45 protein-coding genes and 1 riboswitch (1 of these 46 running past the window's edge) are annotated in these 57,671 nt (G+C 43.9%); of the genes, 19 read left to right on the top strand and 26 right to left on the bottom strand.

Annotated features, from left to right (window positions below; all coding sequences use genetic code 11):
• The 6 genes from GTH32_RS15750 to GTH32_RS15725 all read right to left on the bottom strand — a co-directional run.
• Positions 1-397, bottom strand: partial view of a copper resistance D family protein gene (locus tag GTH32_RS15750; protein ID WP_163087522.1) — the 5' end (the start) only. It extends 530 nt beyond the left edge of the window; 397 of the gene's 927 nt are visible here — the first part of the coding sequence; it begins with the start codon at positions 395-397; the stop codon falls past the left edge of the window.
• 28 nt (positions 398-425) lie between these two features.
• Positions 426-848 carry a copper resistance CopC family protein gene (locus tag GTH32_RS15745; RefSeq protein ID WP_163087520.1) on the bottom strand — a complete coding sequence of 141 codons (423 nt, stop codon included), beginning with the start codon at positions 846-848 and terminating at the stop codon, positions 426-428.
• 182 nt (positions 849-1,030) lie between these two features.
• On the bottom strand, positions 1,031-4,168 hold the full coding sequence (locus GTH32_RS15740; RefSeq protein ID WP_163087518.1) for an efflux RND transporter permease subunit: 3,138 nt from the start codon (positions 4,166-4,168) through the stop codon (positions 1,031-1,033).
• Positions 4,165-5,997: an efflux RND transporter periplasmic adaptor subunit gene (locus tag GTH32_RS15735; RefSeq protein ID WP_163087516.1), complete on the bottom strand. Its 1,833-nt coding sequence runs from the start codon at positions 5,995-5,997 to the stop codon at positions 4,165-4,167. Before GTH32_RS15735 ends, GTH32_RS15740 begins: the two co-directional genes overlap by 4 nt.
• Positions 5,994-7,355 carry a TolC family protein gene (locus GTH32_RS15730; protein ID WP_163087514.1) on the bottom strand — a complete coding sequence of 454 codons (1,362 nt, stop codon included), beginning with the start codon at positions 7,353-7,355 and terminating at the stop codon, positions 5,994-5,996. The genes GTH32_RS15735 and GTH32_RS15730 overlap by 4 nt, the downstream gene beginning before the upstream one ends.
• Positions 7,355-7,879: a DUF411 domain-containing protein gene (locus GTH32_RS15725; protein WP_163087512.1), complete on the bottom strand. Its 525-nt coding sequence runs from the start codon at positions 7,877-7,879 to the stop codon at positions 7,355-7,357. The genes GTH32_RS15730 and GTH32_RS15725 overlap by 1 nt, the downstream gene beginning before the upstream one ends.
• Before the next feature lie 760 nt (positions 7,880-8,639).
• On the opposite strand from GTH32_RS15725, the gene GTH32_RS15720 reads away from it, so the two are divergent.
• From GTH32_RS15720 to GTH32_RS19660, 3 genes are all read left to right on the top strand, one after another.
• Positions 8,640-9,323, top strand: a complete 684-nt coding sequence (locus GTH32_RS15720; RefSeq protein WP_163087510.1) for a heavy metal response regulator transcription factor — start codon at positions 8,640-8,642, stop codon at positions 9,321-9,323.
• The gene (locus GTH32_RS15715) at positions 9,307-10,704 is read left to right on the top strand and encodes a heavy metal sensor histidine kinase (protein WP_163087508.1); all 1,398 of its coding nucleotides are present in this window, start codon (positions 9,307-9,309) and stop codon (positions 10,702-10,704) included. The genes GTH32_RS15720 and GTH32_RS15715 overlap by 17 nt, the downstream gene beginning before the upstream one ends.
• Positions 10,705-10,858: 154 nt before the next feature.
• Positions 10,859-10,990: a hypothetical protein gene (locus GTH32_RS19660; protein WP_281360052.1), complete on the top strand. Its 132-nt coding sequence runs from the start codon at positions 10,859-10,861 to the stop codon at positions 10,988-10,990.
• A 30-nt stretch (positions 10,991-11,020) separates the two neighbouring features.
• Here GTH32_RS19660 and GTH32_RS15710 read toward each other — a convergent pair whose 3' ends face one another.
• From GTH32_RS15710 to GTH32_RS15700, 3 genes are all read right to left on the bottom strand, one after another.
• Entirely contained in the window at positions 11,021-11,494 is a 474-nt protein-coding gene (locus GTH32_RS15710; protein WP_163087506.1) for a hypothetical protein, read from the bottom strand.
• A 981-nt stretch (positions 11,495-12,475) separates the two neighbouring features.
• Positions 12,476-13,036, bottom strand: a complete 561-nt coding sequence (locus GTH32_RS15705; RefSeq protein WP_163087504.1) for a manganese efflux pump MntP — start codon at positions 13,034-13,036, stop codon at positions 12,476-12,478.
• 6 nt (positions 13,037-13,042) lie between these two features.
• Positions 13,043-13,219: riboswitch (yybP-ykoY riboswitch) on the bottom strand.
• Between the two features lie 889 nt (positions 13,220-14,108).
• Entirely contained in the window at positions 14,109-14,483 is a 375-nt protein-coding gene (locus tag GTH32_RS15700) for a hypothetical protein (RefSeq protein WP_163087502.1), read from the bottom strand.
• Positions 14,484-14,841: 358 nt separating this feature from the next.
• Here GTH32_RS15700 and GTH32_RS15695 point away from each other — a divergent pair, with 358 nt between their 5' ends.
• Both GTH32_RS15695 and efpL read left to right on the top strand, forming a co-directional pair.
• The gene (locus GTH32_RS15695) at positions 14,842-15,012 is read left to right on the top strand and encodes a hypothetical protein (protein WP_163087500.1); all 171 of its coding nucleotides are present in this window, start codon (positions 14,842-14,844) and stop codon (positions 15,010-15,012) included.
• A gap of 91 nt (positions 15,013-15,103) precedes the next feature.
• A complete protein-coding gene (gene efpL / locus GTH32_RS15690; RefSeq protein ID WP_163087498.1) occupies positions 15,104-15,670 on the top strand; it encodes an elongation factor P-like protein EfpL in 567 nt (188 codons plus the stop codon).
• 119 nt (positions 15,671-15,789) lie between these two features.
• Here efpL and GTH32_RS15685 read toward each other — a convergent pair whose 3' ends face one another.
• The 3 genes from GTH32_RS15685 to GTH32_RS15675 all read right to left on the bottom strand — a co-directional run bounded on the left by GTH32_RS15685 (position 15,790) and on the right by GTH32_RS15675 (position 20,267).
• Positions 15,790-16,236: a DUF3015 family protein gene (locus tag GTH32_RS15685; RefSeq protein ID WP_163087496.1), complete on the bottom strand. Its 447-nt coding sequence runs from the start codon at positions 16,234-16,236 to the stop codon at positions 15,790-15,792.
• 22 nt (positions 16,237-16,258) lie between these two features.
• Positions 16,259-18,088 carry an Lnb N-terminal periplasmic domain-containing protein gene (locus GTH32_RS15680; RefSeq protein WP_163087494.1) on the bottom strand — a complete coding sequence of 610 codons (1,830 nt, stop codon included), beginning with the start codon at positions 18,086-18,088 and terminating at the stop codon, positions 16,259-16,261.
• 253 nt (positions 18,089-18,341) lie between these two features.
• Positions 18,342-20,267: a PD40 domain-containing protein gene (locus GTH32_RS15675; RefSeq protein ID WP_163087492.1), complete on the bottom strand. Its 1,926-nt coding sequence runs from the start codon at positions 20,265-20,267 to the stop codon at positions 18,342-18,344.
• A 117-nt stretch (positions 20,268-20,384) separates the two neighbouring features.
• On the opposite strand from GTH32_RS15675, the gene GTH32_RS15670 reads away from it, so the two are divergent.
• From GTH32_RS15670 to GTH32_RS15660, 3 genes are all read left to right on the top strand, one after another.
• On the top strand, positions 20,385-20,612 hold the full coding sequence (locus GTH32_RS15670; protein WP_163087490.1) for a trypsin-like serine protease: 228 nt from the start codon (positions 20,385-20,387) through the stop codon (positions 20,610-20,612).
• A gap of 219 nt (positions 20,613-20,831) precedes the next feature.
• Positions 20,832-21,128: a 2OG-Fe(II) oxygenase gene (locus tag GTH32_RS15665; protein WP_163087488.1), complete on the top strand. Its 297-nt coding sequence runs from the start codon at positions 20,832-20,834 to the stop codon at positions 21,126-21,128.
• A gap of 214 nt (positions 21,129-21,342) precedes the next feature.
• Entirely contained in the window at positions 21,343-23,535 is a 2,193-nt protein-coding gene (locus tag GTH32_RS15660) for a sulfatase (protein WP_163087486.1), read from the top strand.
• Between the two features lie 26 nt (positions 23,536-23,561).
• On the opposite strand, the gene GTH32_RS15655 is transcribed toward GTH32_RS15660, so the two are convergent.
• The 3 genes from GTH32_RS15655 to GTH32_RS15645 are packed head-to-tail and all read right to left on the bottom strand — an operon-like array spanning position 23,562 to position 27,629.
• On the bottom strand, positions 23,562-24,620 hold the full coding sequence (locus tag GTH32_RS15655; protein WP_163087484.1) for an HlyD family secretion protein: 1,059 nt from the start codon (positions 24,618-24,620) through the stop codon (positions 23,562-23,564).
• 31 nt (positions 24,621-24,651) lie between these two features.
• Entirely contained in the window at positions 24,652-26,148 is a 1,497-nt protein-coding gene (locus GTH32_RS15650) for an MFS transporter (protein WP_163087482.1), read from the bottom strand.
• Positions 26,145-27,629 (bottom strand): efflux transporter outer membrane subunit, encoded by a 1,485-nt coding sequence (locus GTH32_RS15645; protein ID WP_163087480.1) that lies wholly within the window; start codon positions 27,627-27,629, stop codon positions 26,145-26,147. Before GTH32_RS15645 ends, GTH32_RS15650 begins: the two co-directional genes overlap by 4 nt.
• Before the next feature lie 202 nt (positions 27,630-27,831).
• Here GTH32_RS15645 and GTH32_RS15640 point away from each other — a divergent pair, with 202 nt between their 5' ends.
• Together GTH32_RS15640 and GTH32_RS15635 are read left to right on the top strand one after the other, a co-directional pair.
• Positions 27,832-28,485, top strand: a complete 654-nt coding sequence (locus GTH32_RS15640; RefSeq protein WP_163087478.1) for a TetR/AcrR family transcriptional regulator — start codon at positions 27,832-27,834, stop codon at positions 28,483-28,485.
• Positions 28,486-28,769: 284 nt separating this feature from the next.
• The gene (locus GTH32_RS15635) at positions 28,770-29,444 is read left to right on the top strand and encodes a 2OG-Fe(II) oxygenase (protein ID WP_163087476.1); all 675 of its coding nucleotides are present in this window, start codon (positions 28,770-28,772) and stop codon (positions 29,442-29,444) included.
• 198 nt (positions 29,445-29,642) lie between these two features.
• Here the strand turns inward: GTH32_RS15635 and GTH32_RS15630 are convergent, their stop codons facing one another.
• The 7 genes from GTH32_RS15630 to GTH32_RS15600 all read right to left on the bottom strand — a co-directional run bounded on the left by GTH32_RS15630 (position 29,643) and on the right by GTH32_RS15600 (position 37,889).
• Complete coding sequence (locus GTH32_RS15630) at positions 29,643-31,616, bottom strand: alpha/beta hydrolase family protein (RefSeq protein ID WP_163087474.1); 1,974 nt, start codon at positions 31,614-31,616, stop codon at positions 29,643-29,645.
• Between the two features lie 297 nt (positions 31,617-31,913).
• Positions 31,914-32,228, bottom strand: a complete 315-nt coding sequence (locus GTH32_RS15625; RefSeq protein WP_163087543.1) for a hypothetical protein — start codon at positions 32,226-32,228, stop codon at positions 31,914-31,916.
• Between the two features lie 84 nt (positions 32,229-32,312).
• Positions 32,313-33,572, bottom strand: a complete 1,260-nt coding sequence (locus GTH32_RS15620) for a sulfite oxidase (RefSeq protein ID WP_425482378.1) — start codon at positions 33,570-33,572, stop codon at positions 32,313-32,315.
• A 100-nt stretch (positions 33,573-33,672) separates the two neighbouring features.
• Positions 33,673-34,677, bottom strand: a complete 1,005-nt coding sequence (locus tag GTH32_RS15615; RefSeq protein ID WP_163087471.1) for a YeiH family protein — start codon at positions 34,675-34,677, stop codon at positions 33,673-33,675.
• 5 nt (positions 34,678-34,682) lie between these two features.
• The gene (locus GTH32_RS15610) at positions 34,683-35,690 is read right to left on the bottom strand and encodes a TauD/TfdA family dioxygenase (protein ID WP_163087468.1); all 1,008 of its coding nucleotides are present in this window, start codon (positions 35,688-35,690) and stop codon (positions 34,683-34,685) included.
• A 9-nt stretch (positions 35,691-35,699) separates the two neighbouring features.
• Positions 35,700-36,653, bottom strand: a complete 954-nt coding sequence (locus tag GTH32_RS15605; RefSeq protein WP_163087466.1) for an aldo/keto reductase — start codon at positions 36,651-36,653, stop codon at positions 35,700-35,702.
• 486 nt (positions 36,654-37,139) lie between these two features.
• The gene (locus GTH32_RS15600; RefSeq protein ID WP_163087464.1) at positions 37,140-37,889 is read right to left on the bottom strand and encodes a GntR family transcriptional regulator; all 750 of its coding nucleotides are present in this window, start codon (positions 37,887-37,889) and stop codon (positions 37,140-37,142) included.
• A gap of 99 nt (positions 37,890-37,988) precedes the next feature.
• Between GTH32_RS15600 and GTH32_RS15595 the strand changes: the two genes are divergently transcribed.
• The 3 genes from GTH32_RS15595 (at position 37,989) to GTH32_RS15585 (ending at position 42,662) form a co-directional block, all read left to right on the top strand.
• Positions 37,989-38,741 (top strand): TSUP family transporter, encoded by a 753-nt coding sequence (locus tag GTH32_RS15595; protein ID WP_163087462.1) that lies wholly within the window; start codon positions 37,989-37,991, stop codon positions 38,739-38,741.
• 110 nt (positions 38,742-38,851) lie between these two features.
• Positions 38,852-40,918: a glycoside hydrolase family 31 protein gene (locus GTH32_RS15590; RefSeq protein WP_163087460.1), complete on the top strand. Its 2,067-nt coding sequence runs from the start codon at positions 38,852-38,854 to the stop codon at positions 40,916-40,918.
• A 16-nt stretch (positions 40,919-40,934) separates the two neighbouring features.
• The gene (locus GTH32_RS15585) at positions 40,935-42,662 is read left to right on the top strand and encodes a solute:sodium symporter family transporter (RefSeq protein WP_163087458.1); all 1,728 of its coding nucleotides are present in this window, start codon (positions 40,935-40,937) and stop codon (positions 42,660-42,662) included.
• A 636-nt stretch (positions 42,663-43,298) separates the two neighbouring features.
• Here GTH32_RS15585 and GTH32_RS15580 read toward each other — a convergent pair.
• Complete coding sequence (locus GTH32_RS15580) at positions 43,299-44,627, bottom strand: putative glycoside hydrolase (RefSeq protein ID WP_163087456.1); 1,329 nt, start codon at positions 44,625-44,627, stop codon at positions 43,299-43,301.
• Between the two features lie 330 nt (positions 44,628-44,957).
• On the bottom strand, positions 44,958-47,351 hold the full coding sequence (locus GTH32_RS15575) for a TonB-dependent receptor (protein WP_163087454.1): 2,394 nt from the start codon (positions 47,349-47,351) through the stop codon (positions 44,958-44,960).
• 1,014 nt (positions 47,352-48,365) lie between these two features.
• Here GTH32_RS15575 and GTH32_RS15570 point away from each other — a divergent pair.
• Positions 48,366-49,394, top strand: a complete 1,029-nt coding sequence (locus tag GTH32_RS15570; protein WP_281360051.1) for a branched-chain amino acid aminotransferase — start codon at positions 48,366-48,368, stop codon at positions 49,392-49,394.
• 68 nt (positions 49,395-49,462) lie between these two features.
• On the opposite strand, the gene GTH32_RS19655 is transcribed toward GTH32_RS15570, so the two are convergent.
• The gene (locus GTH32_RS19655; protein WP_281360050.1) at positions 49,463-49,597 is read right to left on the bottom strand and encodes a hypothetical protein; all 135 of its coding nucleotides are present in this window, start codon (positions 49,595-49,597) and stop codon (positions 49,463-49,465) included.
• Between the two features lie 36 nt (positions 49,598-49,633).
• On the opposite strand from GTH32_RS19655, the gene GTH32_RS15565 reads away from it, so the two are divergent.
• From GTH32_RS15565 to GTH32_RS15550, 4 genes are all read left to right on the top strand, one after another.
• Positions 49,634-50,650 carry an LLM class flavin-dependent oxidoreductase gene (locus GTH32_RS15565; protein WP_163087450.1) on the top strand — a complete coding sequence of 339 codons (1,017 nt, stop codon included), beginning with the start codon at positions 49,634-49,636 and terminating at the stop codon, positions 50,648-50,650.
• Positions 50,651-50,748: 98 nt separating this feature from the next.
• A complete protein-coding gene (locus GTH32_RS15560) occupies positions 50,749-51,768 on the top strand; it encodes an ABC transporter substrate-binding protein (RefSeq protein ID WP_163087448.1) in 1,020 nt (339 codons plus the stop codon).
• A gap of 19 nt (positions 51,769-51,787) precedes the next feature.
• Positions 51,788-53,698 carry an ATP-binding protein gene (locus GTH32_RS15555; protein WP_163087446.1) on the top strand — a complete coding sequence of 637 codons (1,911 nt, stop codon included), beginning with the start codon at positions 51,788-51,790 and terminating at the stop codon, positions 53,696-53,698.
• A gap of 75 nt (positions 53,699-53,773) precedes the next feature.
• The gene (locus tag GTH32_RS15550; protein WP_163087444.1) at positions 53,774-54,844 is read left to right on the top strand and encodes a GGDEF domain-containing protein; all 1,071 of its coding nucleotides are present in this window, start codon (positions 53,774-53,776) and stop codon (positions 54,842-54,844) included.
• A 30-nt stretch (positions 54,845-54,874) separates the two neighbouring features.
• On the opposite strand, the gene GTH32_RS15545 is transcribed toward GTH32_RS15550, so the two are convergent.
• Entirely contained in the window at positions 54,875-55,873 is a 999-nt protein-coding gene (locus tag GTH32_RS15545) for an NADP-dependent oxidoreductase (protein ID WP_163087442.1), read from the bottom strand.
• A 331-nt stretch (positions 55,874-56,204) separates the two neighbouring features.
• Between GTH32_RS15545 and GTH32_RS15540 the strand changes: the two genes are divergently transcribed.
• Positions 56,205-57,506 (top strand): OmpP1/FadL family transporter, encoded by a 1,302-nt coding sequence (locus GTH32_RS15540; protein WP_163087440.1) that lies wholly within the window; start codon positions 56,205-56,207, stop codon positions 57,504-57,506.
• The last annotated feature ends 165 nt before the right edge of the window (positions 57,507-57,671 follow it).

Genomic DNA, 57,671 nt, shown 5'->3' with positions numbered 1-57,671 from the left:
CTAATCCATCACCCCGTTTGAGTTTTTGTAACAGAAACCAAGCAAGCAAACCGAACAAAACAAAGATAACGGCGCGAATAGTGGCAATGGTTCCTACCTGTGAGCGCCATATCATCTCCATCATGAAAGGAGAAAACATTCCTGTGAGTCCCTGCTCTGCCATATAGCCAGTCTGAAGGAAAAAACCAGCGACGCTAGAAAAAAATCCAACGATTGAAAGACGAAAAGCGTAGCTTAAGGTAATCAGTTGCCAGCTTTGATGAGCATTTACTGCTACACCCCGCTTACTGTCTTTTAGAAGCAATAAAATGGCGCAAGAGCCCATTATGCCCATCATTCCTAAATAGACTAGGAGTTTGACGAACACCAGTGATACCGTCCACCATTCTGGCAACATATCGATTTACCTTTTTAATGCTTAACAACTAATGACTCATACCTGAATGATCCATCAAAGTATCTTTCATGTCCTTGTGCTTCATTCCTTTCATCTTTCTACTCACATGCACCATAAATGAAAGTTGTCCTTTCATTTTATGACCGTCATTTCCCATGATGGTCCATGAGACCACGTAAGTATCTATATCGAGCAGAGGTAAGCTATAACTGTAGTTTTTGTTTGCCTCCATCGAAGGTTCAAAGACAACTTCCACAGGCTCACCTTTTTTACTCTTGACCTTTAAATCCACAAGACGCACATCATCTGTAAAATTTAGAACGAGCTTGTCTGGACTTTCCATTAACATAGCATTGTCTTTCGGCATTGATGACGCCAACGATGTATGAGCAGAAGCTTGTGTACTTAAGCTCAAACTTAAAGCGAAAAGTGCGATGATTATTGATTTCATATTTCTTCCTTAATAGGTAGTTTGTTTAAATAATTTAGCTGTTACTCTTTACTGTTATAAAAAGCCTATCGATGGTGACGGACGGATTCTCGCAGACGCATAGTGGCGGGCGAAAAAGTTCGCCACGCTACTACATGTCAATAGTCCTCTTATGAAATGTCGTTCATTGCTTGAAGCTAGCATCAGAAAGTATCCGGCAAGTGTTGAATTTGCCTTCTCTTCCACAGAAAATAAATTGCGGGTAAAACCAACAAGGTCAGTAGTAAAGCGCTAACCATGCCACCAACCATCGGAGCAGCAATACGACTCATGACTTCAGACCCAGTGCCTGAGCCGTAAAGTACGGGTAATAAGCCAAATATTATGGTCGCTGTGGTCATCATAACCGGTCGGACTCGTAATCCAGCGCCATGAATAACCGCTTCAGTTAACTTGTTTATGGTGGGTCTGACGCTCTCAGATTTACATTTTTCGATTAAGGCTTGATACTCCTGATTTAAGTAAACAAGCATAATTACGCCAATTTCTACGGCAACACCTGCAAGTGCAATGAAGCCGACGCCGACGGCAACTGAAAAGTTAAAACCCTCTATGTACATCAGCCAGATACTTCCCACCATAGACAGTGGTAAAGTCCCCATAATGATCGCTACTTCGATGAAGTTGCGAAAATTGAGATACAGTAAAATAACGATGATAGCTATGGTCAAAGGAACCACATAGGTTAATTTCTCTTTAGCTCGCAACATATATTCATATTGTCCAGACCAGTTTACCGAATAACCTGCCGGCAAGACGAGTTGTTCGCTCACTGCTTTTTGGGCTGAAACTACATAGGAACCTATATCGACACCATCGATATCCACATACACCCAGCCATTTAGTCGTGCATTTTCACTTTTGATGCCTGGAGGACCATCTTCAATATACACATCCGCCACATCGGCCAAAGCAATACGTTTACCCTGCGGTGTAACGATGGGTAGCAAAGACAAAGACTCTGGCGATGACCGATAAGACTGCGGGTAACGAACATTTACAGGGTAACGCTCTAAACCTTCAACGCTTTGAGTCACATTCATTCCGCCAATTGCACTTGAGACAACTTGTTGCACGTCAGCGATGTTTAGACCATAGCGAGCAGCCTTTTCGCGCTGAATATCTACTTTGACATAACGTCCTCCGGCCACACGCTCGGAATAAACAGAGGCAGTCCCATCGACATCAGAAAGTATGGTTTCAATTTGCTGTCCAATCTTCTGAATTTCCATAAGATCAGGGCCACCAATTTTTATACCAACGGGCGTCTTTATGCCTGTTGCCAACATGTCAATTCGCGTCTTAATAGGCATTACCCAAGCATTAGTTAAGCCCGGCAATTTGACTACTGAATCTAACTCCTTTATCAAATCATCAGTTGTTAAACCTTCTCGCCACTGTTCTTTAGGTTTTAATTGAATGAAAGTTTCTATCATCGTTAAAGGTGCCGGATCAGTTGCAGTATCAGCGCGACCTACTTTCCCAAACACGGTATCAACTTCTGGGACGGTTTTGATCAATTTGTTGGTTTGTTGTAACAGCTCTCTCGCTTTGCCAATCGATATACCGGCATAGGTTGTTGGCATGTACATCAAATCTCCCTCATCTAAAGGCGGGATAAACTCGCTACCGATTTTGTTCACGGGCCACAAACCTATCGCTAGCACTAAAACCGCAGCTAACATCGTTAATTTAGGAAAACGCAGCACTGTTCTAAGCGAAGGCATGTATAAAAACGTTAAAAAGCGATTCACTGGATTTTTGCTTTCAGCAAGTATTTTACCGCGCACAAAATATCCCATAAGAACTGGCACGAGCGTAATTGCAAGTGCTGCTGAGGCCGCCATGGCATAAGTTTTGGTGAAAGCAAGTGGTGAAAACATTCTCCCTTCTTGTGCCTCAAGCGTAAACACAGGCACAAAACTCACCGTTATAATTAGAAGGCTGAAAAACAATGCAGGTCCCACTTCAGATGCTGAGTCCACAACTATTTGCCATCTGTTCTCTTTAGTTAATGGGGTGCGCTCCATGTGTTTATGCATATTCTCAATCATCACTATCGCCCCATCGCTCATCGCACCGATTGCAATAGCAATTCCGCCCAATGACATAATGTTGGCATTGATGCCTTGCATATACATCACAATAATCGCCGTGATAATGCCTACTGGAATACTAATGATGGCAACAAGTGACGAACGCACATGGAACAAGAACGCGATACACACCAGTGCAACGACGATAAACTCTTCCACTAATTTCGATGCAAGGTTATCTACCGCTCTTTCTATTAATGCAGAGCGATCGTACACCGTGACAATTTCGACGCCATCCGGTAAGCCCTTTTTAAGGTCTTCTAGTTTCGCTTTAACGCCATCAATGGTTTTTTGCGCATTTTCACCAAAGCGCATAACAACGACACCGCCAACGGTTTCTCCTTCACCGTTCAACTCGGCTACACCTCTGCGCATCTGCGGACCAAGACGGACATCAGCAATATCTTTTACTAAAAGCGGCGTTCCATTATTGTTCACACCTAAAGGAATCAGTTCGATATCCCTTTTACTTTCTATGTAGCCTGTCGCGCGAACCATATATTCAGCTTCAGCCATTTCAATGACGGATGCGCCCACCTCCTGATTACCGCGCTTGATGGCCATTTGAATGTGAGAGAGCGGAATGCCATATGCTCGCAACTTCTCAGGATCTACCTGCACTTGGTATTGCTTTACCATGCCACCAATAGCTGAAACTTCAGAAACGCCTGGCACCGTTTGAAGCTCATATTTAAGGAACCAATCCTGCAAGCTTCGCAGTTGGCTGATATCGTTTTGCCCCGTTTTGTCGACAAGAGCATACAGATAAACCCAACCCACGCCGGTAGCATCTGGCCCCAATTGTGGTCTTGCGTTTTCGGGTAGATTTGGCGCAACTTGCGACAAGTATTCAAGCACTCGACTACGCGCCCAGTACAAGTCAGTGTCGTCATCAAAGATGATGTACACATAAGAATCGCCAAAGAACGAATATCCTCTCACAGTTTGTGCTCCAGGCACTGACAGCATTGCGGTAGTCAAAGGATAGGTAACTTGATCTTCTACCACTTGAGGCGCTTGCCCTGGATAACTAGTCTTAATAATTACCTGCACGTCCGACAAATCAGGTAATGCATCAACAGGCGTATTTTTAATGGCAAACAAACCACCACCCACTAGAATGAGCGTCGCCAGTAGCACAAAAAATCGGTTACTAACCGACCATCTAATTATGGCAGCTATCATTGATGAGCTCCTTGATGGTCTGAATGATTAGAATGATCCATGTCTTGGGTATCGTCCATGTCAGTCATCGAGCCCATGATATGGACAGTTGCTACTTCAAAGCTTCCAGAGTCGGCTTTGACAATTTCCATGTGCAGTGACATACCGGCTTTCAATTCTTCAATAGCAACGCTATCGGCAACATCGAAATCCATTGTCATACTCGGCCATTCCCACTCATCAATAGGCCCGTGATCAACGTTGATTCGTCTGCTCTCCATCATCACGTTATTTATGGTTGCCTCTGTCCAAACCGACATAATAGGCTCTTCCATACTTTGCATTGCGTCATGACCTGAATCAGTGCTGTCCGCGGACCTATCCATATCATTCATCGAATCCATGATATGAATGGTGGTTACTTCGAAACTTCCCGAGTCAGTTTTAGTGATTTCCATATGAAGTGACATGCCGGCTTTCAACTCATTAATGTCGACGCTTTCGGCAACAGTGAAATCCATTGTCATGCTCGGCCATTCCCACTCTTCAATAGCGCCGTGATCCACATTTATCATTCTATGATCAGTCATCACGCTATTTACGGTAGCCTTTGTATATACCGACTGTGAAGTCGCTTCAGGCTCCTCCATCCTTTTGAAATCAGAACTAATGCTGCTTTCTGAATCGAGTAAAAATTGTGCTGACGTAACGATTTTGTCGTTGAGTCTCAAGCCTGATAAGATCTCTGTATGTTCATCAACTACTTGTCCAACTTCTACTGATACCGACTTAAACTTACCGTCTCCAAGTGCTAAAACTACTCTATCTTGGCTACCCGTTCTGATTACCGCCTCAGAGGGCACGAGCAAATTCTCATCTGTTAAATCAGAATGAATCGTTACCTGAGCGAACATATTAGGTTTTAGTGCATAATCATCATTGGTAAATCTCAGCCTGACTTTAAGCGTCCTAGTCGTTTCATCTAGGGTTGGATAGATATAATCAACATCTCCTGTCCACTCTTTACCCGGGAGATATTCTAAAGTCATAGTCACAGGCAAACCCTCTTGAATTTGAGCAGACTGTCGCTCAAACACCTCAGCATCTACCCAAACTTCATCCAGCGCACCAATTGATAAAATTGTGAGTCCTGGCTTTACGTAAAACCCCTGGCGCACATTCAAGTTATCAACAAAGCCAGTTTGGGGTGCATAGAAGGTAATTGTTTGCTGAACTTTACCAGTTGAGATAAGCGATTGAATTGCAGATTCTGGCATTTGCAGCGCTTTTAACCTTGTTTTTGAAGCCTCTATCAGCTCCTTATTTGAGCGCTTTAAAGCAATAAGATATTCTTCTTGAGCATTTACGAGTTCGGGAGAATAAAGCGCGTACAGTGGCTCGCCCTTTTTGACGTATTCGCCCGCTGCTTTTACGTATAGCTCATCTATCCAACCTTCTACCCTTGGGTGAATATGAACGAGTGTGTCCTCATTATATTGGATATAACCCACTGTTTTTATGGGTACGTGCAAAGACCGCTGTTCCACTTTGGCAGTACGAACACCTAAATTATTCACTACAGTTGGCGAAATTTTCACCGTGCCAGGGCTATCGCCTGCGCCTTGTTCATCTTCGTAAACAGGTACTAAATCCATGCCCATAGGGGACTTCCCAGGCTCATCTCTTCTATAGTTTGGATCCATTGGCGCAACCCAATACAAAGGCTGCTTTTCTCCGGCATCCGCCTTACTATCTTGTGAGCCATTTGAGCTTGGCAATATTGAGTAGGTAAGAGCTGTAATTACAGCGCCTGCTATCACGCCTATAGCGATTGCGTTTACAGTTTTCATTGGTTAGCTCCAAATTCGGACACAGCTTTAAGACTCTGCTCAGAAAAAAAGTAATTTAGTTGAATGTTTGTTTTAAGTAGTTCGACTTCGATTTCTAATGCGTCAATACGAGCATTTAGATCAGCGATCCGTGCTCTCACAACCTCAGCAAAATCGCCGTCGTCATTGGTATAAGCTGTTAACGCGGCATCTGCTTGTTCGCTTGATTGCCGTAGAATATTGGTGCGATATAAAGTTTGTCTTTCCAGCAGTCTTTGTCTTGCTGCAAATATGGATTGCATTTGAGCAAGCATGCCTCTAAGCACTAAACGTTTTTCAGTTTTAATTGCTTCTGATTCGTTAACGGCGGCGCTTACTTCTTTATCTTGTTTATTTTCTGTAAACAAGGGGAGGTCAAAGCTAACGCCGATTGAAAGAAAATCTGCTCGGCTTCTGTCCATTTGGTCATCTGCTCGATATGCATAGCTGGCGTTTACACCCCATTGGGGCTTGTATTGCTGTTTTGCTAATTCGATACCCGTTTGACTAGACTTTATTCGGCTTTCAACAGCTCTTATGAGAGGATGCGAGATGAGTATATTTGCCAACATTTGTTGATTATTAGCTTTCAATATCTTGTAGTAGGCGTTCTCTATTCCTTCAATTTCTGGCAACGTTTTTGGTAGTTCAAGAGAGGCAACATTTCCCGAGTAATTGAACGCGCCTGAATCGCCGCCGGTCAACCATTCTAAAAGTTCGGCCGAGGCTCTTTCTTTTTGAGAAGATAATTTTGTGAGTCTGTCTTCAAGTCGCGCTAGTTCTAGCTGCGCTCGGATAATATCTTGTTGCCTGACTTTACCGACGGCAGAGGAGTAGTTCGCTTCTGCAATTTCACTGAGTTGTTCAAACAAAGATCTGTCTTTCCCAATTAGCGAAATGCTTTGCTGCGCTAGATAAACATCTAACCACTTCATAGAAACGGCAACTTGTGTTTTGGCTCTTCTGTCCAATCGCATAAATGGATGCTGCGTTGCCAATTCTTCGAGTTGCTTACGTCTAATACTCAAGCTTTCTCCACGAGGAAACATCTGTGAAATGCCGGCTTTAATTTGAGTCATAGGCTCTTGGTCGAATGCAAAACCATCGGTAGGGACGTTTGCCAACCCTAAAGACACAACTGGATCAGGCAAAGTATCTGCGGCGATACTTGAAGAAATAGTCGCGTTTTCCCGATATTGGCTACCTTCCAACCACGGGTCTTTTTGAATAGCTTGGGCAACAGCCTGCTGCAAAGTAAGGGGGGTCTTTTGTTCTGCTGATATTTGAGTACTTGTTGTAACAAGAAAAATTAAGCATGCAAAGCCTTTAAAAGCACTCATCAGAATTGCTCCTCATACGAATTCACCTCTGCAAAAACCTCTGCTGTACCGTCATCTTTGAGCAATAACACTTGATATGGTCTGAATTGATCACCGTTCTCCATTCCTGGGCTGCCAACAGGCATACCCGGTACTGAGAGGCCGATAGAGCCTTGCGGAACATTATCTAAGTATTTAACAATAAATTTGACGGGTATATGACCTTCGAAAACATATCCTTCAGTTGACACCGATGTATGGCAAGAGCGGTACATTGGCTCGATTCCGAGATCTTGTTTTTTAGTAGTGAGAAAAACAATATCATCTACATCGGTTTGGATGCCTTGAGATTCAGCATGATCAATCCATCCCTGACAACATCCACACGACTCGCGTTTAAAAACGTCCAACTTTAAACTTGACTCAATATCTTGGGAACTGGTCTTATTTTGTTCAGTAGTAACTGATTCATTTGTGCATGCAACGACGATAGTCAATGAAATAAGCAGCACTAATTTAGTAAAAAGCAATTTTATTGGCTTCATTTGATTTCTCTTTCTAACAATTTAAATGTCGACCACAGCCTTTATTCGGCGGCGTTCGATATTGGAATTTTGACGAGCTTCGCCAAATTTTTGGAGTTAGGCTATAGAGCGTTTTGGGGGGCGTTGCAAGCGACCAAGGACAGCGTCGTCTGCATCCGTGATAAAAGTGTTGGGCTTAAGGGATTTGAATTCGATTGGAGTTAAAATGTCAAAATTCACGAGCATCGCGATAGACACAATGCCTAGAGGGCAAGCACAACCGTCGCCACAGCAATCCGCGTCCATCTGATTCGTCTCATGACTATTTTGTGATGAATTGTGCTCGTTATCTATAAGGTGTTGCTCATGCATGTCATTTTGCATGTCACAGCCAGGGTTGGACATCGCAAACGAATCTGCAACTTGAGTGCTTAAAAACATTATAAGCAAAACAGTTTTAATGCATTTACTGACCACACCAACCCTTAATGAATAATCTAATACGACTTTACTATTCTTGAAATAACTTTGATAAGGTATTCTAAATATAGTTCCAGATAAAGAGTATAGTTAAGCAACATGGCAGTGCGATTACCTGCTCATTACAATGTTGTAATCTAGTCAGAGCAATCGTTGGTTATTTTTATGCATTGGAATATATTGCTTGTGAGTGAGGTACGTTTTGTTGGCCTGAGTTGCAAGATCCGATATTGAACACCGCCTTGTTAAGCACTTACCAAATCTAAGTGCTGAAATTACATTACGCATACGTGAGTTAACTATGAAAATTTTGGTAGTCGAGGATGAAAAGAAAATCGGTGACTATATAAAGCAAGGACTAACGGAGTCTGGATTTGTCATTGAGCTCGTTCGAAATGGTTTAGATGGTCACCATAAAGCGATGACGGGCGAGTATAATCTAATAATCTTAGATATCATGCTGCCAGACATTAATGGTTGGCGGATTCTAGAATCATTGCGTCAATCTGGCAATCAAACTCCTGTATTATTTTTAACTGCAAGAGACAGTGTCAATGACAGAGTAAAAGGTCTAGAGCTGGGCGCTGACGATTATTTAGTGAAGCCTTTTGCTTTTGCAGAATTGTTGGCTAGAGTCAGAACCCTTTTTCGAAGAGGAAATACAGTAGCTACTAACCTGCTACAAGTCGCAGATTTACAAATGGATATCCCGTCTCGTGCTGTAAAACGCGCTGGCCAATCCATTAATTTGACAACAAAAGAGTTTTCGCTTTTAGAACTCATGGTCAGAAGACAAGGAGAGGTGCTTCCACGCTCGTTGATTGCGTCTCAAGTATGGGACATTAATTTCGACAGCGATACAAACGTCATCGATGTAGCAATACGCCGCTTGAGAGCTAAAATTGATGATGAATTTTCCCCAAAACTGATTCAAACGGTTCGTGGTATGGGATACAAATTAACAACTGATGAAGAGCAAAATTAAAAGACAAAAGCCGTACTCAATTTCCTTTCGAACAATGGTATTTGTGGGAATAGCTATTTTCGTGTGTCTTGGCATTATGGGCACACTAGTAGTCACCTCTATTGAAGACCATTTTCAAGAACAAGATGCCGATGAGCTTAATGAGGTGTTTCATGCCATTAAGTCAAAGCTCGAAAAGTCACATGATCAATCGGTACAACCTTCCAAGCTTTTATTCCAGGCAGTTTCAGGACATCATGGTGTCTACTATCATGTTGAGGATGACAAAGGAGATACGATATTTACAAGTGAAGGAGCTGATTTTTCATTCTTTCCTAAAACAGCCACAACATACACATCAATTAGTCCGAAAGACATGTTGTTGTTTAGCGATGAAAACCACATGCATAGAGCCATTAAATTAAGCTTTAATACGCATGATACTAGCTATATCATCATCGTAGCGTCAAACATGGAATTCCACATGACGTTTATGAACAACCTTTTACAATCGGTAATGGGCATCATTATTTGTTCAGGCATTATTACAGTATTAGCTGCGCGTTTTGCGATTTACAGAAGCCTATCACCATTAAGAAAGCTTACGCGAAAAATTGAAACTATCACCGCCGATAATCTTGATATACGACTAAACCCAGATGAGGTGCCAGAAGAATTAATCACCCTAGTAAATTCTTTCAACACCATGATTGAACGTCTTGAAGGTGGCTTTGAAAAACTATCCCACTTCTCAGCAGATATCGCGCATGAATTACGAACCCCAATTACTAATTTAACGACCCAAACCCAAGTGATGTTAGGACAAGTGCGGTCAACCGAGGAATACGCCGACATACTTTATTCTAATTTAGAAGAATATGAGCGCATGACGAAAATGGTGAGTGATATGCTCCTATTGGCTAAAACCGAGCACGGACTTATAACGCCCACAATTGAATTTTTAGATGTGCAAAAGGAAATATCAAGCCTGCTCGATTACTTTAATTTACTTGCTGACGAGAAGCACATAAACATCCAAGTTACCGGCTCTTCATTTACTATTCACTGCGACAAAACCATGTTCCGACAGGCAATAGGAAATCTGATTTCAAATGCGATAAGACACGCTCCTTATAATAGTACGGTAGATGTCAAAACGGAGTGCAAAGCAAAAAAGCAGAAAATAATGGTGTCAAATAGCGGGGAGAAAATTGAGCCTCAGCATATTCCTAAATTGTTCAATCGTTTCTATCGAGTTGACCCCTCTCGACAGAGAGATGGTCAAGGCACTGGACTTGGCTTAACCATTGCTAAGTCTGTGATGAAGATCAACGGAGCCGATATGTATGTTGAATCCGATGAAAGTAAGACGGTTTTTGTTATTGAGTTTAGCGATACTTAAAAATAAGATGATGACGATGAGTGATCATGTTCGGGAACTTGCTAATTTATCTTGGCAATTCATTGAGGTCGCATTATGAATGAAATAGCAACTTATGAACATGGCTAATTGAAATTGGCAACGCGCTCACGGCTCATTCAAAGGTAAAACTCCAATGGATATAGTATGTGAACACCTTGCAAAAACACCGCTCTGGGAAGACGTTCACGCTAATTGCGAAACTGAAAATGAGCGCATTCAGCTATCGAATTATCAACGTGATCTTCAACTACGAAAAGTGAAATGATGTCTATGAATCACACAATTTATAATCCACTTAATATTTCTCTTTAATAGTTTTTGCGAAATAGCTCTCTACAGCACTTTCATTTGCGCCGGCCTTTTTCGTTCTTGAACGCTTCGCGGCTGACCATCCAGCAAGGAACGCTTGTCTGATTTCTTTCTCTATTCGCTTTCTGTCACGGCGGGTCAGTGAATTTAACAGATTGCGTAGGTAGGTCTCTTCTTCATCGTATAGCCTTAGACCGTGCATGTCTTTTGCCTGCTCTAAGTCAGTGTCATAGTATTTCTTTGACAATAGTATATCGATGGCTTCGTCAATATCGCTGACCTCAGAGTCGATCACAAAGTCCAGCATCTTCCTTCGCGATGCTTGATTTACCTGCAAAGTTGTTTTCTTATTTTTCTTTCTGTACTTAAAGCTGCGCCATCGAGTTTGTATGGCCTGAACTTTTTCCTCAACGATAAACTCTCTAAGAATGTGTGTCGCTTGTTTAATACCACACTGCATTCAGTGTCATTAGTTCGATTTCGCTAGCGGGTGGGTGATTATCAGTAATGTAATGTTCATCGCTCAAGCCCTCTAGCAGTCTCGCTATAGAGTTGATGTTAAACTCATTCCACAATGATAGTTCGTCCTGCGTTTGCTTCACCACGTCAGCTGCTCTTATCTATACAAAATAATAATAAGTGTATGGTAAATAGCATAACAAGTAAATGTGACGCATCACGAGTTGATGGCTGAAAATAAAGTCTAATAAAGAGGGTAGTTCACCAATGAAGGAAAAACGTTGAGACGGTTTAGGCATATATGTTCGTTGGAATCTTTGTTCAGTATACTTGAAACTAGAGAGTTCAGCCCTGTATATAAACCTCCCCCTGCCGGTGATAGCGGGATAAACGGATATCTAGAGGGGGATGCATTTAACAGAGGGCAAGAAATCGCGGGAGAAGGCGCAGAGCTGATAATCTAGTGGCGTGGTAAAATACATAATGATCTAAAAGCTCAAATGGAATACCCGTTACCGCCTAACGTATTGGTTCGTCAGGGCGCATGGCGCTCTGTCATTCCCTGTCGATCTGATAGTACGCTGATAAAAGTGGTAGATTTCGAAATTCACTGTGAGCCGACATTTTGTCAGAAAATAAAAATACTCAAACTAAAAAAGCAGCTCAAAAAAGAGGCCGCTTATTTAAAATTAGTTTGATAGGAAACAAATGGTTAAAATCACTATAAGGAAAATGTGACGTATCACATTTATATTTTGTGATGTAACACAGTGAGCGAGCTTTCTTCTTTCTCAGCTCTATTTAAACTTTCCCAACTTTATTATTCCAAATTGAAGTTGTGTACCAAATTTTATTGTGCGAAAACACATAAATTCTCTTCGATATTGTATTTGTTAGTCTACTTATGTAAATATCAGCTTATGCATGTTGATGTATGCAACCACTTCAACTTGAAGTAGTTGCATTATCATATTGTTGAATTCTAAAGAGTGTGGGTTGTAAAAATCCACATACCCACTGAAATAAGTATGACTCCGCCAAATGTCTCGGCTCTTTTGCCTATTAAAGAGCCCATTAAACTACCCAGCATAATACCTGTCGTTACCATCAAAAACGTGGCCAAACCAATTAAGCCGGAGGCCGTCATGATATTTACATCAACAAAGGCAAGGCTTGCGCCAACCGCCATTGCGTCTATGCTAGTACCAAACGCAGTCACACATAGCAAAATAAACGACTGTTTTTGCGTTTTACTTTCATCATCAATGGCAGGTTGAAAGCTTTCAAAGACCATATAAACGCCTAAGCCGGTAAGAATAATCAACGCAATCCAATGATCCCACGCTTCTACATAAGAAGAAGCTGCATGTCCTATTATCCAACCTATAACAGGAGTGATTGCTTCTATTAAACCAAATGTAAAGCCGACTTTGATAGCAAAGCTAAAACGAGGATTCTTTATTTTGACACCCTTACCTATAGCGGCAGCAAAAGCATCAGTAGACATAGCAAAGGCAAGTAACATGAGAGCAAAGATACTCATACTTCAAAACTCCGGTCAGGCAATATTGAGTCCACGATAAAACCACACGCCTGACCTTAGAGCATGGAAATATCGATGGTCTCGCCAACCAAGAGGTGTTTGTACCATGGTCATGTGACCAATTATGTTGACACAAACTTTTCCATGAATAATGGAAACAGGCTACTCCCCAACGAAGTCTTAGATGATAGTATAAATCCGGAAACCAAAGCAACTTGATTTCGCTAAGGATTTGCATAATGTTATTTGAGTTTGGTCTCGCGTTTCTATTTCCTTGAAAGAATGAGAGTCTACTAATAAAATCATGTGCAACAAAATCGCTTGGTAATTAGACCGAGGGGTTTCCCTTTATAATCAAATCACACTAGTACAGCTGAGCTTGTTAAACTCCTTCCTGTTCAACTAAAGATGTCGTAAAGTGCTACTTGGCAAACCCATTTTATTAGACGTTTGTTACATCGAGGAAGCGGCTATAGATCAACAAGGTTGTGCGCGTTGAAACGAGAGAATCTATAAAAATATCAAGTATTTATTTACCTGGCTGGTATCCTTCTAGGATTGTCGAACGGAGTGAATTTTTCTGAGCAGTCGCAGATTTTAGAGCGGGTTTTGTGGCTCTTATTAGGCATACTACTGTATACAACTTTTACTCAAATCCCTCTGGGGCACCTCAGAGATGCATTCTCTGATATCCGCTTTATCGAATCAGTAGACGTTATTAGTTGAAACATTCAATGCCTCCTCGTCGCTCGTTGCCGACATTAGAATCTTAATGCTTTATCGACCGCTTTACCAAAGAGTCTCTACTAGTCATCAGGGTAACGGGTAACTTTAAATACGGAGCAATATGGGCGACATGGTCGGCTTCAGGCAATTCGCAAAATTTGATAACAGTCAGCAGTCAAATTCTTTTTCCAATTAAAAAGGAGCAGTTCTCGGGCAAGCTCCCCGCATTTAGGGACACCAGCTCCACAAAATCTATTTCACTTACCTAGTCAGCGTCCCTAAACCGCTTTATTTCAAAATAATAGTCTGCATAAGTAGCTCCTTTCTTTTTCAATTCTAAAAAAGGCTACTGCCTATATTTCCACACACCAATAATCATATCAGTGCCAGTGCTTTTTGTAGCCATTTCAAGTGTGAAAGAGCCATCCTTGTGAAAATATAAAGAAGTAGCTTCACTACAGTCTTTAGCCTTGTATTCGTTCATTAAATCTTGACGGAAAAACATTCGTCTATTGTCTTTGTTTTTGGGCAATAGAAATAGAGCCATTGAATTTTTTGTATACCAATGATTTCCTTTATTCAAACCTTCAATTCGCTGTACTGTGAAGCCGGCAGTAGCTGATATGTTAGAGGCTATATCAATAGCTTCAGGTTCAAGTAAAATTAAAAAGTAGAGAAGAGTATTTTCGGTAACACTCGCGGGAAAGTCGAATTCATTCAATTGAACGCGATATCTTTGAGACGAATCAAAAGCGTTACTAATTTCGTCTCTGTGAGTGCTATCTAGCTATTTTGCATAAACATGAACGGTGGTTTTGCTCGCACAAACCGATAATAAAAGCACTAGGACAACTAAAGCATGGCTAAAGATTTTCATCCATTAACTCTGATGGCGAATTTGATTACAAGCGTAATCCAAAGGTTATGATTAAACAATAATGCTATTTTTGATTACAAACTCCGTTATTGCCCAGTGTCCGCTTCACGTACGAAGGAGACCAAAACCTACACGAGATAAAGGGTTGGTGTTACTAAGCTATAAATGACGCTTCCGGCTAGGCAAGTGTTTCGGTACTCACATGATAAAAAACAGCTTCAAAATACTGACTTTCGTTGGCTTTTGGTTGATCTCTGAATGCAATACGTTGGAAACACTGTCGCTCAATCACAGCGATAACCGAATTAAGAGTGTTCAACGGGTGATCACCGAAGATACCAACCAATCTCATGCGATCGCAGTAGGCTTATAGCTTTGACTATAACACGCAATTACCGGAAGATAGGGTGATAATTTAACATGGCCCGCCAATCGTTAAAGGCCATTAATAACAGGGTAAGACCATGCCAAAGGCAAGTGAAATTAAAAAGAATCACACCATCGTTTATGGTGGTAAAACGTGTATTGTGAGAGATATCGAACGTTCAGTACCTCAGGGCCGTGCGGGAGGTAGCATTTATCGCATGCGTATGTACGACGTGGTTAGCGGCGCTAAGTTTGATGAAACATTCAAAGATTCAGACATGCTAGAAATGGCTGATTTAGTACGTCGCCCTGTGATGTTTTCTTACATTGATGGTGACGAGTATGTATTTCTCGATAACGAAGATTACACGCCGTATCACCTAAATAAAGAAAGCATTGCCGATGAAGCCTTATTTATTAATGAAAAAACCGAGTCTATTCAGGTGTTAATTGTAAGCGACGTGCCAGTGGCCCTAGATTTACCAATGAGCGTAGAACTTGAGGTAGTTGAAACCGACCCTTCTATTAAAGGTGCATCGGCAACCTCTAGGACTAAGCCTGCTACGTTATCAACGGGCTTAGTGGTTCAAGTACCTGAGTACATCAGTACCGGCGAGTGGATAAAGGTAAATACCGAAGAGCGTAAATTCCAAAGTCGCGCATAATATTTAAGTAAAATTAAAAAATAAACTAGGGCGCTATGCGCCCTAGTTTAGTATTGCTATATCACTGCTATGCGACAGTGGCATTCCCGCAAGCGGTTATTTCGCCACTGCCTATATAACTAGATGTTTGCTACAACTGCATTGTAGAAAGCTTCTGGGCTAGTTGCTTCGTTTGCTGCAACTGATAGTGCCATTTCAGCACGAACAGCAGTTACAACATCAGCGCGTGCTGCTTCGTTTACCTCTAAAATATCAAGCATTGCCGTTAGGTGTGCGCCTGAACCTTGGCTCGTTTCTTCAATAACGTTGTTAAAGTTATTTTGAATAAATACAGCCGCAGTCGCCATTTTACCTTCACAAGAATCAGCAGATGATACTTTTGAAGAAACCGCAGTTGTACCTAAATCCCAAATGATGTTTGAAATTGCAGCAGCTGTGCCATTGTCATCAAAAATAGCAGCGCCAATACCACAGTGTTTCCACGGGTTAATGTTATCGTCAGCCGATACATTTCCAGCAAATGCAGTAGTAGTAAGAAGTGCTGCAAGTGTTAGTTTTTTTATCATTTTTATATTCCTCTGATTGTTATTAATAATAATGTGAAATAAGCAAGCCAAAGTCAGTACCATGCTTGTTATCAATATTGGCTCTCACGTCCCAGCGCTGATTAATTGAATATCGTGCCGTAACAGAGAGATAGTGTTGATCCTTAGAAGGCTGATTAACAAACCATTGTTGTCCTACTGCTAGTGACATTGCTATTTCAGACGTAACGTGTGCTACGCCTCCCATTTCTGAACCTACAGCTATAAAGCCGCCACTCAGATTAGAGCTGGTAATAGACGTGCTGAGCGCGGCATAACCTACAAGGTTGTGACGAAAGGCCCAAGACTTCCCAATAAAACTGTCGATATAACCTGCCCCGCAGTGGGTGCAGCTATTAGCTTGTTCTTTGTAGCCAAAGGCGAGTTTCCAAGCCCAATTGCTATCAAGTGGTAACCCAGATTCAGACGCATTAAGGTTAATAATTCGCACCGGCGTAAACTCTTTTACTGATAGCCCTTCACCCTCTTGGTAGCGAAGGCGAACATTAAAGGTGGTGAGTTCAGAGTAAGGTATTCGCCCCGCATTCAGCGTAAGCAGATCGTAGTAATTGGCCCGAAAGTTCAGTTCTCCCGCTAAGTCGCCTGCTGGTGTGTCGTATAACCCAAGGCCAATACGCGTGGTATCTTGTGCCTCATGAGGAGGGCGTCTATCTACGCTTTTCCAGTTTGGTTTACCCGGCGCCATGGCAAACCGCTTAATCATAGCCTGGCGCTTTTGTGCTTGTTGTGTATCGGTGAGGTCGTCTTCTTTTTGTTCAATAAACGCAAAGTAGTCGTAAAGGGTATCGATAACCCGTATTGCTGATGCGTCACCTAAAGTAGCAAGCTGCGCGTGTGTCTGTTCAGGCGCACTTTCTAATATTTGCAGTAAGGTTTGCTGTTCATTGCTGGTTAACTGTTGCCAGCGATCATAAAGTGTTTGCTGACGTGAGCCATGGTAAATAACGTCGCTAAACATGGGGCGGTTAGTTTGATGGCGCTGCATCATTACCACTAAATCAAACGGCATTACCCACACTTTATTAGGGGCAATCAGGGGTTCATCGAAAACCAAGCTAAGCAACTTTGCTAATTGGTAGGCACAGTTTTGCTCAAAGAAGTAATAGGTCATTGTGGCATTTTCTAACTCCCATAAATGGGCAAGGAGAAAGTGAATATCGTCTTGGGATAGGGCGAGTTTATATTCCCACATATCGCGAAGCTCGGTTTCGCTATAGGTTAAATGATGGTGGTGGTATTGCTGGTTAGAAAACTTACCTTGATAGCCGCCCAAGATGCCCTTAGTGATGTAAACCAACTTGTTTTCGTTATCAGGCACCTTGGCCCCATAAGAGAAGGTGTTATCGAGTAAGCCGTCTTCTGATTCACCATTAAACTTTAAAAATACATGACCAAACATCGATGCGGGGTTACCCAAGTAGCCTGAAGCAAAAATAAGGCTGGCGCTGTGGGTAGAAAAAGCATCTAAATATTCTTGATACTTTGGGCATGCCACGTCAGGGAAGCTAAGTGTGGGTAACTGTTTTTCTATAAAACGTTTACGTGCGGGAAATTGACACTGGCTTTTTGGGTTTTGCGAGAAGGCATGAATAGTCGCGTTAAGTTCTGAAAGTGGATTTTCAAAGCCATTTTCTGCTAAATAGAAGTGACTGCCACTGTGGTGTAGCGTTACTGCGGTTTGCTCAGCATGTAATAGCTGCTTCCACACCTTGTGTGATGCTAGGTTATTTATATGTTGAGACGCATCGTTAGCGTAAACTAGCGTTACGGTACACAAAAATACTATGCAACAGCGGGTGAAAAAGGAATACAACGCAACTTCCTAGACTAAATCCATTTAAATTCGCGGCAGCAACGTCAACATATACTGATTCGTTGCACAATAAAGGATGCAAAATATGCCTTCGCTTTAGTGCATATGCAAGTACAAATTACAGATAATTTGTTACAAAATGCTATAAGGTGTTTTAAGTGTATCTTGGTAAAAGGGGGGCTTATTAGTCGTTAAGCAGCGTCGTATACATATGGAAATAGGATAGCCTTTGAGGTATTCATCGCAAGGTTGGTTATTGGACAGTTCTGTAAATGTCACCTTCTCTATCTGCCATATCGCTTACGATTATTTTCCCTCGCGTCACGTCGTAGTTTGAAAAACGATACAATGGCAGCTTAGTTGTCTTCCCTGCGCCCGTTAGAGGAACACTGTGAAGAAATTCGACATCATTTTCTGTGGTTATATAGTACAGAGTACGCGCATCGACCTTTGCGTGATAAAACTGCTCAGGTAGGTTAAGTAAGCTTTTCAGGGAAGTCGCAGAAGAAGCCAAACCATCGTCCAACTCTTCTTTTTTTCCAATGTAATGCAAGGCATTGCTCTTTTGTTTAATGATATATATGTCTGTGGGGTATTCACTATCTGTTAGCCCATATGCCCAGTTTCCATTCGGAAGCTCTAATTCTTGCCCCAGTAAATTTGTCACGGTTAACGTGGGGGTGCCGTGGTTTACGGTTGTTATGGCTGCGTTATCTATACCAAACCAATCAAGGGATATAATGGGAAATTCACTAACATAAATGAGATGCTTTTCGTTAAAATCGGTCAAAGGGGAAGCCTCAAGTAGTTCGCGCATAGGAAGATGGTAAACTTTGTTATTCACGCTCAGTAACAAGGCGTTGTCATCAAAGGACATGGCCATATGGCCAATAGTGTAACGAGCATGAAATTTGGTGAGTGTCACTACTTCTTTAGATCGGTAGCTGCCTAGATACAATTGCATGTGGCCGCTGCGCTTTGATGCAAATACATATTGTTCGCTGTGGTGAAACATGATTGGAGAGATATCAGAAACCGTTGAATTGCTTATGGCTGTAAAATCTTCTTCTCCCACTAGCCAGCGATTATTATAGTTGCTCTGCTCTGTACTAAACAGCACGTTTTTTCCATCCGCCATGCGGGTCATTTCTGATGATAACTCTTCCGATACCCCAATGATGGCTTGCGTGTTTTCACCGTACAAATCACTCTGTAATATTTGATAAGAGGGAGGCGGCGAATGATAGTAGATATGCTCAGAGTCGTGATGCCAAATCGCCTCATCGACGGGGCGGCTAAATTTGGCCCCTTCGGTTATTTCCTGCGTGGATAAGTTTACAGCATAGAGCTGAGTATAATAATCATGGTCTGTGCTCATTATTAAGAGTGTTTCGCCATCTGGCGATATATCAATACTGTGGTGGCCCCACCCTTTCGGCTCAGGTTGGGTGGGGGTGATGGTTTTTTTCGATGCTATGTCAAAAGCGTAAACTTGATTAGGCCAAAAATTTTCTGGCTGCGCTGTATAGTAAATCGCATGCTGTTGTTCATGGTAGTCCACATCTTTAATTCGCTTATGTTTGCAATCAAACAACTTGGTCACACTTTTAACGCTTTGCTCGTCTTCTTGGGGGTTCGAAAGCGCTGCTTGATAGACACTGCACTCACTGTGAGATGTTGAAAGATAAATAAGCTGGGTTGGCATGCCGGTGTGTTTTTTCATCACCTTAATAATTGTGCTTATGTGACCTGATAATTTTACTCGCCTGACAGATGCGGTATCCTTATTTATCACTCGCAACTCAGGTTGGTTACTGCCTTCTATTTCACTAAGGTAGTACACGTGAATATTGTCGGGGTGTATACGAGGTGAATACTCAATGCCTTTAGCGCGGGTTAATGGCGCTGAATAACCCATCGATAAATTACTCTTAAGCGCTATTTGCTGCCAAAAAATCCCCCCTATAACGACTAACAAAACTATCGCACCTACGTACTTATAAACGTGACTAAATCGGCTATTGCGACGATGGGGGATATCAATTGTTGGGGCGGTTCTGTGGGTGGTGTTTGCATGATTTGGCGTATTGCCATGTGGCGGCGATACTTGGCAGACTAACCGATACCCCCGCTTGGGAACGGTCTGAATATAACGAGGGTTCTTAGCCTCATCACCCAATTCTTCACAGACTGGGTATTTACGCAGGAAGACTACCCGTTAAAAAGGTACAGCAATCAGATCACCGATGCATCTAAACAATGGCTAAGGTTTAGCTTTGATAAAGGAAGCAGGGCCTTGCCGCTTGAAGGCACTATCGGCTCTGGTGATAGTGGTGGTGCCGTTATCATCACAAGAAATAACACCCCAGTGTTAATAGGCATGGCTTCGTGGCGGGAGTTCGACGGAGAGGTGGAAGAATTTAGCTTCGGCCACTATGGCGAAACAGCCGTTCTAACGCGAATTTCCTATTTTAACGATTGGATAACGATGCACGTTGAGAATGCTAATGTAATTGTCGAGTAGTTGGAAAAAAGCGTAACATGGTGTAAGGAGCGAAACTTCGCTCCTCGTTGTCGTTTTTATTGGTTTGTACTTAATACGTACAGGGGTTGCTGGATGAGTGTTATAGTGTGAAGGCGTTAATGCTATAGCTCGGGCAGTGGTAAAAAATAATTCTGAATGCATTGTTTGATGGTTGTAAATAGGTAGAATCGCGCCCCTTACCGGTCACAATGAGGGTTTATGAAAAAGGTAACAAACAAAGCGCTATTGTCGTTCAGACGCTTGTCAGTCAATGTGGTGACATACCACGAGGGTCATAAGGTGCTAAGGCACAATGATCCTATGGGGAAAGGGCGCTACTTTAAATTTAATGTGGTGCTAAAAAAGCCTCAGCGTGGAGGTCAATTTTCGGCAGATAAGGTCATTTTTAACCTGTTCGACCGTGTGTATTTTTTCCGCCCAGATAAATATATGCATAGTGTCAGTAAAATTGAGAAAGGCCATCGCACCCTATTATCTATTGCCATTTTTGTATAAGCGCTTATCAATATGTTCGTGTAATAGTGTGCGCCAGTAAGAATAATCAAGGCGCCTATTTTTGCCGCAAACCAACACGCACCCTTAATACTACGCGTTTTTACTTGTCACTATATAATTCAAAATAACGGGTGGTTTTTAATACTAATAGCGTAAATATACCCTATAATCGCTGGCATCGAGGAAAGACAACAGAAGCTTCAATGGAGTGAACATGCGCCAGCTTTTTATTTTTCTGGGGCTGTTTGCCCTTAGTTTGCCAGTAGAGGCAAATCAGCCGAACAATGTTATTTTCATACTTGCTGACGATTTAGGGTGGAACGACACCTCTATTTATCAGCAAAATCAATTTTATGAAACGCCCAATATTGATGCGTTAGCGCAAAAAGGTATGGTCTTTACCCATGCTTTTAGTAATAGCCCCTTATGTTCACCTACCAGAGCCTCCATTCTTACCGGGCAAACACCCGCTCGCCACGGTATTATAAACCCCAATATTGACACACCTGCGGTTCGTCTGAGCGCCTCTTCTCGCGCTAGTGCGCCTACTAATCAGGTTTCAACCTCGCCCTTAACAGCCACGCGGCTAAACACCGCATTGCCAACACTGGCAAAAGTATTGAAGGCGCAAAATTATCACACCGCGCACTTTGGTAAGTGGCATTTAGGTGCCTCGCCCTACAGCGCACTTGAACATGGGTTCGATATAGATATACCGCATTTTAGTGGGTCGGGCCCTTACGGCGGTTATTTAGCACCTTGGTCGTTTGCACCCAATTTAACGCCCGACACCGAGCAAGAACATATTGATATACGCCTTGCTAAAGAAGCCAAGCAATGGATTTTGGACACCCACAAAAAAGGGCCTTTTTTCGTTAATTTTTGGCCATTTTCAGTGCACGCCCCATTTAACGCAAAGCCAGAGCACGTTAGTCACTTTATAGACAAACGCACACCCTTTAATAGCCAGCGCAGTGCAACGTATGCCGCTATGGTTAAGCATTTTGATGACGCCATTGCTATTTTGTACAGTGGGTTGGTAGACGCAGGTATTGAGGATGACACGATTATCGTGTTCACCTCTGATAACGGCGGCAATATGTATGATGTACTTGGTGAAATACACCCCACCAGTAATTTTCCACTACGCGGGGGTAAGGCGACGCAATACGATGGTGGCAGCCGGGTGCCTACCTTTATTATTTGGCCGGGGCTAACGCAAGCAAATACACTGTCCGAAACGCCTATTCAGACAGTGGATTTTTACGCTACGCTACTTGGCGGTTTAAGCGTCGATGTTCCCGCCAATCATGCTATCGATGGTATTGATATTCGCCCTGTATTAAGGGGTAACACAATAGATAGCCGCCCTATTATTACCTATTACCCCACCATGCCCCGGGTGCCCGATTGGCTACCGCCATCCGCAACGGTACTGTATGACGGCTGGAAACTCATAAAAACTTTTTATTATGGAGACGGTGACGCTCACCGTTACGCACTCTATCACGTGGCTGAAGATATAGAGGAAATCACGGACTTAGCCGACATAGCCACTGACAAGCGTGATGCACTAGATGCGATGCTTTCTGAATATCTAGATTTATCCAATGCCGCGGTTCCTTTACAAAACCCAGACTACCGTCAAGGGGCCTTCAACTTTGCTGCCATCGGCACCCCATCAAGTCAGTATTTGTTACCAGAGGAAACCGTGGCGTCTAATTTGACGCTTAATGTAAGTGCTTCACAGCGAATAGCGAATGCCGGTGACACTGTAACTCTATCGTGGGCGCTTTTAAACGCTACTGGGGCTAGCAATGTTAGCTACCAACAGTTTATGGGGCCGCCAGTATCCATTAGCGACAGTGCAGGAGCGTTCTCCTTCACCGTGCCTGAGGTTCACATAAAGCAGTTTGTCAGTTTTGCGTTTATAGCTAAAGACAGCGGTAAAACCCTACGTAAACAAGTTGGCGTTCAATTATTGCCGGTAAATAGCGCGCCTAGCATAACAATAGCGAATGATGCGCTTAGTGCGAAGGTGGGGCAATCAGTGGCGATTGAGTATGAACTTAACGATGCTAATAAAGATAGCCTTACATTGCGGGTGCAAAGTACAGCACTTGCTATAGATGAAAACCTAGATGTCACGAAGGGCCGCTATGAGGTGACTATTCCTGCTTCTTTTTCGCAGCAACAAGCAAGCATTACGTTTCGCGTAGCAGATAACGATGCTACGCACAGCGAAACAGTAAATATTTCGGTTTCACCCGCCTCAGACAGCAATAGCGTAGGTGGAAACGGTATGGCGAGTAGCGGATCTTCTGGCGGTGGCAGCATGTTCGGATTACTAGCGATACTCTTTATTGCTTTTGTACTAAAAGCGCAAAAGTACATAACCCGCGTTTAACACGGGTTATGCCGCATGTTACCGGTTTATTTTGTATGGCTAACTACGTCAGCCGATTGGGTTTGAATGTGAGGAATAACCGACATTCCTACCCGTAGCTGACTATCAAAGCCATCCTGAGCAGCTATGCTTATACGAACCGGTAGGCGCTGCACAATTTTGGTAAAGTTACCGGTAGCATTAACGGGGGCAATCGCCAAATAGCTCACTTGACTGGCAGGCCCTATACTTTCTACGGTTCCTTGTAAGCTCACGCCCGGTAATGCATCTACATCAATGTCAACTTTTTGCCCTTTGCGAATATTAGCCAGCTGGGTTTCACGAAAATTAGCGGTAATATACAGCGCGTTTGTAGGCACGAGTGCAGCCAATACCGTTCCTTTATTAACTACTTCACCTACCTCTACTTTTTTCTGCCCCACAACGCCATCGTTAGGCGCGTAAATACGGGTGTAGGAAAGGTTTAGTTGCGCACTTTCAAGGTTTGCTTTGGCTACTTCAAGGGCCGCTTGTGCACGTGCTAAATCGGCTTCTAGTACCTGTTTTTGCGCTTGGTTAAAGGCCAATAGTGCCTGACTTTTGCTAAGTGCTGCTTGAGAAATACGCACATTAGCGTCAGCCTTTTGTTGTGCCTGAACACTGCCCGAGCCATCTTTTGCTAAGTTGCTAAAACGTATCTTATCGAGTTCTGCAAGAGACAGAGAGGCTTGGTTAGCTTCTACGTCGGCCTTACTTTGCGCAATAGTGGTTGCGTGTTGGGCAAGCGCAGCCTGTGCACGTAGTAAATTCGCTTGCGCCTGATGCACATTGGCTTCACGCTGAGTTACCGCGAGACGAAAATCGTTATCGTCAATTTCAAACAGTAGATCACCTTTTTTAACGATTTGGTTTTCTTTAATAAGTACCCGTGAAACTGTGCCTGCCACGCGGGCACCGAGATAACTAAGATCCGCATCAAAATACGCGTCATTAGTTGTTTGAACCCGATCAGATGAAGCGGGGCGATTAAAGTAAAATACACTGCCAATCACCAGTGCTAAACACACCACGGCGCTGGAAAGTTTTAGTGAACGAGATAAAGCCATTGTGGTTTCCTTTATTACAAAATTTGTATCATTACGAATTAGTATTGGGCGCAGGGATGTACTTCATACTAAGCGCCATGGGAATCATTAAGCAGGCAGTAATAGCAAATAGGTTATATACATCAGCCACGCTTAAGGTTACTGACTGCATTGCAATTTGTTCTGCCAAATTTTGAGGGGGATTGCCATGTGTCATAGCGGCGTGACCGGATAGTACAGTGCTATGAAACTGGGTTCTTGTTACCATTAAGTGGCCAACCAGCACCCCGCCCAATAGGCTACCTATAACCCTAAGGGTATTGATAATGCCTGAAAAATAGGGGCCCTCTTTGGGGTCTACCACGCTTGTCATAAGAAATAACATGGAAACAACCGCCATAGGCTGGCCTATTGCTTGTAACACTTGCGCAAAATAAAACTCGGTTCTATGCCATTCCATATTTACCTGAGCAGCGACAAAACAGGCTGCTGCAAGCGCCGCTAAGCCGAGGGCAAATACTTTTCTGGCATCAATCCATTTTTTATATAACAGAAGCGCCACAATCGAGCCTAATACGAGCTGAGGCAACGCAATAATTAACGCCAGGGGTACCGCTTGATAAACCCGGTATTCATGAACTACAGAAAGAAATGTCATGGGCAGCGCAGTGGCTGACATCATTACCATTAGCAGCAGAGTAAAAATTAATGCCCCTAACCCTAGGTTGCGACGGCCGAGCAAACGCAGCTCAATAAAGGGGGTGGGGTGGTGCCACTCGCAAAGAAGAAACAACCCGAACAAAATAGAGCCGTTAATTAGGAACAAAGTAATAAGTTTAGAATTCAGCCAGTCAAGGCGCTCACCTTGCGTTAAAGCAATGGTAAGTAGCACCATAGACACTACGCCAAAAGCCATACCTAGCCAGTCGCCTTGGGCAAACCGAGCGTATTTCACGGGCTCTTTTGGCGCCCCCCAGTTAACCAGAGCAATGGCCACAGCGCAGATAGGTAATATTTGCCAGTAAGTCAGTTGCCAAACATGCAAGGCATCTAACCACTGACCGCTCAACCAAATAGCAATATTAGGTGAAAAGGTTGCCGTCATTGCATATAGGGCAAGGCCATGTAACCTAATGTGTAAAGGCAATGCTTTTAATGCCATCATCATTAACAAGGGCACTAGAGCGCCACTGGCCATACCTTGCACGAAGCGCAAAACCACTAATAAATCGAGGCTTTGTACAAAAGGAAGATAGATTGCAATAGCGCTCGCAATAGCAATCGCTATAGTATGAAATCGGCGTACCGATAGTGTTATAGCAAACCAAGTGGCGAAGGGGGTAATAAGAATTTCCCCTGCAGTATAGCTGGTGGTTATCCAGGAGGCCCCGTCAGGGGCGAACCCTAATGCACCTTGAACGTCTGACAGACCCAATGAGCCCACACGGCTATTTAGCCCGGCCATCATTGCGCTAATAAAAATACCCGTAAGCGCGGCGAGTACCTTAGCCGGTATTGCCGGGGCTGGTTGAGGGTTAGCTGCGCTCATAGTGCATCTTCCTTAGCCACATCTGCTTGTTGCCAGCCGCCTCCTAGCGCTTTGTAAAGCGTGACCAATGCAATATTCAGCTTAGTTTGGCTTTGTTGCATGAGCTGTTCGCCATGGGTCATTTGTTCATTCGCTTGAATAACATCCATATGACTCATGCTACCTTGCGCATAGCCAGTTTCGGTATGACGAAGAACTAACGCTAGCGCGTTATAGGCTTCGCTAAGCGCTTGATGCTCGGCGTATGTGGCCTGTAAATCTGACAAAGCATCATCAACTTCATGCCACGCTTTTAGCACCGTTTTGCGATATTCAAGGGCGGCAGCAGCTTGTTTTTCTTGCGTAAGGGTTAACCGACGTTCAAGCTTACCCCCCTGAAATATAGGTAAATACACAGTGGGGCCTACAGCGAAAAATGCGCCGTCCCAATTGCTTAAGGCGTCGGTGTTAAACGCTTCGAAGCCAGTACGGCCATTAAGGCTAATACTAGGGTAAAAATCAGCGTGAGCTACGCCAACCGTGGCCACCGCTTGGCTCAGCTTGGCTGCTGCCACTTTAATATCTGGTCGTTGCTGAGCCAGATCGCCATCAAGCTGCAGTGGAATTCGAGTAGGTAGGCTAGGCTGTTGTGTATGCGCTGATAGCATGGCAGTTAGTGCTTTCGGAGGTTCGCCAGACAGCCACGCCAATTGGTTCATACGCTGATCTACTTGAGCCTGAAGGTGCGGAATTTTCGCGGCTACATTGGCCACTTTGGCTTTAGATTGCGCCACAGAAGCTTTGCCCGTTACGCCGTTTCTGTATTGGCTAACGGCCATATTCAGTGCTTGTTCGCTTAGTTCATATTCCCGTTGAGCTAATGCTAATTGTTGCTGAGCGCCACGTAGCTCAAAGTAGTGTGAAACTACGTTGGCCCGCAGTAGTACCTGAACCGCCGCCGCATCGAAGACAGACGCATTTAGCCCCTGTTTGGCCGCGTCGGTGAGATAGTCTAATCTGCCCCATAAATCCAACTCCCAGGAAATGTCGAATCCTGCCTGCCAATAGCTGTTGCCATCAGGTTTTGCACCTAGCGCAGCAAATTTGCCATTGTCGCTAATATCTTCTCTTACAACAGAAGAAAAAGCGGATACCTGGGGGGCTTTATGTGCCTCGCTAATACCCAGTTGGGCCTTAGCTTGGGCAATACGATTGAGCGCTAGTTTGATGTCTAAGTTATTTCTTTCGGCACGAAGGACCAACGTATTTAGCGTTGAATCATTAAACTGCGTCCACCAATCTTCGGCCACATTTTGGTCTGCAAAAGGAAGCGCACCTGTGTTGTGTTGCGCCATAGGCGATACAATATTTACCTGATCTGTCACCGGTGTAGGCTGCTGAGGTATTAGCGCACAGCCGCCTGAAACCACCACCACGATAGACAGAGCCAGCGGTGCAATGTATTGGCGTATACAGGTGTGGGTAAAACGGGGTATGTGCATAACAATAAGCTCTCGATTTATTAATAACTGTACCGAACTGAGCGGTACAGTTATTGGGCAATAAAAAAACCTGCTTCTATCGCCACCAGGCATTATGAGCAGGTAATTTAATAAACGTTATAACCGTTGAACTGTACCGAACGGTACGGTACTATAAAGATCCTTTCGGCAATTGTCAATTTGGAATGTACAAGGAATAGCGATGGCCAAGATAATTCTCACTCATAGTGAAGTGAAAAAAGCGGAACCTGAACTGTCAGCCAAGGCGAGAACGGTTCTTAATGCGGCGAAAAAAGTATTCCTAGCCCACGGCTTTTCCGGTGCCACAACCGATATGATCCAACGTGAAGCCGGCGTGTCTAAGTCCACGGTATATGCGCATTTTGCCAATAAAGAAACCCTTTTCAGTGCCGTGGTTGAAGCCGAATGTACATCAAGTTCTAACACGCTAAAAAGCATCCAATTCATTACTGGTGAAATTCGTAGTGTTTTGCTTAAGGTCGCAAAGACTTATTTAGATATTGTTCTCTCTCCTTCTGGCGCTTCATTGGCTCGCATAGTCATTGGCGAGGTCGATCGCTTTCCACAATTGGGGAATATTTTTTATGACGCAGGGCCACAAGAGTGCATCGACCTAGTCACGCAGTTGATTGAGTTAGCCATTGCCCATGAAGACATAGACGCAAAAGGAAAAACCGCGCAGGAGTTAGCGCGCTTGTTTGTAGCTTCGGTGCGCAGCGAACCCCAACTCTATCATTTAACCCACCCAAAAGACGTTCCTTCTCCACAACGCAGAGAACATTGGGCTGAGCTGGTGGTAGACAGCTTTTTAATGGCCTACCAGAAAACCAACTAGCATTATAAATGCGGAATATCTTCCGCTTTTATAAACATTAAATTATTATATTCTTTCTTACCCTTCCCGAGTAATCTTGCCCCTAAGATTTATTGGGATTTTCACTGACCCTAGTCATAACGATGGCTTATCAATCATTGTTTTAAATGAAGCCTGTCTGTTTGCGCCGTTAGCGGGAGCATGTATGTGAGCGTGCTTCACCTTCTCCCTCTTTGTTAATACGCTAAACAGGAGTGATGCACGGTACAACGAAGTAATCATTTTTAAGAAGGTAGAATATAGCATTGGCGGCGATACGAAATTTTCCTGATACAAAAGGCGGAAATACCTTTGATGAAACCCTATTTGAACGAATTGCGGGTGATCTCGAGGCGCAGGGTTACAGTATTAGGCCTGGGGGATTGCCTATAGATATAGCGAACCTTTTATATTCCTATCAACAAGATATCAATGAAAGAAAATATGCTAATGCGGGTATTGGCCGGGGCACGGATTTTCTCAAAACAGATTTTGTGCGAACGGATGAGATCTGTTGGATAACCGGGGAATCTGAAGCAGGTAACCGATGGAACGAGTGGGTAGCCAAGCTGCAGAGCTATTTAAATCAACGACTTTTCTTAGGGTTATTTTCTTTTGAGAGTCACTTTGCGCATTATTCGCCGGGTGCGTACTACAAAAGGCACTACGACGCTTTTCGTGGTGAAGCGAACCGCATTCTATCAGTGGTAACCTATTTAAACCCAGGGTGGGGAAATACGGATGGGGGGGAACTGGTATTATATCGTGATGATCAAGACCGCGAGGGTATAAAAATAGTGCCTCTCTACGGAACGCTGGTGGTGTTTCTAAGTGAAGAATTCCCACACGAGGTATTAGCGTCAGCAAGAGACCGGTATTCTGTTGCGGGTTGGTTTCGGGTGAACACCTCAATTAATAATAGTATTGACCCGCCACGGTAACACGCTGGGTCCTGAACGCTTGTCAGCGCCAGAGAAACTAGCATCTTTTGTATTACACCACGCCACGTTTATTTAAGCGTCGATACATCAATTTTATGCTTGCCTGAGTATCAACCCCATTTGCTGTGACAAAACGGCTCGTTAAGGTGGTAGGCACTGAAAACAGTGCCTCCCAACTCGCTTTCTATCGGTCCTTGTTCAGCCAGAAGCATTATTCGAAAGAGAGCTAGCGAAAAACGCTTCTAACTCACTATACACTTTAAGGCGGCTTTCATCAGTTGAGAAATAAGAGTCTTCATCGGGAATTTCGACATATTTAACTGCTACATCTTGGTTAGAGAGCGCTTCACTTAATAACTGACTTTGAGTTACGCGCACAATACCGTCGTCTTCTCCATGTGCAATAAACGTTGGTGTAGCAACTTGGTCTGCGTAGCTTATGGGAGAATACTTCTGTTGAATATTGCCATTGGAAGACCAACCGGCAATCAGTTGTTCGTAAATAGTGAAACCCTTATTGGCGAAAAGATAGTTATTTATGTCTGTAACCGGAGCTATGGTTGCTGCGCATTGAAACATACTTGGGTTATGGGCGCGGGCCATTAACGCAATATAACCCGCAAAGTGTTGGCCGAATACACAGGTATTTTGTGGGTCTATAATGTTTTCTTTTTTGCCCCATTCATATGCATCAGCAACATCATTATATAAAGTAGGCGCCCACTGGGTAACATCGCCGTGCATAAAGCCATAGTAGCCACTTAACGGGCGACGAAAGTTTATTTGCACCACGGCATAACCCCGATTAGCCCATAATTGGGTTTTAAAATCGAAGCCCCCGGTTCGGCTATCTCCTATTCCTTCTGTTACATAGACAATGCTAGGAACGGGTTCATCAGTTAAGTTAGGGGGTAAGGTTACAAATAGGTTTCGTGTTGTGCCGTCGCGTGCAACAAATGTATGTTGTGTAGTTTTAGCTAAGTTAGCGGGGTCTAATCCGCTATGGGTATAGGCGATAGGCAGTAAGCTCTTTTCCTTTCTATTACCTAAATAATAGGTTCCTGAATCGACATCATTTTTTGAAAAAACAAGGTACTTATTTTCAGTCTTATCGAAGGATATTACGCGGTTATCGGTGTTAGGAAGGGCGGCATCAATGCGTTGTTTAAACCCTTGGTATTCCTCGTCCCAAAATATAACGTTTGTATTCGTTATGTAACCCACAGGGTTATTTGTTTTATTAGAATAAAACAAAGTGCCGCTAATATTGGTGTCGTTAGCGTAAAAAAGTGTTCGTTGGTCAGCGTTCTTTAAGTCAATTTTGTATATGGCATCGCGGCCTTCATAACGGCTTTTTACCAACAAGATATTCGGGTCTTTGGTAAAGCCTAATGGCCATACGCTATCATCAGAGTTTTGCTCGAAGCGAGCGAGTACGCGCCACTTATTGCTTTTTTCGTCTTTCACGTGTAATTCAAACATCACCTTAGTATCGACTAAGCCGCCACTTATTATTTCTTTATATATCCCGGCCCTTACGTTGCCTTGGCGATCAGCGACAAAGTTCGACCAATTTTCTTTGCCAATCATTTCGGTGGTGCGTGCAAGGGTATTTAAATTAACCTTGAATACTTGCGGGGTTTGGCGTGCGTTCCAATCTAACGCATGTAATATATGCTCTGGATCATGTGGCAGTAGGTCGACTACAGTGTCTTGAAATTGAGGTTGCCAGCCACGAGATTGAAACCGGTTCATGGTTTTTTTGCTTAAAACGTTGCGTAGGGTGCCTTTATTTATATTTAGTATCATAAGGCGACGTTCTGAAATTTTGGGATTAAACCCGGTATTTTCTATTTTTAACTGTTGGAAAAAGTCTACTTGTAGCAGCAGATGTTCATCACTAGCCCACACCATGTTGTACACATCGAATTCGTGCTTTTTTCTTACTACAGGATAGCCTTTTTTCCCACTCTCTAAGTCGGTAAGTTCTACAACAAAAAGCCTCTCACCGTTGCTTACTACCCGTTTTAGCATCGCCAGTCTATTGCCGGAGGGGGATAACTGTACGTCTACAACGTCAGGTAATTGAACAAAAGAGCGGGTGGGAACGTGGATGTCTGCCAAAGTGGATGTAACAAACAATACAACGAATAGCGTTATTATCCTTGCCATGGGTAATTGAATATCCTTAATTCAGCGGTGAAATGAAAGGGATCAGTTACCGCAAAGCTTGCTGTTTACGTTTTTTTAACGTTACCACGCAACGCTACTTTACGCTAGCAGTTCGATAGTAATAACATTTCTGTGAAATCAGGCTAGCATAGCCGTGGCAAGCGCTTTGCAAGCAATTTGAAAGAAAGCCCTCTTGCACGAAAATCGGTGAAAATAAACATATCAGGTTGGTTGTTTAACCCTGTGATTAAAACCCCAGGGCTAACGAAAAAAGCCTAACTTGATACAAAAGCGTGGTTATGGTTTAGGTAGTAAATGGGGGGCAAGAGGAGGCCGTCTAGATTGAGTCTTAGGGCCGTACCATGTAGCAAGGTAATCAAGAATTAAAGGTTCTGCGTCACCTAACGGCCAAAGTTTTTGTGTATTTTGCATCCAGCGAATGGTTTCTAACCAACGCTCGCGGCTCATCGCATTTTGCGTGATGAGCGATGGCGAGTGACATGCACTGCAATGCGCAGCGACCATATTGTAACCTTCTGCCATCACTAATCCTGATTGTGGGTCTATTTGGGGTTGGTTAGCGGTGTGGGACGCTGGTTTTTTTTGAGCCATAGCCGCTTCAGACATAGAAAGCGCTAATGCTAAGGCAAACAGCAAATAACAAGTACGCATGAGAGAGCTCCGCTTTTTGTGTAGTTAGGCAGTGACACTTACTGCTATGCGATGACAGGCATTATTTAAATAGCCTTTAGGGTTCCAGCCTGGCAAAACCATAGGCTGTGCCTTCCCGCTTTCATCTTCTGCTTTTGCCCACACTTCGTAGTAGCCTGCCTGAGGGAAAGTAATTTTTGTTTTAAAGTGTTGCCAAGCATGGCGGTTTTTGGGGCGGGTTAGGGATGCTTGCTGCCATGTCTGTCCAAAATCAATGGAGGTATACACTTTTTCTACGCTTGAATTACCACACCATGCGTGACCGCGCACTTCAAGGGGCGTAGATAAAGCTTGTGTGGTGCCAGATTTGGGAAAAGTGATAAGCGATTTCACCGGCATAGCTTCAATAATACACATATCTTCATCGGCTACTTTGGCCCCGGGGGCGACAGGTTTGCACGGCGTACGGTAGGCTTTGCCAAGCATTTTTGCACCATCGTGTACTTGGTTGCGGATAACTATTTTTTTAAGCCATTTGCCTGAGGTGGACGCAGGCCAGCCTCCAAACACTAAGCGTAAAGGGTAACCGTTCACTAGAGGGAGGGGGGCGTCGTTCATAGCCCACGCAATTAAAGATTCATCTTCCATAGCTTTATTAATGGGTACGCCGCGGGAAATAGCGGCTTTACCCGGCGTTCGGCTTAAATGCTGATCGTCCCCATAATAACCAATGTACACTGCGTCATCTTTTACCCCTACTGCCTTAAGTACGTCCTTCAAGCGAACGCCTGTCCAGGAAGGGCAGCCTACTGCACCTGTTGTCCATTGATTACCCGTGGCTGCCGGCGAAAACTCGGCCCTACCATTGCCCCCACACTCTACAGTTAGCTGATAGGTATAGTGCTTAAATTGGGATTTTAGTTCATCAAGCGTAAAGGTTTTAGTTTGCGCAGCAGATTCTCCCTCTATAGTGAGTGTCCACGTATTGGCATCGGGGTTTTCAGGCATGATACCGTTATTACGTACAAAAAAACGTGAGGCAGGGGTCACAGCATCGTCGAGTAAATGGGCAGGGGTTTCTGCGTTAATGGGTCTATCGTTAAGTACAGTTAGACCATCTTTACCTTTTATCGAAAAAGGGCTGTCAGATTGCGCGAACGCTGCAGGTATAAGTCCCGCTGGCATGAACTGCCCATAGACTATCTCAGCGCCAAGCAACACCGACAACGACTTTAGCCCAGACAGAAAGCCTCGGCGCGTTACACTGTTACTGGTTCTACCGAAAACGGTTTTGTCTGCTTGCACTGGGTCTTTTGCATACAGTGCATGTAAACCACGTTTTTTCACTTTGCGTACCTCATTTGAAAAAGGGGGCGATTGCAATTACACATGTTGGTGCGGATCGCTAGATTAGGTATAAATAGCCAAGAATAAGTAAAGCAATCCAAAGGGTTTCAGTAATAATCATGACAATGGGGAGCATGCCAACTTCAGCAAGCTTTCCAAGGTTTGATTTCATGCCGATGGCGGTAATCGATACCACCAGAAAAAAGCGCGATACTTCGGTGCCTGTACTAATTACAAATTCAGGCAGAACAACAAAACTGTTTAGTAGCATTAAGGCAATAAATCCAATGAGGAACATTGGCATTTTCGGCACATCTGTACTGTTATCTGTTGTCGATGCTGCATAAAAACGCTTTATCACTAACATCATAATAAGTACTACGGGCATTAGCATTGCTACTCGAACTAGTTTGGTAAGCGTAGCCATATCGCCCGCGTCTTCTGAAACAGAATAACCTGCCCCTACAACCTGAGCTACATCGTGAATAGTGCCACCTAAGAATATTCCCGCTTCGTTGTTAGACATGCCCAGTTGCCCCGCTAATATGGGGTATAGCACCATGGCAATAGTAGACATCGCCGTTACGCCAATAACGGTTAGCAGGGTATCTCGCTCGTGATTTTCACCTTTAGGCAATATCGTTGAAATGGCCAGCGCGGCTGACGCTCCACATATAGCCACAGAGCCGCCAGTAAGTGCGCCAAAGCGTTTCTGTAACCCAAGGGCCTTCGCTAACCCTACCCCTAAGGTTATGGTGGTAAAGATTGCGCCTGCGAGCATAAGGGCAGTTTGCCATCCTAAAACGGCCAAATCGCCCAACGCAATGCGCAGCCCTAGCAATACCACGCCTGCCCGCAATAAGGTACTGGCGGTAAAGTCAATTCCGCACGCACAGGGGGTATTATTTTGGTATAAAAACGATACCGCCATACCCAGCAGAAGTGCAAATAACATAGCAGGGGCGTTGTAGTGCTCACTTAAGAACAACGCGGCCATGCCTGTGATACTCGCAATACCAAGGCCTGGCCAAATGTTCTTACACTTTACTGCTAAGTCATTCATGATAGTTATCGCTCAGATGCTACTAATGCAACTAATACCACGCGCTTTCTGTCACCTGAATAAGGACGACGGCCATGCATAGCGCGATAGTTATCAACAATAGCAACGTCGCCATCTTGCCAGTCTAGGTCGAAGGTAAAATCTTCCGAAAGCTCAGCCACCCGCTCTAACCCTTCTTTAGGTATCGCGCTGCCGTCGCCAAAAGTAATGGCAGAGGATGGATTCTCTCTCACGCCCTTCCACCCCATATACGCCGCAATAAGCTGGTTGTAGAAGCTTTCTGAACCGTCATCTAATTCAATAACCGCAGGTAATACTGGAGTAATGGCTTTTAAGCTACCATCATCCATCCATTGCCAGCTATAGCCTAACTCTTTAAGTTTGGCTTCAGCTGCCTGCGCAGAATTTACGCTCAAGGTACTTTTCCAGCTACGCCCCTGACCGGAATTAGCATCATTAGCAGCGGGCATAGTAGTGGTGTATTTGAGGCCTTTTTCTTTAAAGTCGCTGGCCAATTCTGGATTTTCTGCTTTTAATGCTTCAAAGAGTTTATCTGAACGACACAGTGGCGTTGCTCCGCCTTGGTCAGCTGCATGCTGACAGAAGAAGAATAACTTACTGGGCGAAATAGGCGTTTGCGCCATTTCGTGGTGCAAGAAAATCTCTACATCTTTGGGCGCTTCGTTGGCAGTAAATACCCGCTCGGTAAAGTTGATACGCACCGCATTCGATAGCGACTCTTGATAAGTGAAGTTTGGATAACCAAACCCTGCCGAGAAAACATCAAAGGTTTCTGCAGAGTCGATGGGGAAACCCCTAAACAACAACGCACCGGCTTTTGCCAGTTTGGCTTCTAACTCCGATTGGTTGGCTTTTACAAATTCAACGGTGTCTGCCACAGTTTTACACTTGTCGTTATTTACAACTATTTGTGGAAACACATCGTCGTTGTAAGTGTGCTGAGTAGGCACGCGTGCGTATTCTACCGCTGCAGTATCGGTGACGTTTTTCATAGCTTGCTCCTAGTCGTAAATAGGGTGGAATCGGTTGAAGGCTGCTTCACAAAAATGCCCAGGATCGTTAAATCGACGGTTCATATTAAGACCAGAAATGGCCTGCATTTCGCTATCGCTCAGCGTGAAGTCAAATAGTGCTAAATTCTCTTTCATACGCTCAACTTTCGAGGTTTTGGGGATAATGGCGTTGCCGCGCTGTATTCCCCAGCGTAATACTATTTGCGCCGGCGTTTTGCCATGGGCCTCAGCCGCCGCTTTCACTACACTTTGCTCTAATACAGATTCTGTTTTATCTGCCATTTCAAGCTCAAGATAGGATAGCGCGCCAAGGGGGGAAAACGCGGTTACTGCTAAACCATAGTCTTTCGCTAATCGAACAAGTCTCTCTTGTGTAAGGTAAGGGTGAGACTCTATTTGCAGCATGGTAGGTTTAATGCGCGCATAGCTCATAAGGTCGTTAAGTAGACCGGTATTGTAGTTACATACGCCTATCTGCTTCACTTTATCGCTCTCTACCAAAGCCTCCATGGCTTCCCACGTTTTATAAAGAGGTACCGGAGCAAGCTCTATCGTTGGCTCTGCCGCCTCTGGATCGTAAAACCATTCAGGTGGGTAACGTGTTTCAATAGGGACAAATTTTTGCGCGATAGGAAAGTGAATAAGGTAAAGATCGAGATATGAAAGCTGAAGATCGCTAAGCGACTTTTCCAGCGCCAAACTAACATGTTCAGGGGCGTGAAACGTATTCCAGAGCTTTGATGTTATCCATAATTCTTCTCGGGTACAAAGCCCGTCATCAATAGCCCGCTTAATCCCTACACCGACTTCTTTTTCATTACCATAGTCTGATGCACAATCTAAGTGACGATAGCCTGCTTTAATGGCTTCATAGGCTGTATCGGCGCAAATTGCTTTATCTACTTTCCAAAAGCCAAATCCCACCTCGGGTATATTTCTCATCGCTTTTTCACCTGTTCAGTCGAAAATTTAATCTAAAGGTCTTACTTCAATAGAGGGATTAGGTATAACCTCCAAATAAACACTTTAGTCTTGTATAAGACATAAGTTATTATACGAGAGTCTCGATGTCAACAAAGTGTTAACAAACTTGTGGTCAGACGAACAGGATTAAACTAGGCGCGCGTGTGTATTTAGGTTGCTTACACCTAAGAAAAATGGATGTTTTAATTTAAAACCAGTGGCTTAAGATATTGTTAGGTATGCTGGGGTAGCACATCTAGGAGGGTATTATGCATAAGGCCGAAGGCATAGAAAATTACAAAGGCGTAGCCTCGAAAATTACATTAGCTACTGCCTTTTGTGATTTGCATATAATCTTACCTAGCGGTGCAAACGGTCTTAGGTATTGGTGTTGTATGTTTTGCACGTTTAATAGCCCATGGATGCACCGTTACTACCATGGATTAAGGAGCAAATGAATTTTGATTAATCTAATTCTACCTGATAATGGTAGTGATCAGTGCGGCACTTGCTTTCACGGTATTCGATGAGTGTACCGTCAATGGATTCTGTGACGCGGGTAACAAGCAGCAAAGGGGTTCCATTTTCGATATTTAAGCTTTTAGCGTCGCTTTTTGAAGCAAGTACAGCCTTAATGCTGTCACGGGTTTTAAATACTGTTTGGCTATAATCGGTTTGGTAAAAGTGGTACAGGGTATGCGGGATATCTTCACGCTTTTCGATACCACTAAAAAACTTCGCTGGTAAGTAGACGGTTTCTAGCATGCAAAACTCATTATCGAGAATACGCCTGCGATTGAGTTTTACCACTTTATCTTTCGGGGAAAGAGACAGCGCCGTTTGTACCCCTTCACTGGGGTCTGTTAATACCTTATCGAGTAGTTCGGCTTTGGGTAAGTCAGCACCTTTTCCATCGGCTTGCAGGGGAAAGAAACGAAATAGTGCATCTTGTGCTGTGTGCTCAGAGACAAAAGTACCTACTCCTTGGCGACGACTAACGATTTTTGTGTCTGTTAACAAGGTTAGCGCTTTTCTTACTGTGCCTTGGCTTACGTTAAATTCGTCGGCCAGCTTAAATTCACTGGGCAGCATTTCGCCCGGCAACCACCGGCGTTCAACAATCAGTTGTTTAATGTACTCAGCAACTTGTTGGTAAAGGGGCTGGAAAGCAAGGCTTGGACCGCCGAGTTTGTGGTCGAATTGTGATGAAGACATGAAACCGTAACCTAATGCGTAATTTTTGTTTTTATATCATAGACAAGAGTTATAGCGCATTTTTGACATAAATCACATACATCTAAGGAATAACACTGGATGCTACTGGAAACACTTATCCCCATGTTTGCGCTACTTGCATTGGCCACAGTTTTGCAAACCCTAAGCGGGTTCGGCTTTGGCCTTATGGTGGTATCGAGTTTTACGCTATTTAACATTATGCCGCTTACCGCCACAACTTTCGTGGTGAGTTTTTTAAGCCTATTTAACTCGGTAAGTCTAGTACTTAAAAATACCGAACACGTAAGTAAGCGCGCCTTTACCTTATTACTTGTTAGCGGCATTCCTTTTATGGGTATTGGCTACGCCTTATTGGAGTATCTTTCTACCGGTATGACAACCCTGCTCAATTTAATACTTGGGGTGGCTATACTAAGTTGCTGTGGCCTTTTGTTAGTAAAACGCAAACATAGTCAGCCTTCGGGAAGCACTACCGGCTTTGCTATCGCAGGAGCGATGGGGGGCTTATTGGGGGGATTATTCTCTACGTTCGGTCCGCCGGTGGTGTTTCAATGTTATCGTCAGAATTGGCCTATCCATGAAATTCGCTTTACTTTATTGGCGGTGTTCAGTATTACCGCCTTACTAAGGCTAGCTATTGTGCCTTTAGGTACATTGCCTTCCCAGGAAATCTCTGTATCGACCTTATGTGCTGTGCCTGTTATTTTACTATTTACTCGCATTGGCAGGCTTATTGCCGCGCGGGTACCGGCATCATTCGTTCGGATACTTGCGCTAAGTATGCTTTCCCTAAGCGGTTTTACTCTGGTTATTAGGGCTATCACGTCTTAACTAGCTGCAATAGATGATCGAAATATTCATAATTTAGCTATTCGCGATTGACACCTGAGTTACATTTCATTAACTTATGTCTTATATAAGACATTAAAGGTGATGTATAAATGGGTAACGCGTTTAGTGTAATTGAACCAAATTGGAATGACATTGAGGCTGCAGAAATTACCAAGCAGCCGTTTCTTGCAAACGATACCACGCTTATTGTCCCTACCCAGTATGGCGAGCTTAGGCTTTCTATAAGCGCTTTTGGTATGCGTATTCAAGCAGGAGAAAGCAATGATGATGTTTTCGGCATGCTTTGTACGCCTTGTGAGAATGAAGTGCTATCGCTTAAAGGCGATAAAGCCCACAGTACGCTGGTAGGGGGCGACTACCGCCTAGAATTATACGCTTCTCCTTTGCATTTTAAATTATACAAAAATGACATCTTAGTGCAGCAGAGCGCTACCGATGGTCATTTTGTTCGCCAACATCGTCTTCCCCCTTTTGCAAAAACCGATAATGGGTGGCTAGTAAGTTTAGAGCTCGGCTACGATGAGGCTGTATATGGCCTAGGTGAAAAGTGGGGCAAGCTGGATAAACGAGGCCAGCTAGTACGCTCATATAACCATGACGCGCTAGGCGTGAATGCAGAAAAATCGTATAAAAATACACCGTATGCGTGGAGCCCCGAAGGGTGGAACCTTTTTGTGCATACTCCCGCCCCTGTCACCCATGGCGTTGGCTATGCGCTTTGGTCTCAGCGCGCCTATGTGTGCCTTGTTGAAGATGCGGCGCTTGATATGTTCATTTATCACCAAGACAGCCCAGCACAAAGTATTCACACCTATAGCCAGCTAACAGGGTTTGCTCCAACGCCTCCTACCTGGAGCCTTGGCGTCATACTGTCAAAGGCTTACTACAAAGATGCAGAAGAGCTTTTGGCGGTGGCAAGAGAAGTACGCGAAAAAAATATGCCCTGCGATGTCATTACATTAGATGGCCGGGCTTGGCAAGATACAGACACTCGTTTTGCATTTGAGTGGGACCCAACACGCTACGCCGACCCGCAACCGGTTATTGATGAACTGAAATCTTTAGGTTTTAAAATATGTGTATGGGAATACCCGATGATTTCGGTGAAAAACCCACTGTATCAAAAAGCGGCTGACAAAGGCTGGCTGATTAAAGATAAGCGCACAGGCGAAGCTTATCGCTACGAGTGGGATTTAAGTCCGTTTGGTGAAGTGCTTACGCCTTTGCCTGATTCTGGCATTTTAGACTTTACTCATCCTGAAGCCTACGAATTTTGGAAAACCTCGCACAAGCCGTTATTTGAACTTGGTGTAGATATGATCAAGGCTGACTTTGGCGAGCAGCTAGAAGACGACAATATGGTGTCGTACAGCGGTGACACGGGCAACCGCCTGCATAATGTTTATAGCATGCTGTACAACCGCTGTGTTTACGAAGCGGCTGAAAAGTACTGTAAAACGGGGCCATTTTTGTTTAGCCGTTCAGCGTGGACGGGCAGCCAACGCTATCCATCACAATGGGGCGGCGACCCACAGGCCGATTGGCATGGTTTAGCTGCCAGTATTCGCGGTAGTTTATCATGGGGTATGTCTGGTGGGCCTTTCTTTGCCACTGATATCGGTGGTTTTTATAAAGATACCCGTGATGCAGAGCTTTACGTTCGTTGGGCACAAGCGTCTGTATTTAGCGCACATATGCGCCTTCATGGTATCGGCCCTCGCGAACCCTGGTCGTACGGCGATGAAGCATCCCAAGCCGTGTTTGACGCGCTAAAGCTGCGTTACCGTCTTATTCCTTATTTAAAGCAAACGGCTGAAAAAGCATCGAAGACGGGCTTGCCCGTGCAGCGTGCCATGGCGCTCGCTTTCCCAGAACAGCCCGTATGCCATAGCTTTGAACAGCAATTTATGTGTGGCGACGACTTGCTCGTAGTGCCATGTGTGGTGCCTGGCGGAAAAATAAAATACTACCTTCCTGAAGGTGAATGGGTGCGCTTAGGCAGCGAAGAAACCGTCACCGGTGGCCAGTATAAAGAAGAAACGCTGGCCCTTGATGAAGTGGCTGTATTTATTCAAAAAGGTAAGCAGATTGTGATGGGCCCCGATGTCCAGCATACCGATATGAATATGACTAACACCCATTTTTGGCCGGCGTAAACCACAGGAGTAGTACATGGATATCACCCTAACTCTTTTGTCATGCATGGCTTTTATGGCAATAGTAGCCGTAATTTCTTACATGAAAACCAAAGGTGAAGTGAATACTCAAGATGGGTATTTCCTTGCTGGGCGAGGGCTTACCGGCACCTTTATTGCTGGGTCCATGATCCTGACAAATCTGTCTGCAGAGCAGCTTATTGGCCTAAATGGCTCTGCATTTGGCTATAACTTAAGCGCCATGGGGTGGGAGGTAACCGCAGGTATATCTACCATTATTATGGCGTTAATTTTTCTTCCCCGTTATTTGGCAGGGGCGTTTTCAACGCTCCCTGAGTTTTTACGCAACAGATTCGATGACAGCGTGCGTAGAATGACGGTGGTTCTATTCATGGTGGGTTACTCGCTAGTTACTATTCCCTCGGTGTTGTATTCAGGATCTATCGCTGTGCTTCGATTATTCGATGTACCGGGTCTGTTCAATATAAGCTATGAAGTTGCTTTGGTAGCTACTATTATCGTGGTAGGTACGGTGGGTGCATTGTATGCAATATTCGGAGGATTGAAGGCAGTTGCTGTTTCAGACACTATAAACGGTGTAGGGCTCCTCATCGTTGGGCTGTTGGTGCCAATTCTAGGGCTGATTGCGTTAGGGGACGGCAGTTTTAGTGAAGGCCTCTCAACCATTGCGACTAAAGAAACAGAGAAGCTTAACGCTATAGGCGCAAGTGATGACCCCGTGCCCTTTGGCACCCTATTTACCGGGATGATTCTCGCCAATCTCTTCTATTGGGGTACTAATCAGTATGTAATTCAACGTACTTTAGGGGCTAAGAACCTTGTAGAGGGACAAAAAGGCGTACTTTTTTCAGGTTACTTTAAAGTGCTAGTGCCCTTTATGATGATGCTACCTGGTGTCATTGCGTATCACCTATATCAAGATGAGAACTTACAAACTATCGACTTGGCCTATCCTCATTTGGTCAAAGACGTATTACCTCAATATTTGTCTGGTTTCTTTTTGGCGGTGTTATTAGGGGCGGTATTTAGTTCTTTCAATTCGCTGCTCAACAGTGCTGCCACCTTATTTTGTTTAGATGTTTATAAACCGTTGAAAAAAGACAAGGTAACTGACGAGAAGCTTATTCGAGTGGCTAAAATTACCAGTTTGGTCATCGCCGTGCTGTCATTTATTACCGCACCCTTACTTATGTACGCGCCAGAAGGGTTGTGGCAAATTATTCGTATCTTTACCGGCTTCTACAATATACCTGTTATCACCATAGTGCTGGTGGGGCTATTCACCAAACGTGTGCCAGCATTAGCCGCTAAAGTGGCGATAATTTTCCATGTGATTGCGTACGGATTACTAAAATTTGTGTGGGAAGTGGAAATAAACTTTATTCACATTTATGGCATCTTATTTGTCATTGAACTGGCCATAATGCTGATCATAGGGCGTATCTTCCCTATGCAGACGCCGTGGCACTTTGCCCCTAAAGCGGAAGTGAATATGACGCCTTGGCGTTACGCTATTCCCTGCGCCATAGTGTTGGTAGGCCTGATTGTCACCCTCTATCTCATGTTCTCTCCTGTGGGGTTTGTTGGCGGCATTAGCAATCTCTTTATTCCATCGCTTATCGCGTTATGGAGCACCTGTTTTGTCGCTATCGGCTTTAGTCTGAAGTGGTGGCGCTTTAAATACGAGCAAGGCCTAAAGCGTCTTGCTACGCCTGGCCTATAAGTATTCGCCCCGTTTCTACGGGGCGAATCTGTCTTTGCGAATGTGTCAGAAGCATTTAAGCTTCGGTTCGCTCTGCGAGTTTCAGAAAAAGCACGACAATACGAAACTTGTCACGTTAAGTGCGTGGTATCGGCATCATTTACTTTAGTCTTGCTGGTACTAAGATTGGAACCCGTTTTCGCTAGAATTCTGTGTTGCCTCTAACCTTTGAAAGGTATTTAACTTTCCTACGGGCTTGTTTTACTTGAATATTAACTTGGACTTCGCCCCATTGATAGCATAATCAGTTCATAAAATGCAGATAGAATACCCTTTGCGTCCGGTTATTAATGTCGTAATTTTTAGGATTAGCGAGTCAAATTTTAGAATCATCTAGGTTTAGTGGGGCTCTTTGCTATCGAATTTAAATATCGCTGGGCAATGACAAAAGCAGAGTGTTGGCGGAAAAATTTGCGACGCTGGGTGAAAGGTATTACTCAGCGGCTAGCGATAAATTTGGATCTTAGAGTAGTGGGATGAGAAGGAAGAAGAAAAGGCGAAACTCCAGAGTTGAAGTATCACCAATTTTTTTGATCCTTTACCTGGATGATATTGTAGGGCAAAGATCCAGGCGCTACATCAGCGCCTGATCGACTTTTATCTGACGTATTTATCAATGTAAGGTTTGATCTGCTCTGCCCAAATTGAGTAGCCAGTTGCGTTGGGGTGTAACAAGTCAGGCATAATCTCTTCGGATAATATGCCATCATCGGTCAAAAAGTGTTGGTTGATATCGGCAAACATTACGTTATGGGCTTCGGCCAGTTGTTTAAGCAGCTTATTGGTTTGCTGATTATTCTGGCGCATTTTATCATCATTGTTCGCACCCCGCGGGAAAATCGCCAGCATTAATACTTTGGTGTCGGGCAAGTGCTCAGTTAGTTCTTTAAGTATGAGATCTACTCCTGCGGCAATACTGGCGGGGTTATCCATCCGATGGCCAGTATTATTGGTCCCAATCATCATTATGGCTAGTTTGGGGGAAATGCCCTCGACTTCATCGTGTTGTAAACGCCACAATACGTTTTCAGTTCGGTCACCGCTAAAACCAATATTTAAAGTATCAATATCATCGAAATATTGTTGCCAAATTTCTTTTCCGGCTTTTTCCCAGTTGTGGGTAATAGAGTCACCGATCAGTAATAATTCCGCTTGGCCCAACTTGGCCTGAGCGAGCTTTTCGTAATGACGTGGCATCCACCAGTCAACAGACCAGAACTCGTCTAGAGTGGCAGGAGTAACTGCCAGTTTATCGGGCGCGATGCAATCGAAATTTGCTTCACCATTAAGTTTGAAGCTAACGTTAGCGACACTGACTTGGCCTTTGCCGAAGGCCTTCAGATTAAACGGATGTTGGACCTGGTTGAAGTTGGCTGATTGGCGGCTAAAACATTGCATTGGGATGGACAAATGTTGCCAACCTTTGCCTTCAGCATTAAGGGCCCATTGGCGTAAACCTACCCTTGAATAACAATCCTGACCACAGCTAATGGTTAAATCCAGTGCCGTTTTGGCAAAATCTTCAACGTGTATATCAAATTCAATGGTACCTTTGGGCATATATGGGGTTAAATCCAACGGCTTTCCCCCTTCCAAGTAAAGGTTATAAAAACGTGAGCCTTGAAAATGGTAAGTCATCGCGTCTTGTTGGCTGTCTTTATTGCTAGCAGTGAGCTTTACGGTGCCGTCATCTAGCTGTGTGGTCGGTGCACTAAAACGTTGTTGTTGTTGCTTATCATTATTGATAAAGACTTGCCAGCCTTCAAGTGGATAACGTTTGTACAACTGAATATCTTGTGATTGAACCGTAAGGCCTGCCGGTTGTTGAGTCGACGGTGTCTGTTGTTCGGTTGTACAACTGCTCAACAAAGCGGTGCTTAAAGCAGCGCTAACAAAATAATAAAAAGCGTGGTTATACTTCTTCATGCTGTATTCCTGATTCAGATGGATAATCGAAAACATTGTTTTGCTGTGCTGTTAATGATGACAACATTACTTTGCAGTTGAAAAGGGACCATGAGGCCGTTATCACTAGCAACGGCAGAGTATCGGTTCAAACTGTTATTGCGGATAGATAATAAACCTGTCTTGACCGAACGAATTCATTTTTAGTTTACCTGCTTAAGTATTGCCCTGCCTGATATTGGACAGTCTATTATTAAATGCATAGCCCTTGACTGAGAAAAACACTCGGTAGGATATACCGGGTGTTTTTCGTATTATGCGTCATGCTGAGTTGCTTCAGCATTGTTTAGCTTAAAACCGCGCTTTAAATTGTACTCCAAAATACCGGTCAGCATCGCGGGCGACCTGATATCTAAAGTTATCACCACTATAAGTACTGAAGTATTTCTCATCGGTCAGATTTTTAGCTATAAGAGATAGGCGATAGGTATCCTCATCAAATGAGAAAGCAACACTGGCATTGAGCAAGCCGTAGTCCGGCAGTAAAGAGGCTGGATTGAAGTTGCCCTGATTATCCGGCAAGTCTGAATACTGTTCATCGGTATAGGTGTAGTTGGCATTCCACAACACATCGAAGCTATCCATTTCCATTACATAGTCCGCACTGAGGCTGTACTTCAAGTCCGGCGAAAAGGGAACATCCAACCCAGAACGGGCGGTACAGTCTTCACCTTCTGGACAGAAAAAGTCTTCAATTTCAGCTTTTATCTTGGCAAACCCGCCGGTAAGAGTGAGGTTTTCGGTAACGCGCCAAGTAAAATCCACTTCCAGCCCTTGCGTAGAAACTGCCCCCGCATTGGTTAAACGGGTAATACAGGTGCCATCGCTACAGTCAAAGTTATTGGCTTGAAATCCGTCAATATCGGTTTGAAACAACGCTGCACTAACCATTAGGTCACCTTTGGCATATTTATAACCGAGCTCATATGCGTCCGATGTTTCAGGAGAAATTGGGCGTGTATCGTTTATAGACATGTTATAGAATACGTTGAAACCAGGGCCCTTGTAACCTTGTGAATAGGTCAGATAGGTCATGCTATTATCGGTTAAGTCATATTGAAGGCCGAGCTTACCAGATAAATCTGTTTCAGACGTGCTGCCTTCATAATCGGTATTCAGGCGAGCACCGCGCACACCTACACCAGTGCGGCCATAAAAGTCATTGCTATAACGATTATGCTTGAACGATACTTTATCGTCGGTATAACGTAACCCCATTAGAAAGCGGAGGTCGTCAGTTAAGTGATATTTTGCATCTCCAAAGACTGCCCAATTGTCAAAAACAGTACTAATAAATGCAGTGGTACTGACGATATCGTTAGCATTACAGGTCACGCCTTCGTCTGCAATAAACTCATCCACCTGTTGTTGAGTAGGATTATCTATGCCGACAACACTTTGCAAATGATATTCAATATCACTACTCAGTTGACGGTCGTTGTTCTGACAACTGGCTTGTCGAGTAAAGTCTGTTTCTGCTTCCTGACGCCAGAAAAAGGCCCCTGTTTGCCACTCAAATGCTTCACCCAGTGGAGAAGCTAAGCGTAGTTCTTGTGAAAATTGCGTCCAAGACCTGGTACCAATATCATGCAACATAAACTGCGCACCAAATACCGGCTCAGGTATTTCCCCTGCGGTAGAGGTAAAATCACCTTCACGTATTTCGGTGTTTTCCCATTCACGGTAGGCAGTAATTGACGTGAACTCATATTCACCAAATGCCCTGTTGACTTGAATTGACACTCCCGTAGTTTCATCAAAAGTATGTGATTCCAGATCATGGTCGATTAAGCGCTGATTTAAATCTAAGTCTGCGACACCGTCAACAATGCCGTCACTGTTTGGAGCGGCCTCTGAGTCGGTATTCCGACCACTAGGTAAAGCTTCGATATCTGCACAGCAATCGCTGTCACTTTTCATATGCTCAGCAATAAATAGCAAGTCAGTGTCTGCCCCAGCTTCAACCGTCAGCATGCCGCGTACGCCTTCTTTGCTGTAGCCATTGGTATTACGGTTATTATAAACGTTGTATATGTTGCCATCGTAGCCAGATTTCATCATCACGATGCTGCCGGCGGCATTATCTGCAATTTCCCCTTCAAATTTGCCTTTTAAACGGTATTCGTTGCCTTGAAAAAAGGTAGCTTCCACCATACCTGTTGTTTCGTAGCTGGGACGTTTAGTTGTAATATTCACTACACCTGCCGAAGCATTTTTGCCAAACAGAGTGCCTTGGGGACCACGCAATACTTCAATACTTTGCAAATCATATAAGTCGGCAAAAGCCTGCCCTGAACGACCCAGTACCACTCCATCGACTACAGTTGAAACACTCGGCTCGGCAGCAATACTAAAAGAGATGGTGCCAATACCTCGTAAGGTAATGGCGGAGTTGCTAGTAGTGCTGCCTTTCCTGAAACTCATTCCGGGAACCAACGTTTGCAAACTTTCTAGACTGGGCGAAAATGCCGATTCAATTTGTTCACTACGCAAAACAGAGACGGCTACTGGCACATCAGATATCCGTTCAACCCGCTTTTGCGCGGTAACGGTAATTTGTTCCAAACCTTCAACGGATGGATCTTCTGCTTGGGATTGCTCCTGAGCCATTACTGAAGTATGCATGCTCAAAGCGGCGAGCGCAGAGGTGATGGCAATAGATAATTTATGGGGTTTTGTGTGCATTAGCCTTTCTCCTGATTTACCTGTTGTTAACATCGTTGTTGTTATTGCAAGCAATCATGAAGCTACTTAATGCTCATAAACTTGCAGATTAATATTGTTTTTCATCCAAACCAATAACTTGCGTTTAGCGGCAGTTCAAAACCACATTGGATGCTAAATACCTTACATGTTAATAAGGTGTAAAACAATATATATCTTATATAAGAGTAAAATGTCAAAAAATATTGGTTTTTAATTGAAAGATATCGATAATAATTGGGGGTTACCGTACGGCAACCAAAGACGAAACATTGTTTATTCACGGCTGTAAAACAGCCACAAATATTCACGGTTCTACCAATTTATCCATAGGTAATTCAGAGCGATGCTCGCAATGCCATGTAGAATCAATTCTGGCGCACTAGGCAAGCGCCTTTCGAGCTGCTCTTCAATTCTCTTTGCTCGTATAGAACTGAGAAGAAAGCGGCTAGCAGTCCGTTAGCTATTGCCAAGCAAAGGATAGAGAAATTACTTCAACTTAACCCTGCTCAAAAGTTGGTGAAAAAAAGGCAGGTAAACCGTTTGACTTACCATTGTTATGTTGATGCCAATTACCTCTATGTATCGTCACAATGTCGGTATGAAAACCAATTAATTGCCTGTCTGGTGAGGTTGTTATTTGTACTTCCTCTTTGACGCTGAGAATGGAGTATTGGGATGTTAAAAGGTGGAATACTGTTCCAGCTTGGTACGTTTAATGTAAAGTTTAATAAAATACTCTGCTAGATATCACTAGAGGTAATACGTTCTCTTTAATTTGCATATCTTATACAAGACATGTAATGACTATATAAGGAGAGAAGAGTATGAAAAACTTCTAGCAGCAAGTAGCATTTAATCAAACCGATGACTATCAGCATATAGAAATGGCTGTGATTAAATCATGCCTAGCAAGAACTTGGCGAAATAACGCGATAACATCGGACATTCTTTTAGCAATACGCACTTTTTTTGGTAAACTCTGTCGTGTATTTTTTGAGTAGACGTAAACAGGAAAAACCAATGGCCGCATTCGGTACCGTATTCATGCCACAAATGGCGCTTACCCGTTTTGAAAATGATAAGTGGTCTGAGACTGAGATAGTCAGTGCAGATAGCATACAAATGCATCCAGGCGCGCACGTCTTGCATTATTCGAGCACCTGCTTTGAAGGGTTGAAGGCATTTAGGCACGAAGATGGAAGTATTAATATCTTCCGTATGGATCGAAACATAGAGCGCTTTGCCCAAAGCAGCCGTTTGTTGAACCTTCCCGATATCGATAAAGCACAAGTTGAAAAAATGATTGTCGATATTGTTACCCAATACAGCTCAGAAGTACCAAAGCCTCCTGGTTCTATGTACATACGTCCAACCCATATCGGTACCGAAGCGTCTATCGGTAAGGCCGCAGCACCTTCGGCAACCTCCATACTGTATGTTTTGCTCTCACCTGTGGGCGACTATTTCGCCGGTGGGTTAAAGCCGTTGCGCTTGTTACTTGATGAAACAGGCATGCGCTGTGCCCCCCATATGGGCATGGTGAAAAGTGGTGGAAACTATGCCAGCGCACTTCCCCCTATTTTAAAGGCGAGAGCGGAAGTTCAAGCCGATCAAATTTTGTTCTGTCCAAATGGTGATGTGCAGGAAACAGGGGCCGCAAACTTTTTACTCGTAGATGGTAATGAGATTATCACCAAGGGATTAGATTCAAGTTTCCTGCACGGGGTTACTCGCGCTACTATCTTACAGTTGGCAAAAGATCATGGTATGACTGTTAGCGAACGCAATATTACCGTTGATGAGTTACTAGAACGGGCAGCCAAGCCGGGAACGGAAGCGGCATTGTCGGGTACGGCTGCGGTATTAACACCGGTAGGTACCTTTATTCACAACGGCAAAGAGCATCAAGTAGGTAATGGCGAGGCCGGCCCGGTAACGATGAAATTACGCCAAGCACTTAACGACATACAATGGGGTAAGGCTGAAGATAAGCATGAGTGGTTGGTTAAAATAAAGCCTTAAACGCAAGCCCTAAAATAGTATGGTTGTCGACGTAAGCAGTTAGCTAATCTGCGCTGCTTGCGTCGGTATCAACTATTTTTTTCTTTTCTTCTCTTTTCACTACTTCGTGCTTTTGCTTTTTTCGGTGTACGCCCCGCCATTGCTTTGAATAGCCTTGTTCCTGCCTCTACAAGCATGAGATATTCATTTTTTGCTTTTAGCATTATTCTTTTACGTTTAAAGATTCACGCGAGGTTTTTATGAAGATACCGTTTTCAGTTCTTGATTTAGCGCCTATTTCTGAAGGCGAAAGCATTGCGCGTGCTTTAGACAATTCTAAGCAATTAGCGATACAGGCTGAGCAGTGTGGTTACAGGCGTGTCTGGCTCGCAGAGCACCACGGTATGAAAGGGGTAGCGAGTTCTGCCACTGCTGTAGTGCTAACCCATATTGCCAACGCCACCACCCACATACGCGTGGGTTCAGGGGGCATAATGTTACCAAATCATGCACCTTTAGTTATTGCAGAACAGTTTGGCACGTTAGCCACCTTGTTTCCTCAACGTATAGATTTAGGTTTAGGCCGAGCCCCCGGCACGGATATGGCAACGGCAAAAGCCTTGCGACGCAACCTTAATAATGATGTTGATAACTATCCAGACGATATTTTAACCCTACAACATTATTTAGGCACGCCTGAGCAAAGGCAATCTATCGTAGCCGTGCCCGGCGCTAATACCCATGTTCCTTTATGGCTGCTAGGTTCTAGTTTGTACAGTGCCCAATTGGCCGCACGCTTAGGGTTGCCTTATTCATTTGCTTCTCACTTTGCCCCCGACGCCCTTTTTGATGCAATACACGTTTATCGTTCTATGTTTTCAGCGTCTGCGCAGTGTGAAAAGCCTTACACTATGGTGGGTGTTATGGCCGTAGTTGCAGATACCGAAGAGCAAGCCAAATACTTATTTACCTCAGTTCAGCAGCAATTTATTGCCATGCGAAGGGGTGGGAACCAACCTTTTGCCAAGCCGGTTGATGATATAAACGCTATTTGTTCGCCAACGGATAAAGCGATGTTAGACAATATATTGCGCTACGCTGTTGTGGGAACGAAAGAGACAGTTGCGCAGAAATTAGCACAATTTATCGAGACTACTGAAGCAGATGAACTTATTGTATCTACTCCTATCCACGATATTAAGGCGCGTTTAAAAAGTATTAAGCTGCTAAGTGAAATAGATCTTATGGCCAACAAAGATAGTTATACGGTGGAGTAGTTACATTTATTAGGCTATGCAATCTGTGTAGATTATCACTAATATACAGATCTGATCTGTATTATACTTTTAGCGGGTTTTCCTTTAGGCGTACTTAAATGAAGCGTTTGCTTTCTTTCGTGTTTTTACTTACTAGCTGTTTAAGCGTTACTGCTTCTGTATTGGCGAAAGAGGTACGCGTGGCTATTATCCAAACAGCGTCTTTGCCTATTGTGGCAAACTCCACAGCGGCGTTTAAAAACGAGTTGGTAAAGATTATGCCAAATGCCGATATCATCTTTGATATCTATGACGCCCAGGGATCGCAAGCACAAGCTGCACAGATGATTGAGCAAATTAGTCGTAAGGAAATCTTGCCCGATCTTATCGTGTCAGTGGCTACATTGGCCACTCGCGCACTTTATTCAGCTGAGATTGCAAGCGATATACCAAAGCTCTTTATGACAGTGGCTGACCCTATAAAAGAAGGCATAGTCGAGGAATTTAACACGGTTAGTCGCACTAACATTACCGGCGAATCTCATGTACTCGATGTTAATATAAAACTGGATATATTAGACGGGCTTTTAACCCCTAGTACCCAAGCGCGGCCCTTCACTATAGCCTTATTACATACTGATTACCCTTCTTCTGCTAGTTCTGTGGCAAGCCTTCTTAAGCTCGATGAAAACTACGGCAGCATCAATTTTGTGCCAGTAGCGACCAAATATGTTGAAGGTGAGGCTGGGGCGGTTGCGATGACTGAAGGGATACTTCAAGCGTTTAAGCGGACCGATACCCAGTTTGATGGTTATTGGCTATCGTCAGGCCCGTTACAAGAGTCGGCAATACTTATAGATAGCGTAAGGCAAAATATGAACCTTATGCCTTTATTTGCAGAAAACCTTGCGTCAGTAAAAAAGGGCGCATTGTTGGGGGTGCTGACAGATGAATCTTCTATAGGAAAGTCTGCAGCAACCCGGGCACGAGAAATACTAATGGGGCGCGCAGCCAATACCATCCCTGTTTCTAGAACAGACCAGTATACAGTAGCAGTGAATGTTTCAACGGCAATTAAAATTAATGTGCCTATTCCGTCTTCTTACTTGAAGTTAGCTAAAAATAACGTCTACCACTAAGGTTTGCTCTAACGATATTATGCGTATTAAATCTAAACTTCTCGCTATTTATATTCCTATTCTGCTTATAGGCATGGCCCTTACTGGCTACTGGGCATATTTAAGTGCTTATGAGTCTGTGCGCGAGAAAGAATACCAATTGCTAACGCAAACCCTGTCACTCTCGTTTTTCGATTTAGTAGATGAGCGACATCAACTGCTGCTTCAATCTGGATTAGAAAACGTACCAGTATTTCGAGATGCCTATCAAAAAGAAGTGTTTGATGAGCTAGATGCGCTAAGCGAAACTACAGGCAAAGCCTTTACTATCAGTGACTACAGTAGCGGCGAAAAGATTTATAGCACCTTAACCTCTTGGAGCCCTGTTGATTTAGACACCGCCAACCACACCTCTATTAATGGTAAAGACGTGGCATTTGGGGAAACCATTCTTAATGATGATGAGGCGCTATTTGCGTGTGGCGTTTTTGTTCCATGGAATTGGAAGCTGACGGTGAGCCAGCCTGCCACAGAGCTTGAAGCATCATTGTCGAAAATTGCGTTGTTTACGGTGGCGACCACTTTATTCGCAGTCGCGTTAGTGAGTGTGCTGATGGGAACGGTAACTCAGCTTTTTGTTATTGCGCCAATTAATAAAATAAAAAGTGCTACCAGCAAAATTGCCAGTAACCATAGCAAAGTGGACATAGCGGTAAGCGGTAAAAACGAATTGAGTGAATTGGCCCGTGATGTAGAATTTATGTCCGGTGAAATCGTTGAATACGTCTCAAAGGCTCAGGCAGCTAATAAAGCCAAAACAGATTTTTTGGCAGTAATGAGCCATGAAATGCGTACGCCACTTAACGGTATTCAGGGGCTCGCTTCTTTATTATTAGCCACTGAACTTACTGAAAAACAACAAAAATACGCAACTGATTTAAAAGCGTCGGCGTCAATTTTGGCGAATGTTATTAATGACGTTCTCGATTTATCTAAAATTGAGTCTGGTATGACGGAGATAGATCTTACCGAATTTGACTTAGACTCTATGTTGCGCGATCTCGTCACCTTGCTTGGCACGAACGCCAGTGTTAATAACACCCGTCTTGAATATAAAAGCCGAAATCTCGCGTCTGTGTTAGTAATTAGCGATATTACTAAAATACGCCAAATAGTGATTAATCTTATTAGTAATGCGATTAAATTTACTCACCAGGGCACTGTCGTCATCAACGCAAAGCTAAAGCACGTTAGTACGATGGAAACGCAAGATAACCATTTGGTTATTATGGTGAAAGATACCGGCATTGGTATTGAAGCCGACCGGTTAGAAAGTATTTTTGATAAGTTTACCCAGTCGGATTCTTCTATTTCGCGCCGCTATGGGGGCACAGGGCTAGGGCTTGCTATCGCAAGAGAACTCGCTCAATTATTAGATGGTGATATCAGGGTTACCAGTAAAGTAGGTGAGGGATCTTGCTTTACAGTAACTGCCAAAGTGAAGTCTCGGGTATCACCAGAAGTATCAACTAATGTGAACCACGATGAAATTTCTACAGTACCTAAGCTCAAGCAAGGTATGAATGTGCTACTCGCGGAAGATAATGCGATAAATGCGGTGGTTGCAAAAGCACTGCTTGAACAGCTTGGTTGTGTTGTTACTCACGTGGATAACGGTTTGAAAGCCGCAGCAAGAGTGGAAGACGGTGACATAGATCTTGTGTTTATGGATATTCACATGCCGGTTATGGATGGGGTAGAGGCAACACAACGCATTCGTAAGTTAGAAAGCCCGTGTAAAGACGTTCCCATTATTGGCTTAACAGCCGAAGCATTTAAAGACCGACATGAAGCCTTTATGCAAGCAGGTATGCAAGATGTAGTGACAAAGCCCGTTACTATTGAGGCGCTAGAAAGCAGTATGGTTGCGCTCCAAGGGCGGCCAAACTAACCCTGCTTACTGTCGAGAATTGCCTATACTTAGGTTATGGGGCGGCTGGTTCCCGTTGTTTTTAGGAATGGTTGAATGAATACACTTGCTCCAAAAAAGGAGATAGTGCGCCTTCGATTAGCATTAATTGTTGGGGCTTTATTACTTTGTTGCTTTGTATGGGCCGACATTGTTCTACTGCCAACTAAGCTCCATGCGCTTTATCTCTATAATCGCTTCACCTATCAACTCCCTATTATTGTAGCGATTATCGCGTTTTCTTTTACGCGCTATTTTTATGCCAATAGGTTCTTAATCCTCACGCTGCTAATGGTGCTTCTTACCTACACAAACTATTGGCTTATTTATCAATTGTGGGAGCGAAGTGAATTCATATTCCCTTATGAAGGCACTATTTTATATGCGTTTTATTGTGTTTTTGCGTTAGGAATAAATTACCGGCTAGCCATATTGGCTTCCACTGTGAATGCATTTGGCTTTGTTGGCTTAATGGTTATTGCCCCAGTATATGGCGAGCGCGTTTTTATCAGCGCAGCCTTTGTTACGGGCTCGTTATTTATATGCGCCTACGCTAAATACCGCCTCGATTACGCCATTTCTTTGCTTGCTTCGACAAACAAAAAGCTTGCTACTCTAAGTAGGGTGGACCCCCTCACAAACCTACTTAACCGGCGCGCGCTAATGCAAAGTGGCGAAAAACTGTTGTCGCTTGCGCACCGGGAATCTTTGCATATTGCAGTGATAATGTTAGATCTGGATGATTTTAAGCAATATAACGATAGCTTTGGTCACCAACAGGGTGATGATGCCATTGTCGCACAAGCGGATATTATGCGTGAGGTGTTTCAACGTGAAACGGATATTCTAGGGCGTTATGGTGGCGAAGAGTTTATGATTGTAGTAAGCGGGTTAGATAGCGAAAGTGTAGGCCACCGGTGCAAACAAATTAAGCAAAGTTGGCAATCGCGAGAAATGAAACACGCAAATGGGGCCACGCACGATTGGGTGACTTGCTCAATTGGAGCTGTTGTTTTGTCACCTGCCAAGCAGTTAAGCCTAGATGAACTCGTTACCAAAGCAGACGGCGCGCTCTACAAAGCGAAGCATGCAGGTAAAAATACCTTTGAGGTAGTTACGCTATCCTAGTTTGAAGCGATAGCGTAACTAACAATGCGATTAGAGTTTAACCAGCATCTTGCCTTTATTTTGCCCTTCGAACAGCATGTTCAATCCTTTCTGAGCATTACTTAAGCCCTCAATGGTATGGGCTCGATAGTTAATTTTTCCTTGCTTAACATAGGGGGTTAGTTTTTCCAATAGTTGAGGAACTTCTCCCCAGTGATCCGGCATGGCGAAACCACGCATAGTAATGCGTTTTTTAATTAACGGGATCCAGTTAGGGCCTGGGGCGGGGCTATCCGATTGATAATCGGCAATCATTCCACATACAACAATACGTCCGTGGGTATTCATACGGTTAAAAATATGATGCTGAATAGGACCGCCGGTATTTTCAAAAAATACGTCAATTTTATCTGGGGTCAATTCGGTTAGTTTAGCCTCTAAGTCATCCGTTTTATAATTGATTGCGCCGTCAAAGCCTAATTCGTTTACTATCCAATCTGCTTTTTCGTCACTCCCCACTACGCCAATAACCCGTAAACCGTCTGCTTTAGCAAGTTGGCCTACGATAGAACCTACCGAGCCAGCAGCGCCAGTTACCACTAGTGTTTCGCCTTCTTTGGGTTTACCAAAATTATATAAACCTGTGGTTGCAGTTAAGCCAGGAAGTGCAAACACACATAGCGCCATTTCTTCGGTTACACCGTCTTGCAGTTTATTAAAACCAGAGCCATCGCTTACAAGGTATTCTGTCCACCCTGTCATACCCATAACTTTATCGCCAACCGCAAAATCAGAATGATTGGAGGCAACCACTTCTCCTACACCACTGGAACGCATAACTTCGCCTAATTCAACAGGCGGAATGTAGCTTTCTCTATCCTCACTCATCCAACCTAGCATGGCGGGATCTAAAGACATGTAGGTTTGTTTAATAAGAATTTCGCCGTCACCAGGCTCTGGAATAGTGCGTTCTTTTGTTTCGAAAAGATGCGGGCCAATTTTTCCATCTTCTGGTCGATTGACGAGTAAGATTTCTTTGTAGCTAGACATATCCGAGTCTCCTTTGGGTAAATGAACTCCTGCAACTAATAAGGTTGTGGGGATGAGGAGGTGACTTTGCAAGCGTATCTGCACAGGTGAGCGGGTTTCCCCCCTTTCGCTCACAAAGGGGTTCTTCGTTCTTATTGCCAACAAACGAATTTTACATCTATGTAATATCCTGATAACGCTTGATTATCAAGTTGATGGAAAATGCCGCGAAATTGTCGCTAAAATTGTAAATAATGCGATAAATGTAGGTAAATATCGTTAACTTGCATTGAACATATGCGTTCGCATCCGTAAAATGCGCAGCTGCCTTTTTCTAGTAAATGAGTATTTTATGAAGCAATATTTTTCTTTGCGTGTCGCTGTAGGTGTGGCATTAGCCACCGTTTCTTCTTCTTCTGCGTTGGCGGCAGGCTTCCAAGTTAACGAACACAGTGCCAATGGTTTAGGACGTGCGATGGCTGGTCAAGCAGCAATGCCAGAAAACGCGAGTGTGCTTGCTACTAATCCCGCAGCCATCGGTGTTTTCACTACGTCTCAGTTCAGTGGCTCTGTAAGCTCAATCTTCCCAAGCGTTGATGTAACAGGTCAAATAACCTCAACCATGCCTACGGAAGCCGGCGATGTTGTTATTGCTTCAGAAGACGCTTCTGAAGATGATATTGCAGATATCGCTATCATTCCTTCATTTTTCTACGTTACGCCGCTAAATGAAAAATGGTCTGTAGGTGTTGGCGCGTTTTCAACCTATGGTCTTCGTTCAGACTACGGTGACGATTTTGAAGCATTACACTTTGCAGATACTGCTGAAGTTGAATCCTTTACGATAAACCCAGCTGTTTCCTATAAAGTTAACGATACCCTACGGGTAGGCTTTGGGCTTAACATTACCTATGCGGATGCAGAAATTAGCTCTGCGCTTCCTAATTCTTTGACAACCGTACTTGGCGTACCTACCGCTAATGCATCGGTATTTAAATTAGAAGGTGATGATATTGGCTATGGTTGGAATGCCGGTGTTTTCTACCAGCCTACTAGTTCAACAAATATCGCCTTATCTTATCGCGCTGAAACCAAGTTAGAACTAGACGGCGAAGTAAGCTCTGCCCTGTCTGCCGAGCTAAACCAGCCTGGTAGCCTTGACCTAAATCTTGCTTCTATTACCGAACTTGCAATTAGCCAAGAGCTAGACGAGCAGTGGTCGGTTCAGGCAAGCCTTGTATTCACCGACTGGAGTACGTTCCAAAAGTTAGAAGCTAACTTAGCCAGCGGTGACGACTTCCTTATCAAGGAAGAGAACTTCGATGACTCATTAAGAGGCTCAATTGGGGTAACGTACGTGCTAAACGATGAATACACCTTACGCGCCGGTTATGCCTATGACGATGGCGTCGTTACTGTTGAAAATCGTTCACTAAGTATTCCTGATACTGACCGTCATTGGATTACAGGCGGTGTAACCTACTCTATGACAGAAGCCACAACTATCGATTTAGCTTATGCCTATATCAATGGTCGTGAAGCCAGTATCAATAAAACCCGCTCGCTTGGTAGCACAGGTATTTCCTCTACGATGGTAGGCAGCCAGTCGGCCACTGCCCACGTATTAAGCGTGCAAGTAAATACACGTTTTTAATCTTTGTTCAGAGCGTCAAAAAGCAGCCAATGGCTGCTTTTTTTGTTTGCCCAGCGAAGCTGGCAAACCCGTCAGGTTGGAAGAAACCTGAATCACCCTGACTGAGGGGAAGATAATCCGAATGGCAAGGGCGTTGTTGGCTAACGGCAGGGTCTGAAGGAAGCC

The organism is Alteromonas profundi, assembly GCF_010500865.1.
GTDB lineage: Bacteria > Pseudomonadota > Gammaproteobacteria > Enterobacterales > Alteromonadaceae > Alteromonas > Alteromonas profundi.
This window is presented reverse-complemented; position numbering and strand designations above follow the sequence as displayed.

Bases quoted from the DNA above. Each gene is read 5' to 3' on its own strand.
- GTH32_RS15745 (WP_163087520.1), bottom strand. From the start codon at position 848: ATGAAATCAATAATCATCGCACTTTTCGCTTTAAGTTTGAGCTTAAGT.
- GTH32_RS15740 (WP_163087518.1), bottom strand. From the start codon at position 4,168: ATGATAGCTGCCATAATTAGATGGTCGGTTAGTAACCGATTTTTTGTG.
- GTH32_RS15735 (WP_163087516.1), bottom strand. From the start codon at position 5,997: ATGAAAACTGTAAACGCAATCGCTATAGGCGTGATAGCAGGCGCTGTA.
- GTH32_RS15730 (WP_163087514.1), bottom strand. From the start codon at position 7,355: ATGAGTGCTTTTAAAGGCTTTGCATGCTTAATTTTTCTTGTTACAACA.
- GTH32_RS15725 (WP_163087512.1), bottom strand. From the start codon at position 7,879: ATGAAGCCAATAAAATTGCTTTTTACTAAATTAGTGCTGCTTATTTCA.
- GTH32_RS15720 (WP_163087510.1), top strand. From the start codon at position 8,640: ATGAAAATTTTGGTAGTCGAGGATGAAAAGAAAATCGGTGACTATATA.
- GTH32_RS15715 (WP_163087508.1), top strand. From the start codon at position 9,307: ATGAAGAGCAAAATTAAAAGACAAAAGCCGTACTCAATTTCCTTTCGA.
- GTH32_RS19660 (WP_281360052.1), top strand. From the start codon at position 10,859: ATGGATATAGTATGTGAACACCTTGCAAAAACACCGCTCTGGGAAGAC.
- GTH32_RS15710 (WP_163087506.1), bottom strand. From the start codon at position 11,494: ATGCAGTGTGGTATTAAACAAGCGACACACATTCTTAGAGAGTTTATC.
- GTH32_RS15705 (WP_163087504.1), bottom strand. From the start codon at position 13,036: ATGAGTATCTTTGCTCTCATGTTACTTGCCTTTGCTATGTCTACTGAT.
- GTH32_RS15695 (WP_163087500.1), top strand. From the start codon at position 14,842: ATGATAAAAAACAGCTTCAAAATACTGACTTTCGTTGGCTTTTGGTTG.
- efpL (WP_163087498.1), top strand. From the start codon at position 15,104: ATGCCAAAGGCAAGTGAAATTAAAAAGAATCACACCATCGTTTATGGT.
- GTH32_RS15685 (WP_163087496.1), bottom strand. From the start codon at position 16,236: ATGATAAAAAAACTAACACTTGCAGCACTTCTTACTACTACTGCATTT.
- GTH32_RS15665 (WP_163087488.1), top strand. From the start codon at position 20,832: ATGAAAAAGGTAACAAACAAAGCGCTATTGTCGTTCAGACGCTTGTCA.
- GTH32_RS15660 (WP_163087486.1), top strand. From the start codon at position 21,343: ATGCGCCAGCTTTTTATTTTTCTGGGGCTGTTTGCCCTTAGTTTGCCA.
- GTH32_RS15655 (WP_163087484.1), bottom strand. From the start codon at position 24,620: ATGGCTTTATCTCGTTCACTAAAACTTTCCAGCGCCGTGGTGTGTTTA.
- GTH32_RS15650 (WP_163087482.1), bottom strand. From the start codon at position 26,148: ATGAGCGCAGCTAACCCTCAACCAGCCCCGGCAATACCGGCTAAGGTA.
- GTH32_RS15645 (WP_163087480.1), bottom strand. From the start codon at position 27,629: ATGCACATACCCCGTTTTACCCACACCTGTATACGCCAATACATTGCA.
- GTH32_RS15640 (WP_163087478.1), top strand. From the start codon at position 27,832: ATGGCCAAGATAATTCTCACTCATAGTGAAGTGAAAAAAGCGGAACCT.
- GTH32_RS15630 (WP_163087474.1), bottom strand. From the start codon at position 31,616: ATGGCAAGGATAATAACGCTATTCGTTGTATTGTTTGTTACATCCACT.
- GTH32_RS15625 (WP_163087543.1), bottom strand. From the start codon at position 32,228: ATGGCTCAAAAAAAACCAGCGTCCCACACCGCTAACCAACCCCAAATA.
- GTH32_RS15615 (WP_163087471.1), bottom strand. From the start codon at position 34,677: ATGAATGACTTAGCAGTAAAGTGTAAGAACATTTGGCCAGGCCTTGGT.
- GTH32_RS15610 (WP_163087468.1), bottom strand. From the start codon at position 35,690: ATGAAAAACGTCACCGATACTGCAGCGGTAGAATACGCACGCGTGCCT.
- GTH32_RS15605 (WP_163087466.1), bottom strand. From the start codon at position 36,653: ATGAGAAATATACCCGAGGTGGGATTTGGCTTTTGGAAAGTAGATAAA.
- GTH32_RS15600 (WP_163087464.1), bottom strand. From the start codon at position 37,889: ATGTCTTCATCACAATTCGACCACAAACTCGGCGGTCCAAGCCTTGCT.
- GTH32_RS15595 (WP_163087462.1), top strand. From the start codon at position 37,989: ATGCTACTGGAAACACTTATCCCCATGTTTGCGCTACTTGCATTGGCC.
- GTH32_RS15590 (WP_163087460.1), top strand. From the start codon at position 38,852: ATGGGTAACGCGTTTAGTGTAATTGAACCAAATTGGAATGACATTGAG.
- GTH32_RS15585 (WP_163087458.1), top strand. From the start codon at position 40,935: ATGGATATCACCCTAACTCTTTTGTCATGCATGGCTTTTATGGCAATA.
- GTH32_RS15580 (WP_163087456.1), bottom strand. From the start codon at position 44,627: ATGAAGAAGTATAACCACGCTTTTTATTATTTTGTTAGCGCTGCTTTA.
- GTH32_RS15575 (WP_163087454.1), bottom strand. From the start codon at position 47,351: ATGCACACAAAACCCCATAAATTATCTATTGCCATCACCTCTGCGCTC.
- GTH32_RS19655 (WP_281360050.1), bottom strand. From the start codon at position 49,597: ATGCTAAAAGCAAAAAATGAATATCTCATGCTTGTAGAGGCAGGAACA.
- GTH32_RS15565 (WP_163087450.1), top strand. From the start codon at position 49,634: ATGAAGATACCGTTTTCAGTTCTTGATTTAGCGCCTATTTCTGAAGGC.
- GTH32_RS15560 (WP_163087448.1), top strand. From the start codon at position 50,749: ATGAAGCGTTTGCTTTCTTTCGTGTTTTTACTTACTAGCTGTTTAAGC.
- GTH32_RS15555 (WP_163087446.1), top strand. From the start codon at position 51,788: ATGCGTATTAAATCTAAACTTCTCGCTATTTATATTCCTATTCTGCTT.
- GTH32_RS15550 (WP_163087444.1), top strand. From the start codon at position 53,774: ATGAATACACTTGCTCCAAAAAAGGAGATAGTGCGCCTTCGATTAGCA.
- GTH32_RS15545 (WP_163087442.1), bottom strand. From the start codon at position 55,873: ATGTCTAGCTACAAAGAAATCTTACTCGTCAATCGACCAGAAGATGGA.
- GTH32_RS15540 (WP_163087440.1), top strand. From the start codon at position 56,205: ATGAAGCAATATTTTTCTTTGCGTGTCGCTGTAGGTGTGGCATTAGCC.